This window comes from Pseudomonas sp. PDM30 (assembly GCF_019218985.1).
Lineage (GTDB): Bacteria > Pseudomonadota > Gammaproteobacteria > Pseudomonadales > Pseudomonadaceae > Aquipseudomonas > Aquipseudomonas jessenii.
This window is the reverse complement of sequence record NZ_JAHUWM010000017.1, coordinates 1-57,671: the sequence shown is the minus strand read 5'-3', so window position 1 is coordinate 57,671 and position 57,671 is coordinate 1. Positions and strand designations below refer to the sequence as shown.

At 58.6% G+C, this 57,671-nt stretch carries 46 protein-coding genes and 3 pseudogenes (1 of these 49 running past the window's edge); 25 read left to right on the top strand and 24 right to left on the bottom strand.

The window, feature by feature from the left end; genetic code table 11:
- From KW840_RS27410 to KW840_RS27375, 8 genes are all read left to right on the top strand, one after another.
- Positions 1-836: the 3' portion of a succinylglutamate desuccinylase/aspartoacylase family protein gene (locus tag KW840_RS27410; protein ID WP_218498392.1), read on the top strand. Its footprint begins 277 nt before the window's first position; only the last 836 of its 1,113 coding nucleotides appear in the window; its start codon lies off the left edge, out of view; the stop codon is at positions 834-836.
- Between the two features lie 18 nt (positions 837-854).
- Positions 855-1,619 carry an ABC transporter ATP-binding protein gene (locus tag KW840_RS27405; RefSeq protein ID WP_057715360.1) on the top strand — a complete coding sequence of 255 codons (765 nt, stop codon included), beginning with the start codon at positions 855-857 and terminating at the stop codon, positions 1,617-1,619.
- Between the two features lie 127 nt (positions 1,620-1,746).
- A complete protein-coding gene (locus KW840_RS27400; RefSeq protein WP_057715361.1) occupies positions 1,747-2,655 on the top strand; it encodes a MurR/RpiR family transcriptional regulator in 909 nt (302 codons plus the stop codon).
- A gap of 92 nt (positions 2,656-2,747) precedes the next feature.
- On the top strand, positions 2,748-3,089 hold the full coding sequence (locus KW840_RS27395; protein WP_057715362.1) for a hypothetical protein: 342 nt from the start codon (positions 2,748-2,750) through the stop codon (positions 3,087-3,089).
- 100 nt (positions 3,090-3,189) lie between these two features.
- Complete coding sequence (locus KW840_RS27390; RefSeq protein ID WP_218498391.1) at positions 3,190-4,446, top strand: TolC family protein; 1,257 nt, start codon at positions 3,190-3,192, stop codon at positions 4,444-4,446.
- A complete protein-coding gene (locus KW840_RS27385; RefSeq protein ID WP_218498390.1) occupies positions 4,443-5,927 on the top strand; it encodes an efflux RND transporter periplasmic adaptor subunit in 1,485 nt (494 codons plus the stop codon). The genes KW840_RS27390 and KW840_RS27385 overlap by 4 nt, the downstream gene beginning before the upstream one ends.
- Positions 5,924-9,082: an efflux RND transporter permease subunit gene (locus KW840_RS27380; protein WP_218498389.1), complete on the top strand. Its 3,159-nt coding sequence runs from the start codon at positions 5,924-5,926 to the stop codon at positions 9,080-9,082. Before KW840_RS27385 ends, KW840_RS27380 begins: the two co-directional genes overlap by 4 nt.
- Positions 9,079-9,429 carry a copper-binding protein gene (locus tag KW840_RS27375; RefSeq protein WP_090454838.1) on the top strand — a complete coding sequence of 117 codons (351 nt, stop codon included), beginning with the start codon at positions 9,079-9,081 and terminating at the stop codon, positions 9,427-9,429. The genes KW840_RS27380 and KW840_RS27375 overlap by 4 nt, the downstream gene beginning before the upstream one ends.
- Before the next feature lie 297 nt (positions 9,430-9,726).
- Here KW840_RS27375 and KW840_RS28845 read toward each other — a convergent pair whose 3' ends face one another.
- On the bottom strand, positions 9,727-10,725 hold the full coding sequence (locus KW840_RS28845; protein WP_218498388.1) for a hypothetical protein: 999 nt from the start codon (positions 10,723-10,725) through the stop codon (positions 9,727-9,729).
- A gap of 359 nt (positions 10,726-11,084) precedes the next feature.
- On the opposite strand from KW840_RS28845, the gene KW840_RS27365 reads away from it, so the two are divergent.
- The 3 genes from KW840_RS27365 to KW840_RS27355 all read left to right on the top strand — a co-directional run bounded on the left by KW840_RS27365 (position 11,085) and on the right by KW840_RS27355 (position 13,600).
- Positions 11,085-11,570 carry an adenosine-specific kinase gene (locus tag KW840_RS27365; protein WP_057715369.1) on the top strand — a complete coding sequence of 162 codons (486 nt, stop codon included), beginning with the start codon at positions 11,085-11,087 and terminating at the stop codon, positions 11,568-11,570.
- Positions 11,571-11,902: 332 nt separating this feature from the next.
- Entirely contained in the window at positions 11,903-12,712 is an 810-nt protein-coding gene (locus KW840_RS27360; protein WP_218498387.1) for a glycosyltransferase, read from the top strand.
- A gap of 84 nt (positions 12,713-12,796) precedes the next feature.
- Entirely contained in the window at positions 12,797-13,600 is an 804-nt protein-coding gene (locus KW840_RS27355) for a 2OG-Fe(II) oxygenase (RefSeq protein WP_057715371.1), read from the top strand.
- Between the two features lie 92 nt (positions 13,601-13,692).
- On the opposite strand, the gene KW840_RS27350 is transcribed toward KW840_RS27355, so the two are convergent.
- From KW840_RS27350 to KW840_RS27335, 4 genes are all read right to left on the bottom strand, one after another.
- Complete coding sequence (locus KW840_RS27350) at positions 13,693-14,442, bottom strand: hypothetical protein (protein WP_057715372.1); 750 nt, start codon at positions 14,440-14,442, stop codon at positions 13,693-13,695.
- A gap of 102 nt (positions 14,443-14,544) precedes the next feature.
- The gene (locus KW840_RS27345) at positions 14,545-16,182 is read right to left on the bottom strand and encodes a DUF5666 domain-containing protein (RefSeq protein ID WP_218498386.1); all 1,638 of its coding nucleotides are present in this window, start codon (positions 16,180-16,182) and stop codon (positions 14,545-14,547) included.
- Positions 16,179-17,021, bottom strand: a complete 843-nt coding sequence (locus tag KW840_RS27340) for a DUF6502 family protein (RefSeq protein ID WP_218498385.1) — start codon at positions 17,019-17,021, stop codon at positions 16,179-16,181. Before KW840_RS27340 ends, KW840_RS27345 begins: the two co-directional genes overlap by 4 nt.
- A gap of 219 nt (positions 17,022-17,240) precedes the next feature.
- On the bottom strand, positions 17,241-17,813 hold the full coding sequence (locus tag KW840_RS27335; protein ID WP_218498384.1) for a hypothetical protein: 573 nt from the start codon (positions 17,811-17,813) through the stop codon (positions 17,241-17,243).
- A 267-nt stretch (positions 17,814-18,080) separates the two neighbouring features.
- Here KW840_RS27335 and KW840_RS27330 point away from each other — a divergent pair, with 267 nt between their 5' ends.
- Positions 18,081-18,713, top strand: coding sequence for a dihydrofolate reductase family protein (locus KW840_RS27330; RefSeq protein WP_218498383.1), 633 nt, complete (start codon positions 18,081-18,083; stop codon positions 18,711-18,713).
- 90 nt (positions 18,714-18,803) lie between these two features.
- Positions 18,804-19,610 (top strand): glycosyltransferase family 2 protein, encoded by an 807-nt coding sequence (locus KW840_RS27325; protein WP_218498382.1) that lies wholly within the window; start codon positions 18,804-18,806, stop codon positions 19,608-19,610.
- A gap of 75 nt (positions 19,611-19,685) precedes the next feature.
- Here the strand turns inward: KW840_RS27325 and KW840_RS27320 are convergent, their stop codons facing one another.
- The 3 genes from KW840_RS27320 to mqo form a co-directional block, all read right to left on the bottom strand.
- Entirely contained in the window at positions 19,686-20,324 is a 639-nt protein-coding gene (locus KW840_RS27320) for a c-type cytochrome (RefSeq protein WP_218498381.1), read from the bottom strand.
- Between the two features lie 10 nt (positions 20,325-20,334).
- The gene (locus KW840_RS27315) at positions 20,335-21,594 is read right to left on the bottom strand and encodes a molybdopterin-dependent oxidoreductase (protein WP_218498380.1); all 1,260 of its coding nucleotides are present in this window, start codon (positions 21,592-21,594) and stop codon (positions 20,335-20,337) included.
- A gap of 636 nt (positions 21,595-22,230) precedes the next feature.
- Positions 22,231-23,877 carry a malate dehydrogenase (quinone) gene (mqo, locus tag KW840_RS27310; RefSeq protein ID WP_218498379.1) on the bottom strand — a complete coding sequence of 549 codons (1,647 nt, stop codon included), beginning with the start codon at positions 23,875-23,877 and terminating at the stop codon, positions 22,231-22,233.
- Between the two features lie 391 nt (positions 23,878-24,268).
- On the opposite strand from mqo, the gene ilvD reads away from it, so the two are divergent.
- Complete coding sequence (gene ilvD, locus KW840_RS27305; protein ID WP_090454829.1) at positions 24,269-25,951, top strand: dihydroxy-acid dehydratase; 1,683 nt, start codon at positions 24,269-24,271, stop codon at positions 25,949-25,951.
- Between the two features lie 191 nt (positions 25,952-26,142).
- Here the strand turns inward: ilvD and KW840_RS27300 are convergent, their stop codons facing one another.
- Complete coding sequence (locus KW840_RS27300; RefSeq protein WP_218498378.1) at positions 26,143-26,793, bottom strand: DUF2238 domain-containing protein; 651 nt, start codon at positions 26,791-26,793, stop codon at positions 26,143-26,145.
- Between the two features lie 157 nt (positions 26,794-26,950).
- On the opposite strand from KW840_RS27300, the gene KW840_RS27295 reads away from it, so the two are divergent.
- Complete coding sequence (locus tag KW840_RS27295) at positions 26,951-27,382, top strand: nuclear transport factor 2 family protein (protein WP_218498377.1); 432 nt, start codon at positions 26,951-26,953, stop codon at positions 27,380-27,382.
- Positions 27,383-27,512: 130 nt separating this feature from the next.
- Here KW840_RS27295 and KW840_RS27290 read toward each other — a convergent pair whose 3' ends face one another.
- Entirely contained in the window at positions 27,513-28,328 is an 816-nt protein-coding gene (locus KW840_RS27290) for an AraC family transcriptional regulator (protein WP_090454826.1), read from the bottom strand.
- A 134-nt stretch (positions 28,329-28,462) separates the two neighbouring features.
- On the opposite strand from KW840_RS27290, the gene KW840_RS27285 reads away from it, so the two are divergent.
- Complete coding sequence (locus KW840_RS27285) at positions 28,463-28,981, top strand: carboxymuconolactone decarboxylase family protein (protein WP_218498376.1); 519 nt, start codon at positions 28,463-28,465, stop codon at positions 28,979-28,981.
- A 94-nt stretch (positions 28,982-29,075) separates the two neighbouring features.
- On the opposite strand, the gene KW840_RS27280 is transcribed toward KW840_RS27285, so the two are convergent.
- Together KW840_RS27280 and KW840_RS27275 are read right to left on the bottom strand one after the other, a co-directional pair.
- A complete protein-coding gene (locus KW840_RS27280; RefSeq protein ID WP_218498375.1) occupies positions 29,076-30,164 on the bottom strand; it encodes a polyamine ABC transporter substrate-binding protein in 1,089 nt (362 codons plus the stop codon).
- A gap of 54 nt (positions 30,165-30,218) precedes the next feature.
- Positions 30,219-31,520: an FAD-binding oxidoreductase gene (locus tag KW840_RS27275; RefSeq protein WP_218498374.1), complete on the bottom strand. Its 1,302-nt coding sequence runs from the start codon at positions 31,518-31,520 to the stop codon at positions 30,219-30,221.
- Between the two features lie 163 nt (positions 31,521-31,683).
- Between KW840_RS27275 and KW840_RS27270 the strand changes: the two genes are divergently transcribed.
- Entirely contained in the window at positions 31,684-32,583 is a 900-nt protein-coding gene (locus KW840_RS27270) for a LysR substrate-binding domain-containing protein (RefSeq protein WP_090454822.1), read from the top strand.
- 121 nt (positions 32,584-32,704) lie between these two features.
- Here KW840_RS27270 and KW840_RS27265 read toward each other — a convergent pair whose 3' ends face one another.
- The 3 genes from KW840_RS27265 to KW840_RS27255 are packed head-to-tail and all read right to left on the bottom strand — an operon-like array spanning position 32,705 to position 35,678.
- A complete protein-coding gene (locus tag KW840_RS27265) occupies positions 32,705-34,213 on the bottom strand; it encodes a tripartite tricarboxylate transporter permease (protein ID WP_218498373.1) in 1,509 nt (502 codons plus the stop codon).
- 15 nt (positions 34,214-34,228) lie between these two features.
- Positions 34,229-34,711 carry a tripartite tricarboxylate transporter TctB family protein gene (locus KW840_RS27260; protein WP_218498372.1) on the bottom strand — a complete coding sequence of 161 codons (483 nt, stop codon included), beginning with the start codon at positions 34,709-34,711 and terminating at the stop codon, positions 34,229-34,231.
- 1 nt (position 34,712) lies between these two features.
- A complete protein-coding gene (locus tag KW840_RS27255; RefSeq protein ID WP_057715393.1) occupies positions 34,713-35,678 on the bottom strand; it encodes a tripartite tricarboxylate transporter substrate binding protein in 966 nt (321 codons plus the stop codon).
- Positions 35,679-36,008: 330 nt separating this feature from the next.
- Between KW840_RS27255 and KW840_RS27250 the strand changes: the two genes are divergently transcribed.
- On the top strand, positions 36,009-38,411 hold the full coding sequence (locus KW840_RS27250; RefSeq protein WP_218498371.1) for a DUF3772 domain-containing protein: 2,403 nt from the start codon (positions 36,009-36,011) through the stop codon (positions 38,409-38,411).
- 106 nt (positions 38,412-38,517) lie between these two features.
- On the opposite strand, the gene KW840_RS27245 is transcribed toward KW840_RS27250, so the two are convergent.
- The 7 genes from KW840_RS27245 to feaR form a co-directional block, all read right to left on the bottom strand.
- The gene (locus KW840_RS27245; RefSeq protein ID WP_218498370.1) at positions 38,518-40,008 is read right to left on the bottom strand and encodes an aldehyde dehydrogenase family protein; all 1,491 of its coding nucleotides are present in this window, start codon (positions 40,006-40,008) and stop codon (positions 38,518-38,520) included.
- Positions 40,009-40,056: 48 nt separating this feature from the next.
- On the bottom strand, positions 40,057-40,446 hold the full coding sequence (locus KW840_RS27240) for a cytochrome c family protein (RefSeq protein WP_218498369.1): 390 nt from the start codon (positions 40,444-40,446) through the stop codon (positions 40,057-40,059).
- 237 nt (positions 40,447-40,683) lie between these two features.
- A complete protein-coding gene (locus KW840_RS27235) occupies positions 40,684-41,421 on the bottom strand; it encodes an ATP-binding cassette domain-containing protein (protein ID WP_218498368.1) in 738 nt (245 codons plus the stop codon).
- A 102-nt stretch (positions 41,422-41,523) separates the two neighbouring features.
- The gene (locus KW840_RS27230) at positions 41,524-42,165 is read right to left on the bottom strand and encodes an ABC transporter permease (protein WP_256353651.1); all 642 of its coding nucleotides are present in this window, start codon (positions 42,163-42,165) and stop codon (positions 41,524-41,526) included.
- 11 nt (positions 42,166-42,176) lie between these two features.
- Entirely contained in the window at positions 42,177-43,376 is a 1,200-nt protein-coding gene (locus tag KW840_RS27225) for a YcaO-like family protein (protein ID WP_218498367.1), read from the bottom strand.
- Between the two features lie 786 nt (positions 43,377-44,162).
- Positions 44,163-44,924 carry an McbB family protein gene (locus KW840_RS27220; RefSeq protein ID WP_218498366.1) on the bottom strand — a complete coding sequence of 254 codons (762 nt, stop codon included), beginning with the start codon at positions 44,922-44,924 and terminating at the stop codon, positions 44,163-44,165.
- Between the two features lie 992 nt (positions 44,925-45,916).
- A complete protein-coding gene (feaR, locus tag KW840_RS27215) occupies positions 45,917-46,825 on the bottom strand; it encodes a transcriptional regulator FeaR (RefSeq protein ID WP_218498365.1) in 909 nt (302 codons plus the stop codon).
- Between the two features lie 281 nt (positions 46,826-47,106).
- Between feaR and KW840_RS27210 the strand changes: the two genes are divergently transcribed.
- From KW840_RS27210 to KW840_RS27190, 6 genes and pseudogenes are all read left to right on the top strand, one after another.
- Complete coding sequence (locus KW840_RS27210; RefSeq protein WP_057715399.1) at positions 47,107-48,429, top strand: hypothetical protein; 1,323 nt, start codon at positions 47,107-47,109, stop codon at positions 48,427-48,429.
- 54 nt (positions 48,430-48,483) lie between these two features.
- Positions 48,484-49,212 (top strand): annotated as a pseudogene (locus KW840_RS29110) (cache domain-containing protein); the annotation flags it as partial.
- A 360-nt stretch (positions 49,213-49,572) separates the two neighbouring features.
- Positions 49,573-50,610: pseudogene (locus tag KW840_RS29105) on the top strand (methyl-accepting chemotaxis protein); the annotation flags it as partial.
- A 658-nt stretch (positions 50,611-51,268) separates the two neighbouring features.
- Complete coding sequence (locus tag KW840_RS27200) at positions 51,269-52,582, top strand: amino acid permease (RefSeq protein ID WP_218498363.1); 1,314 nt, start codon at positions 51,269-51,271, stop codon at positions 52,580-52,582.
- Positions 52,575-53,855: an aspartate aminotransferase family protein gene (locus KW840_RS27195; protein WP_218498362.1), complete on the top strand. Its 1,281-nt coding sequence runs from the start codon at positions 52,575-52,577 to the stop codon at positions 53,853-53,855. Before KW840_RS27200 ends, KW840_RS27195 begins: the two co-directional genes overlap by 8 nt.
- Before the next feature lie 9 nt (positions 53,856-53,864).
- Positions 53,865-54,881, top strand: coding sequence for a phosphotransferase enzyme family protein (locus KW840_RS27190; RefSeq protein ID WP_218498361.1), 1,017 nt, complete (start codon positions 53,865-53,867; stop codon positions 54,879-54,881).
- 193 nt (positions 54,882-55,074) lie between these two features.
- Here the strand turns inward: KW840_RS27190 and KW840_RS27185 are convergent.
- Both KW840_RS27185 and hpaC read right to left on the bottom strand, forming a co-directional pair.
- Positions 55,075-55,370: pseudogene (locus tag KW840_RS27185) on the bottom strand (DUF6124 family protein).
- Positions 55,371-55,845: 475 nt separating this feature from the next.
- Positions 55,846-56,355 carry a 4-hydroxyphenylacetate 3-monooxygenase, reductase component gene (hpaC, locus tag KW840_RS27180; protein ID WP_057715405.1) on the bottom strand — a complete coding sequence of 170 codons (510 nt, stop codon included), beginning with the start codon at positions 56,353-56,355 and terminating at the stop codon, positions 55,846-55,848.
- Positions 56,356-56,614: 259 nt separating this feature from the next.
- Between hpaC and KW840_RS27175 the strand changes: the two genes are divergently transcribed.
- A complete protein-coding gene (locus KW840_RS27175) occupies positions 56,615-57,244 on the top strand; it encodes a response regulator transcription factor (protein ID WP_053161157.1) in 630 nt (209 codons plus the stop codon).
- The last annotated feature ends 427 nt before the right edge of the window (positions 57,245-57,671 follow it).

Genomic DNA, 57,671 nt, shown 5'->3' with positions numbered 1-57,671 from the left:
TCTCCAGCGGCAAGAACTTCAATCGCGACTTCCCGGAGTTGGTCGATGCCGTTGCACCGCTGCTGGAGGGCCGATTGGGAAGCGATGCCGACGCCAACATCGCACTCATACGCCGCGCCATGGACGATGCCCTCGCCGCCATGCCGGCACCAACCTCGGAACTCGACGGCCTGCGCCGCCTGTTGCTGCAGCATGCCTGCGACGCCGATGTGGTGCTGGACCTGCACTGCGATTTCGAATCGATCATGTTGTTGTATGCGATGCCGCAAAACTGGCCACGCCTGCAGTCACTGGCCGCTCGCCTCGGTGCCGGGGTCACGTTATTGGCCGAAAATGCGGGCGGCAGTGCCTTCGACGAAGCCTGCGCCATTGCATGGCTACGCCTGGCCGAGGTGTTTCCCCAAGCCAACATTCCCCTGGCGTGCGTGGCCACCACCATTGAATTGCGTGGCATGGCAGACACCGAACGCGAGCAATGCGTCGACAGTGCACAAGCCATTCTCGGGTATCTCGCCGAACAAGGCCTGATCAGCGGTGACTGGCCAGCGGCACCGCCGAGCCATTGCCAGGCCGTGCCATTCGCCGGCGCGCAGTACGCCTGTGCGCCCCATCCCGGTGTGGTGAGTTTTCTGCAACCGCTGGGCGCGCAGGTCAAGGTCGGCGATCCGCTGTTCGAGGTCATCGACCCGCTGACCGACCGCCATAGCGTAGTGAGCGCCAGCACCGACGGCATTCTCTATGCCCGCGAACGGCTGCGCTTTGCCCAGCCTGGATTGTGGCTGGCCAAAGTTGCCGGTTCTACCCCCATTCGCCAGGGTCGCTTGCTCAGCGACTGATTCCAGAGAGTTCAAACCATGTACAAACTTGAAGTTCAGGACCTGCATAAAAGTTACGGCGCGCACCAGGTGCTCAACGGCGTGTCCCTGCAAGCACAGGCCGGTGACGTGATCAGCATCATCGGCTCCAGCGGCTCTGGCAAAAGTACGTTCCTGCGCTGCATCAACCTGTTGGAGCAACCCAATGCGGGCAATATCGTACTCAATGGCGAACCGCTCAAGCTGGTGGCCAACAAGCTTGGCGGGCTGAAGGCGGCCGAACCCAGGCAGTTGCAACGCATGCGTTCGCAGCTATCGATGGTATTTCAACACTTCAACCTCTGGTCACACATGAGCGCTCTGGAAAACGTCATGGAAGCCCCGGTGCATGTGCTGGGCCTGGGCAAGAAAGAGGCACGGGAAAAGGCCGAGCACTACCTGAACAAAGTCGGTGTGGCGCACCGCATGAACGCCTGGCCGGCGCATATGTCCGGTGGCGAGCAGCAGCGCGTGGCCATTGCCCGCGCACTGGCGATGGAACCGCAAGTGATGCTGTTTGATGAGCCGACTTCGGCGCTCGACCCCGAACTGGTCGGCGAAGTGCTTAAAGTCATGCAGGATCTGGCGCAGGAAGGCCGCACCATGGTGGTGGTGACTCACGAAATGGGCTTTGCCCGCGAGGTTTCGAACCAACTGGTGTTCCTGCACAAGGGCGTTGTCGAAGAGCGCGGCGACCCGCGCGAAGTGCTGGTCAACCCGCAGTCCGAACGCCTCCGGCAGTTTCTGGCCGGGAGCTTGAAGTAAGTCCGCCGCCTACCCATCGACTGCTCGGCGCTGCCCTGACAAGGTTGGCTTCGGATACACTCCAGCCAATCTTGTCAGGGCATCAGGCACAGCCCTTCTCTCACCTTCAGGAAATGTTGAGCCGGATATGCCCACCCCATCGAAAGACACCACTGTCTATGCCGCGCCGGTCATGCGCAAACTGACGGAAATCGTTTCCGAACTGCCGCCGTCATTGCGCAAGGTCGCGGACTTTATCCTGCGTCACCCGCTCAAAGCCGCGACGCTGACCATCGAGGAGATGGCTCACGAAACATTGACCTCACCCGCCGCCGTCAACCGTCTGGCCAAAGCACTGGACCTCGGTGGCTACAGCGGCATGAAGGCCGAACTGGTCGCAACGTTGCAGCAGATGGTGTCGCCGGTCGACAAACTGCGCAACGAACTTGCCCATCGCCCGGGCGGCGCGTTTGGTCTGCATGAGCAACTCCAGAGCGCCAGCAGCAACCTGGCCACCGCGGCGAGCAACAACCACGCCGACACCTTTGAAGCCTTCGTCACTCGCCTGACCAAAGCGCGCAAAATCTACATTCTGGGCTTTGGCAACAGTGTCTACTTCGCCGGTCTCGCCGCCTCGACCCTGATGCCCTTTTGTGCGGACGCCACTGCCATCAGCATGGAGGGCGGTAACGAAAACGCCGCTTACCGTCTGGCCGCCATCACCGACCAGGACGTGCTGCTGGCGATCTCCCTGCCACGCTACTCCCTCGACACCCTGCAACTGGCACGCTTCGCCAATGAACGTGGCGCATCAGTGCTGGCAATTACCGACTCACCCGCCTCGCCGCTCACCGGCATTGCCGAGCACACGCTGTTTGCGCCTTGCGATCACCCGGTGCTGACCAGTTCCAACATCGCCGTACTGGCCTTGATCGAAGGCTTGGTCGCCGGCGTGATGGCACGCAATAAAGAAGCGGTCAAACTGGCAACCGAACTGACTGAAAGCGTGATGTCGTACCTGCACATCCCTGCCAGCGGTAAACCAGCGAAAAAGTGAGCGATGGAAATCCAGCGCCCGCTTTTTGCCGGCAGGCTGTGAGAACATTCATCCAATTGAAAGAGTCCATTTCAGCCTCTACACTCCAGCCCATGAAACGCTACCTGCGGTTTTGCCTCATTTTCGTGATTAGCCTGGTGCTTCCCCTCAGCGGGATGGCGGGTGTCCAGGCGCCCACAGAACCGTGCCCGATGAAGACGATGGGCATGGCGATGATGGATGACATGGGAATGGACTGCTGCAACGACATGAAAAGCCCGACAGAGCATGGCAAGCCCTGCAAGCCGGGCCAGGAATGCAAGACAGGCGGTATGCTGCAAGTCTCGATCCTCAAGCCTCCTGTAACCGTGTTCAGCCCTGTAGTGGTTTCCTTCTTCAGTGATTCCATGCCCGTACAAACCCCGTCCGGGGTATGGCGACCGCCTCGCGTTTGATTCCTGTCCAACATTGAGCCTCATTCCGTATTAGCGGGATGGACTGGCTGTGCGCATGTCTTTTTGACGCGTGCAGTGGATGATCACAGGAATCGTAAACATGAACTCCAAGTGCTATTGCACAGGCTGGTCCCTCGTGGCCGGTCTGGCGGCAAGCGTACTGGCATTGCCGAGCTTCGCTGCCACGCTGACCCTCGATGAAGCGCTGCGGCTGGCCGAAAACAATGCGCCGTCGCTGGCGGCACAAGATGCAAAGATTCAGGCTGCCAGCAGTGCGGCTATTCCAGCGGGTGAATTACCTGACCCCAAGCTGCTGGCAGGTGTGCAGAACTACCCCATCGGCGACCCGGATCGCTGGAGCATCAACGACGACTTCATGACCATGCAAATGGTCGGGGTCAGGCAAGAGATGCCCAACGGTGACAAACGCAAAGCTCGCATCGAGGTCGCCAACGCCGCCGTTGATCGCGCTGCCGCCGAGCGTCGGGTTGCACGACTGAACGTACGCCAGTCCACGGCATTGGCCTGGATCAACAGCTACTCAGTCGAGCGCAAAGATGCGCTGTTCCAGGACCTCTACAAAGAAAACCGCCTGCTGACCGATACCGTCCGGGCCCGGATTGCCGGTGGTCGCGCTCAACCCGCCGATGCGGTGACGCCCAAGCAAGAAGCGGCTCGACTGGCGGAGCAGCAGGACGATCTGGTGCTTCAGAGAGCGCAGGCCCGATCGGCCCTCAAACGCTGGATTGGCTCCGCAGCCAACGACAAGCCTGTGGGCAGCTTGCCGCAGTGGCCTGTCGATTCCTCGAGCTACGCCCATAAACTGCAACACCACCCCGAGTTGGCAGCGTTTGCGCCGATGACCCGCGAGGCGCAAGCCAAGGTTCGTGAAGCCGAGTCGGAGAAAAAGTCAGACTGGAGTTGGGAGCTTGACTATCAACATCGCGATCGCCAGTTCGGTGACATGGTCAGCGTGCAATTGTCCTGGGACTTGCCACTGTTTCCTGACTCCCGGCAAAACCCCAAAATCGCAGCCAAACAGGCTGAACTCAGCCAGCTTGAGGCTGAGCGCGAAGCCCTGTCACGGGAGCACACTCAGCAACTGGAAAACGAACTGGCTGACTATGAGCGCCTCAATCGTGCGGTAACCCGCAACCAGGAAAGCCTGCTGCCGCTGGCCAGGGAAAAGGTCGAACTCAGCATGGCCAGCTACCGTGCCGGCACAGGCGATTTAAACGCCGTTGTCGCCGCCCGACGCGAACTCATCGAAGCCCGACTCAAACAGATCGACGTGGAGGAGCAGCGAGCGCTGACCAGTGCGCGTCTGTATTTTGCTTATGGGGAGTCCGGCCAATGATCCTTGAAAAATGGAACGGAGCATTGCTGGTTGGCATCTCGCTGGCATTGGGTGTTGCCGGTGGCTACTGGTTCGCTCACACGCGCATGAGCGCGGTACCTGTTACCGCCCGGGAGCAGAAACTCAATTCGCCGGACGAACGCAAGGCACTGTATTGGTACGACCCCATGTATCCGCGGCAAAAGTTCGATAAACCGGGCAAGTCCCCCTTCATGGACATGCAACTGGTACCCCGGTACGCCAGCGGTGACGAGGATCGTGCGACCGTGAGCATCGATCCGGGTCTGACCCAGAATCTCGGTCTGCGTTTTGCGACCGTCACCCGTGGAGTCTTTGACTCCAGCCTCGATGTGACAGGTGTCCTGGCATTCAACGAACGTGATGTGGCGGTGGTACAGGCACGTACAGCCGGCTTCGTGGAGCGAGTCTATGCCCATGCTCCAGGCGACCTGCTCAAAGCCAATGCGGCACTGGCGGATATCCTGGTGCCGGAGTGGGCGGCCGCCCAGACAGAGTTCCTTGCCCTCAAGCGCAACGCTGATGCCGACCTGTTGGCTGCGGCCCGCCAGCGACTGCGGCTCACCGGGATGCCGGCGGCGCTGATCACCCAGGTAGAGCGCAGTGGCAAAGTCCAGCCGAACCTGACGATCACCAGCCCCATCAGCGGTGTGCTGCAAGAGTTGAACGTACGTGCAGGTATGACCGTCGCGGCTGGCGAGACTCTGGCACGCGTCAATGGCTTGAGCCGTGTCTGGCTCGCCGTGGCCGTTCCGGAATCGGATGCCGGAGCCATCACCGTGGGGCAGGCAGTCGAAGCGCGACTGCCCGCCTTCCCGGGGACAATGTTCAATGGCAAGGTCAGCGCGATTTTGCCCGAGACCAATCCGGACAGTCGCACCCTTCGCGTACGTGTCGAGTTACCCAATCCCGAAGGACGCCTGAGACCAGGTTTGACCGCGCAGGTCCGCCTCAGCCACTCGACCGGGCACAGTGTGTTGTGGGTGCCTAGTGAGGCGGTTATCCGCACTGGCCGACGTGCCCTGGTAATGCTCGCCGAAGACGCCGGCCGCTACCGTCCGGTGGAGGTGCAACCCGGGCAGGAAAGCGATGGCAAGACGGAGATTTTGAAAGGTCTGGAAGAAGGCCGGAAGGTGGTTACGTCTGGCCAGTTCCTCCTCGATTCCGAGGCCAGTCTCAAGGGCATTGTTGCTACCTCCGAGCAAGAGTCACCCGCCAGTCGAGCAGCCGCCAGTTTGCATGAGGCGGATGGGCAGATCGTTGAGATCGACGACAAAGAAGTTACGCTCGCCCACGGTCCTTTCAAGACGCTGGGCATGCCTGGCATGACGATGACTTTCCCGCTCGCCAGCCCGGCACTGATGCAGGGCCTCAAGGCGGGTGACAAGGTTCAGGTCGCGGTGAGCCAGACCGACGATGGCTTGCGTGTCGAGCGCCTGGCCAAATCGGGGGGCCAGCCATGATCGCTGCCCTCATTCGTTGGTCAGTGGCCAACCGGTTCCTGGTACTACTGGCGACGTTGTTCGTCACGGCTTGGGGTATCTGGACGGTGCTGAGCACACCCATTGATGCACTGCCAGATCTCTCGGATGTGCAGGTGATCATCCGCACCCCTTATGCAGGACAAGCGCCGCAGATTGTCGAGAATCAGGTGACCTATCCGTTGGCCACCACCATGCTCTCGGTGCCGGGCGCCAGAACCGTGCGTGGTTACTCCTTCTTCGGCGACAGCTTCGTTTACGTGCTGTTCGAAGACGGTACGGACTTGTACTGGGCTCGCTCGCGGGTGTTGGAGTACCTGAGCCAGGTACAAAGCCGGTTGCCGGCCGGCGCCAATCCGGCGTTGGGGCCGGATGCGACGGGAGTGGGCTGGATCTACCAGTACGCACTGGTGGATCGCAGTGGTGGCCACGACCTGGCGCAACTGCGCGCGCTTCAGGACTGGTTCCTCAAGTTCGAACTCAAGACGCTGCCGAACGTGGCGGAAGTGGCCACAGTGGGTGGCATGGTCAAGCAGTACCAGGTGCAGCTGGACCCGCTGAAACTGGCCAGCTTCGGCATCACTCAGGCTGAGGTGACCGACGCTATCGGCAAGGCCAATCAGGAAACCGGTGGCGCGGTGCTGGAGATGGCCGAGACCGAGTTCATCGTGCGGGCCTCCGGCTACTTGAAGACGCTCAATGACTTTCGGGCGATTCCGCTCAAGCTGGGTTCGGATCGTGTGCCGGTGACCCTTGGCGATGTCGCCACGATTCAGTCGGGACCGGAAATGCGCCGTGGCATCACCGAACTCGACGGCGAAGGCGAGACCGTCGGCGGCGTGGTGATTTTGCGCAGCGGCAAGAACGCTCGCCAGACCATTGAAGCGGTCAAGACCAAACTCGACGAACTGAAAAGCAGTCTGCCGGCCGGGGTGGAAATCGTCACCACCTACGACCGCAGCAAGCTGATCGACCGCGCGGTGGAAAACCTCAGCCACAAACTGATCGAAGAGTTCATCGTCGTCGCGTTGGTCTGCGGGATCTTTCTCTGGCACTTGCGCTCATCGCTGGTGGCGATCATTTCGCTGCCGGTGGGGGTGCTTGCTGCCTTCGTCGTCATGCGCTACCAAGGCATCAACGCCAACATCATGTCCTTGGGCGGGATTGCCATCGCCATCGGCGCCATGGTCGATGCCGCCGTGGTGATGATCGAGAACGCCCACAAAAAGATTGAGGCCTGGCACGTAGCCAATCCAGGGGAGGAATTGAAGGGCGAGCGTCATTGGCATGTAATGACCGAAGCAGCGGTGGAGGTAGGCCCGGCGCTTTTCTTCTGCTTGCTGATCATCACCCTGTCGTTCATTCCGGTGTTCACGCTGCAAGCTCAGGAAGGACGGTTGTTCGGCCCTTTGGCCTTCACCAAGACCTATGCCATGGCCGCAGCGGCGGGATTGTCGGTGACCCTGGTGCCGGTGCTGATGGGCTACTGGATTCGGGGGCGAATTCCCAGTGAGCAACAGAACCCGTTGAACCGGTGGTTGATTCGAATCTATCAGCCGGCCCTGGACGCGGTCTTGCGCCGCCCAAAGATCACGCTACTGGTTGCGCTGTTGGTTTTTGTCAGTGCGCTATGGCCAATGTCTCGCCTGGGTGGTGAGTTTCTCCCCCCGCTGGACGAGGGCGACCTGCTCTATATGCCTTCTGCCCTGCCGGGATTGTCGGCGCAGAAAGCGGCGCAACTGCTGCAACAGACCGACCGGTTGATCAAGACCGTACCAGAGGTCGAACACGTCTTCGGTAAAGCCGGTCGTGCCGAAACCGCTACCGACCCGGCACCGCTGGAAATGTTCGAAACCACCATCCAGTTCAAGCCACATGAGCAATGGCGTGCAGGCATGACTCAGGAAAAACTGGTGGAGGAACTGGATCGCGTGGTGCGCGTTCCCGGTTTGACCAACATCTGGATACCGCCGATTCGTAACCGTATCGACATGCTGGCGACGGGTATAAAGAGCCCGATCGGTGTGAAGGTTGCCGGCACCAATCTGGCGGAAATCGATGCGGTCACCCAGGCGGTCGAGCGAGTGGCCAAGGACGTGCCCGGTGTCAGTTCGGCCCTGGCCGAGCGGCTGACCGGTGGCCGCTACATCGATGTGGATATCGACCGCAAGGCTGCTGCTCGTTACGGGCTGAACATCGCCGATGTGCAGTCCATCGTGGCCGGTGCCATCGGTGGTGAAAATGTCGGGGAGACCATTGAAGGTCTGGCACGTTTCCCGATCAGCGTACGTTACCCACGGGAGTGGCGCGACTCGCTCGGCGCCCTGGAACGACTGCCGATCTACACCCCGCTGGGTAGTCAGATCACCCTTGGCACAGTGGCGAAGGTCAAGGTCAGTGACGGCCCACCGATGCTCAAGAGCGAGAACGCACGGCCTTCAGGCTGGGTGTACATCGATGTTCGAGGCAGGGATATTGCCTCGGTGGTTGCCGATCTTCGTCGGGTCGTCAATGAACAGGTCAGGTTGCAGCCAGGCATGAGCCTCAGTTACTCGGGACAGTTCGAGTTTCTCGAAAGAGCCAACGCACGACTCAAACTGGTGGTGCCTGCCACGCTGCTGATCATCTTCGTGTTGCTCTACCTGACTTTTGCCCGATTCGATGAGGCCCTGCTGATCATGGCCACTCTGCCATTCGCACTGACTGGGGGGGCATGGTTTCTCTATCTGTTGGGCTTCAACCTGTCGGTCGCCACGGGGGTCGGCTTCATCGCCTTGGCCGGCGTTTCTGCCGAGTTCGGCGTGATTATGTTGCTCTACCTGAAAAACGCCTGGGCCGAACGTGAAGACCTCGGTGACAGCACTGAACGCGGGCTGGTGGCGGCGATTCGTGAAGGCGCCGTGCAGCGCGTTCGACCCAAGGCCATGACCGTTGCCGTCATCATTACCGGTCTGCTGCCCATTCTGTTGGGCAGCGGAACCGGTAGTGAGGTGATGAGCCGTATCGCCGCGCCCATGGTCGGCGGCATGGTCACGGCACCCTTGCTGTCCCTGTTTGTCATTCCGGCAGCCTATCGATTGATGCGCCGCCGGCACCTCCTGCCTGCACCCACCACACCTCAAGGTAAAGTCATATGAAACTCACCCTGACCGCAGTCGCAAGCACCCTATTCGCGCTTTCACTTTCTGCCCACGCGCAGGACATGCCGGGCATGAAAATGGACGGCATGGAAGGCATGCCGATGAAGCAGGAAACAAAACAGGCTCCGGTATCCAATGCCGAAGGCACGATCAAGGCTATCGATACTGCGAAGCATACGGTGACCATCTCCCACGGCGCCGTTCCCGCCCTGCAATGGCCACCGATGACGATGGCGTTTTCCGTGACGCAAGATCAGTTGTCAGGGTTGGCGCCTGGAGACCGGGTATCGTTTTCCTTCCGGCTAGAGGGTAACAGCGCCTCGATCGTGTCGATTAACAAGTAAATTCCGGTGGTGGAAGTGTCCGGCACATATTGTCGTGCCTGACTACCCCGTTAAATCGGCTGGTTCAGGAAAAACGGAGGGTTCGGGGGATTTTGAACGGCTGGCAATTGCTTTCCCGTCCAGTTCCGTCTTCTTTTGCGTCTTCCTCGTCAGTGTTTCGGACCTGCAACAGACTTCGAAAAAAAGTCGCAAGCCCCGAGATTCTTCAGGGCTTGCGACTCATTGCCGATACGTCCTTCCAACTCCCCGGACGTAATCTACGGGATGCCTGCAGTGTTCAATGCCGAACATACAGGCCTAGTTCTGCACCTCAGCCGTGTCGAAATCCGGCGCGTCTGGTGCATCTGGTGCGTCTGGAGCATCCGGTGCATCCGGTGCGTCTGGAGCATCCGGTGCATCCGGGGCATCCGCTACATCCCTCGCCTCAGCTTTGGCAGCCTCTCTGGCTGCGTTCGCCTCGGCTTTGGCTGCGTCCCTCGCGGCATCCGCAGTAGCCCGAGCAGCATCTCTGGCTGCATCTGCCTCGGCCTTGGCAGCGTCCCGGGCTGCATCCGCAGCGGCCCGGGCAGCGTCTCTGGCTGCATCCGCTTCTGCGCGCGATAAGCCAGCAGCTCTTGCGGCATCCCGGGCTGCATCCGCCTCAGCTCTGGCGGCGTCACGGGCGGCGTCCGCAGTCGCTTTTGCCGCATCCCGGGCTGCATCTGCATCAGCCCGAGCAGCGTCCCGGGCTGCATTGGCATCAGCCCTGGCCGCGTCCCTGGCAGCATCTGCGGCATCGTTATCATTGTCTTTGGCGTTGTCGTTGTCACGCGCATTGCCCGGGCCTTTGTTCCCGGCTATACCACCATGGTCAGCGTCGCCGCGTCCCGGGCCTCCACGACCGTCACCGTCGTGGCCGTCACCACCATGACCGCCACCCTCTCCTCCATGACCGCCACCGCCGTCACCACCATGACCACCGCCTCCGGAGCCTCCACTACCGGAGCCACCGCCGCTGCCGCCACCACCGTGGCCGCCTCCGCCACCGCCGCCGTCACCACCGTGACCGCCGCCTCCAGAGCCACCGCCACCACCGTGACCGCCGCCTCCGGAGCCACCGCCACCACCGTGACCGCCGCCTCCGGAACCGCCGCCACCGCCGTGACCGCCACCGCCTCCGCCGCTACCACCACCGCCGCTGCCGCCATCTTTGGCATACACGCTGGAGAAACTACTGATGTAATCGGGCACCAGGACAGTCGATGCCGACAGTACCCCGCCTATTGCCAGAGCCAACAAACATTTCTTGAGCAGCATGATGCACCTCCGATTGGAGTTGCGTTTTCACCTCCGTATCGAACGCAATGTCCAGTGAGTTCCCGACCGCCCATTGGAGCGGCCCGCCAACCGGCACGGCCATCAATCTGCAGCAATAGCGAGCCACTGCGGTATCCGTACGGTCCCTCAAAGCCAGCTGGTATCTATGCGTGGGAAATATTCCCACACACCTTAGATTAGTACCCTCAGCCCAAGTGTCAACGACCACATATCAGGTCCAAGGCACGCGTTGAGCAATTGGCCAAAAACAGACAGAGGACGCAGCAATAACCAATGAGTAGCTATGCTTGATTTGTGGCCAGGCTCTCCTGGCAACATCGTGAAAGGAGGCGTTTGAGATGCAACTCATCACGTTGAAAATCGAAAAGCCGGATGCGACGAACTTCATTCTGGGCCAGACGCACTTCATCAAGTCCGTCGAGGACATCCACGAAGCGCTGGTCAATACCGTGCCAGGTATCCAGTTTGGCGTGGCCTTTTGTGAAGCCTCTGGTCAATGCCTGGTGAGATGGTCTGGCACCGATAGCTCAATGATTGAACTTGCACAGAAAAATGCGAAAGCCATCGCCGCCGGCCATAGTTTCATCATTTTCCTGGGCGACGGTTTCTATCCGCTGAACGTGTTGAACACCATCAAAATGGTTCCAGAGGTATGCCGTATTTTTTGTGCAACAGCCAATCCAACCGAAGTGATTCTCGCAGAGACGCAGCAAGGGCGAGCGATCCTTGGCGTAGTGGATGGCTTTTGTGCCAATGACATCGAAGGCGATGAAGACATCCTGTGGCGCAAGAACCTGTTGCGGCAGATTGGCTACAAGCAGTGAATTGCAGAACGTGCTGGCGCACCACATGACGTTACAAATTACCTGAATGCCTTGCGCAAGAGCAGTTCACACCGTCCCGGGATGCTGGCCCGGCCAGCCTCCTGATGTAACGAATCAAGTCAAAATGTTTACCTGCAGAGCAGATCCTTATACGATGAAGTCCGCTTCTACCGCTCTCCATCGGGTCTGAGCAGCCCGTGGTTATTATGCATGACAAAGCGACTTAACAAATTGTGCTCTATGGCCATGCAAGATTTTGCGCGGCGAACAAGAAAAAATTGTATACAAGTTAATTCATACAATTAAATAGAATAACATTGAGCACCTGAACGATGAACAACCCTGATTTACTGACTGAAAACTCCAAAACCTTCAGCGTAGTTATAGTAAATTACAAAACACCTGAAATCACCAAGATATGCCTGGACTTATTACACCAGCATTTTGGCAGCAACAGCGTCCCGGTATGGGTGGTTGACAACTATTCCGCCGATGAGAGCACTGAGTACTTACGAACGCTTGACTGGATCAATTTGATTGAACGCTCTGTTTCTGAACCAGAAGCAGGCCATATTGCCCATGGCAAGGCACTTGACCTGGTTCTCGAGCGTATTGACACCGATTATTTATTCCTGATGCACACCGATACATTTGTATTCGACAAGAATGTTTTTCCGATGATGCTGAATAAATGCTTGAAAAACCCAAAAGTCGTGGCCGTCGGTTGTGTCGAGCAAATTAACCGCGGCACCGCCAGAACTGTCTGGCGCTATAGCTCACGACTATTCAAGCATCACTTCAGACGCCTGAAAATCTCCATGGGATTGCGCTCCAGAGAACCAAAGCCGTACAAAGAAGTCTATTTGAAAAGCTTCTGCACATTGTGGAACTGCAAACTTGTAAAACAGCACAACATGCACTTTTCGATGGATGATCGCGTGCCAGGCTATACGCTTCAGGACCGCATGACCGAACTGGGTTATGCCGTTGAAATGCTATCACCGCGTAAAATTTTCAGCTATCTGGATCACATTCAGTCCGGCACTGTTGCAGCGGTTGGCGGCTATGCTAAAAATCATAGACGAACCAAAATGTACAACAACATCCTTAAGCGTCTGAACAAGGACGACAGAACAAATTGAGTTGCGAATAGACGCAACGAGCAGTGCATTCAACGGTGCATGAAGTCACCCACAGGTTTTTTATATCAGGTCATTGGAGCGGTAATGGCACCCATCACTCAGGCACTACCTATCACCCTGTCCCCGGAGCTTGATTTCGACCAGAATGCCGCCAGCGCCTTTGGTGCCTCATTGACCGATAGCTATGTTCAGGCTACGCCATTTCCGCACATAGTCATCGACAACTTCTTGCACGAAGACCTGATTGCAAGCATCTGCTCGCATTTCCCGGTCGAGCCAACCAACAACGAAATGCTCTACGAGCGCGGCTATAAAGGTCAACGAAAACGTCAAATCAGTCCCAACGAATGCGACCCCTATTTGAAGACTGTTTTCAACGCCTTTAACTCGGCCCCCATGTTGCAGTTTCTTGAAAAGCTCACTGGCATCGAAGGCTTGATACCCGACCCCTACTTTACCGGTGGCGGCCTGCACGAAACAAAAAGCGGTGGTTTTCTGGGGGTGCACTCGGACTTCCGGCTCAACAAAAAACTTAATGTTGAACGCAGACTGAACATCATCATTTATCTGAATGAAGACTGGCAAGAGGAATACGGCGGCAACCTGGAACTTTGGGATGTCGGCATGAAGACCTGCCTTAAAAAAGTCCTGCCCATCTACAATCGCTGTGTCATTTTCAACACAGACAAGGACAGCAATCATGGGCACCCGGAGCCTTTAACGACTCCGGAACACATCACCCGCAGGTCTATTGCGCTTTATTACTACACCGCGGGAACCATGGCGATCGATCCGGCACAAAGAAACAAAACCCACTACAAACCAAGGCCCAAGGATCGTTTGAGCCTGAAGTACTACATCAATAAACTGATCAAGAAGAAAAACTGAACTGCAAAACGCCCGGGAGTGAGGCAAGGGCCTGAGTCGAGGCGGTGAAACGCATCAATGCTGGAAGTTACCTGACAGGCAATGGCCAGGAATCAGAAAGCGTGGCTGAGCAACAGCCCGGCCTCGCCGTCCGGGCTGGCGTCGGAAAAGCCCTTGACGGCATATAACTGAAACTTCCATTCCTGATTGAGCTTGTGCGTGAGGAAGAGCGTCAGCTCCTTGATTTCGTCACCCGTGGAAACGACCTTCTGCCGCCAGTCGTAGGACACGCCCGCCGTGGTGCGCACGAACACGGGCATGGCAAAGCCCAGGCCGGCGAATATCGGGTTGTCGAAGTCGGAGCCCGACGGGTCGCCGAACTTTTTCCAGCCCAGGGTCGCGAACCCGGTCACAGGACCGAAGGCTTTGGCGACATCGACCTGGGCGGAATAGTCGGTTTTGCCGGTGCCCAGGCACTCGTCTTCGTCGGCGGTTGGCAACTTGACCTTGCCGATCAGGTCCACGAACAGCCCGCCAACGCTGCCGTCCAGCACAGCATAGTCGGCACCGGCAACGGTGTCGCCCAGACCGCTTTCCACCTTGCCGCAGCCGCCGGGCAGCGGCTCGCCGTCAGGGCCGACCGAAGGATTGGTGATGCGCAGCCAGGGCACGGTGAGCTTGTAGGTCATGGGGCCGGTTTCATATCTGCCCACCAGCGGGACGTACCATGTTTCGGAAGTCGTACCGGTGCCATAGTCGCCTCGTGAGTAGTCGGTTCCGATCGAGGTCGTAAAGGTATCGGCCAAGGTCGGCAAAGCCAGGCTGGCAAGCCAACCGACGAGCAGGATGCGCTTGGGATCCATGTTCACCTCGTGTCTGACGTCATCGAAGTTCACACGCATGATTTGTTGCGTGACTTACCCAGCCTAGTTACTTATGACGAAAGTGCATCATGACTGCACTGCTTAACCCGACTTGCCAGAGCGATCGACTTTTTCAACCGGCTCGACTTTTTCGACCTTCTCAACTTTTTCTGGCCGATCAACTTTGTCTATCTTCTCAACCTTTTCTGGCCGATCAACTTTCTCGACTTTCTCCGGACGTTCGACTTTCTCCACCTTCTCCACCTTCTCTACCTTCTCTACCTTCTCTACCCTCTCCACTTTCTCGATTCTGCCGGATTGCTCGACCCTCTCGACCCTCTCGACTCGCTCTGACTTGCCGGACTTGTCCACATCCACGTCCACGCGTTCAATCTTGTCGCCACCGCCATGACTGTCACTCCCCCCGTGGCGAGCATCGTCGACAACGCGGCCTTCGCTCTCGGAGCGGCCGCTCCTGTCACCGCCCGAGCTCCCTGAACTCCCTGAACTCCCCGAGCTGTCAGAGTTGCCGGAGTTGTCGGAGTCGCTTGAGTCGATCGAGTTGCCCGAGCCACTTGAGTCGTCGGTGTCTTGCTCGCTGGTGCCGTGTCGTCCGTGCCGGTTGCTCGCTGGCGAATCGGAGCGATCGCGGGGCAATTCAATACGCGTTGCCTGCACCTCCCGCGCGCCGGTGAACACGCCGTTGATCCGCACCCGTCGATCCAGCGCCAGCTCCGAAGCCTGCACACCGACAAACACGGTGTCGTGCGCCAGCGTCACATTAATGCCGCCCACCACCAAATGGCGGTCCTGCCGGCCCTGTACCAGACCCTCGATCACCGCATTGTGTGCCCGGCCAATGAAAGGCAGGCTCGGATCGGGGCGGCTTTGGTTCACGTCCAGCTCGCGGCCGGACCAATGGCCGCGCACCAGCATTTCCTGCGCCGGGCCTGGGTGATTGCTGAGCTTGAGCCCCTGGAGATAGCCACTGCGATCCACCGGGCCGATGGCACTGGCCTCCTTGAGGCCGGGCGCCCGATCGATGCGGCTGGCCACAACCTCGCCACGAGCATCGCGCAGCCCGCTGACCCGCACGGGATCCCCCGGACGCAGGCCGGCAGCGACCTGGGCACCGTTGGCCAGGCGTACCGGTTGCCCCATGACGCGCATGGGCATGGAGTCGCGCGGCAGGGCTGTCAAAGGGCCTTCGTAGGCGTGCAGGATAGAAATGCGCCCGGCCTCCAGACCGCGCCGGGAATTGAACGCTTCCACGGCAACCACTTGGCCTACCGCCAGGCGGGTACTGGAGCTGGCGATGCCGTTCTCGCTGACAGGAACGTTTTTGTTGAAGTGCACTTCCACGCCATTGACGCAGATCGAGGCGAACCCGGTGATGGTGCCGACAATGCCGGTGCCACCGATTCCTCCGTTATCGTTGCTGATGCCCGTGCCACCCACTCCACCTGCAACGGCACCGGTGCCGCCAATGCCGCCTGGGCTCTTTTTCAGTGGTGCGCCGGTACCACCGATCCCACCGTTGTCGGTGTCGATGCCGGTACCGCCCATGCCGCCAGGTGTTGCGCCCGTGCCGCCGGTGCCACCAGGTGCCTCGATGACCGGCACTTCGCTGGTGCCCGCATCATTCTGGCTGACACAGGCTGGGGCGGCTTGCAACACACTTGCAAGCCCGAGGCCCAGAACGAGGGCGACTGCACGAATCAGGCGCAATTTGACGGTCATGGTTCAGGGGCTGTTGGCGAGTTGGGATCGGAAGCTTCAGTGTAGAAGTACAAGCCGACTGTGATGCGCTGGCGCGGTTCAAGGCTGGGCAGGTCCCGGGACTCCAGTTCGGCGGCGAGTCGGTTGAAGCTCAACAGTGCCTGCATTCCCTCGCTGGCCACGGCCTCGCGTAACGCCTCGACGCTCATCGGGGCCAGTGCGTCATAGTGGACGCTGCGTTCAAAAAAGGCCGGGGCTTCGCTGCTCAGGTTGTGAACCGCAGCGCAAGCATGATCGTGCAGATTGTGCCCCAGGTAAGCCGCTTTCTCATCGAAGCCCTTTTGTGGCACGAAGGCCTGGGCTTCAAGGTGCACGCGCTCTTGTTCGTCAAGGCGCACGACCCCCAGGCGCAGCCACTCGTCCAGCACCACCCGCGCCCTGATATCGGTACTGACCTTCGCCACCAAGGCGTCAAAGGAGCGGTCGCCGCCGACACTGGCCAATCGAGGCAACGGCAGTGGCTGGCCGGCGTCGTTGCAGAAAGGCGCGCTGGCCCAGGCGTTGACCAGTTGCGCACCAAACGTAATGTTTTCCGGAAGCGTGGAAGCAGCCGGATCACCGGTATTGCGCAAGCGCCGTACGTCTTTGCGGTGCACGCCGGTGAGCAGACTGATGCGACTGTCGGTCGGTGCCTTCTCGCCCAGGCGGAACTCACGGTCCGCCACTTCGACGAAAACCTCCTTGAGCAGGTCGGCAAACACCAGGTAGGTGACGCCTTTGCGCAGCATCAGGCGCACCAGCGGCCGCATGACATGTCGCAAGGCTTTGAGGAGCGAGGTGGGCAGCGTTGACGATTGCATTCAGCGAATTCCTGGGTAGATAACCCCAGTATAGCCGCGTGGGAAATAATCCCATGAATTTACCGAGAGCCGTGCCAACGCAATACCCGTTGCTATCCGGGAGCAGCTTGGGAGCAATTCGTCAGTCTTACAGTTTCGCCTGAATTTTATGCGCGGGAACTTTTCCCGCGCAATGAAGCTGACCCGAATTTACAGGTATGAAATACGCCGTGCTGATCGCTACCCCGGTACCGAGGATTTTGGCGCATCGACACTGCCCGCCCTGCCGGCAACTGCCAGTGCCACGCAACAGGCCAGCAACGAGAATGCGACGAATGCGCCCATCACATGCAGGTAAGGCAACACGTGATTCCAGGCTCGAGCCACGCCCAGGAAAGCGGCGAATAGCCAACCGCTCATGGAAAGCGCACCCAACAAGGCGAGCCGCGTGCGGCCTGCACTGCGCAGTGCGACGAATGGAGCCTTTTGCAGCAGCGGGAAGCCGACTCGATGCAAGAGTGCACCGTTGAGGCTCAGCAGCGCGACGACCGTCACCTTGGCCCAGAGTTTCTGATTGAGCAGATACGCGTCGCCTTCATTGAGGTAACCCTGAAGCACCAGCAACAGTCCACTTGCCCAAAGGGCCAGCAGTGCAAGGCTGACGATCTTCTGAGTTTCATCGAGGTATTCAAGCCTCGCCTGGTCCAGTACTTCCTTGCGCCAACTCCAAAGCTTGTGATCCGCCTGCAACACCCTCCCCAGGGCAATACACGTAGCGAGCAGATGACCGTACACGAGAAGCATTTTGAGCATTGCCTTGACCTTATTATTGTTTTGGCGCTGCGTTCCCTGCTTCGCTGAATTGAAACCGAATGATACAAATTTGCAATTGCACCTTCAAGACAAATCCTCGCTAACACGCACCCACACAGACCACCATACGACCTTCGTCGTATATGGGCCGCGCACTTTGTTGTCGATCTCACAGCGTCTGGTTCGACTACCTTTCAGGGAACGGTCTCAAGGAATTGCAGACTTCCCTGTCTAAACGCTTAAACCGGAATGAATCAGGAGAAGAGCATGCGCACACTGACCGTTGCCGCATTCGTGAGTCTGGACGGCGTCATGCAAGCGCCTGGCGGGCCCGAAGAGGATTCCAGTAGCGGATTCCGCTTCGGTGGCTGGATCGTGCCCTACGCCGACAAAACCACCGGCCAGGCCGTAATGGACCTGTTCTCGCAGCCATTCGAGTTGCTGCTGGGGCGTCGCACCTACGACATCTTCGCCGCCTATTGGCCGAACATTCAGGCCGATTCAACCCATCACACCATCGCGGACCTGTTCAACGCCGTCCCCAAGCATGTGGCCACCCATCGCGCCGACTCGCTGGCCTGGCACAACAGTCATGCGCTGAAGGGCAACCTGGTCGACGCGATCAACACGCTTAAACGCCTGGACGGTCCTCCGCTACTGACCCAAGGCAGCGGCGATCTGGTGCGCCAACTGCTTGCCGCCGGCCTGGTTGACGAGTTGCGACTGATGATTCATCCCATCCTGCTGGGGCGCGGCAAGCGCCTGTTCGACGACAACGCACAAGCGTCTGCCTTCACCCTGGTGAATTCGATCAACTCACCCGGGGGTGTGCTGATCGCCCGCTACATCCGCAGTGGCGAAGTGCGTACAGGTTCGTTCGAAGGCGTCAGGCAGCGATAGCCCGCATCAGTGTCGCCCAGGTGAAATTAAGCTTGAGCTAAGGTTGCCCCTTTAGTCTTCGACACTTTCGGGTAGTCGAGCATTTCGAAGATGGGTAGTGTCGATACAAACGCCAAGCCACCGTTCAGCATCGTTCTGGTCAATTACAAAACCCCGGAGCTCACCAGGATCTGCCTGGAACTGTTGCAGGAGCATGTCCAAAAATCAGGCATTGCGGTCTGGGTGGTCGATAACGGTTCGGCGGACGCCAGCGTCGAGTATTTGCGCTCGCTCGACTGGATCAACCTGATCGAACGCGATGCCCCCACCAAAGAACCGGGGCACATCGCCCATGGCAAAGCGCTGGACATGGCGCTGGCCAGGGTCAATACCGACTACCTGTTCCTGATGCACACCGACACGTTCGTCTTCGATGCAAACGTCTTTGCGATGATGATGGACCACTGCACCAAGGATCAAAACGTCATCGCGGTCGGTTGCACGGAGCAACTCAACCGCGGACTGCCAAGGACCGTTTGGCGCTTCACTTCACGCCTGATCAAGCACCACTACCGACGCCTGAAGCAATCGCTCGGCCTGCGCTCGAAGGACCCGAAGCCCTACAAGGAAACCCACTTGAAAAGCTTTTGCACGCTATGGAATGGCAGGCTGATGAAGCAGCAGGGTTTGCATTTTCAGATCGATGACCGCGTGCCCGGTTATGAGCTGCAAGACCGCGTGATCAGGCTTGGCTACAAAGTCGTGTTCCTTTCGCCCGGCAAAATCTTCAAGTACCTGGACCACGTCCAGTCTGGCACCGTCGCTGCTGCGGGCGGATATGGCCAAGGTCATCGACGGACGAAAATGTACCAGGACATTCTCAAGCGCTTCAGTGCAACCCACTCCTCGATGTCTTGAATAAACCAGCGCCCACAAGAAAGCCCGCTGACCGTCGCCGGTTCAGTGGGCTTTTCGCAGCAGGCTGAGACTGACCTACTGCTGCAGGATAAAAGTCGCCAGGCTTTTCAGGTCGTCCGGGCTCAACTGCGCGAACGGCGGCATAGGCACATCCCCCCACTTTCCGCTGCCGCCGTGCTGGATGCTGGACATAAGCCTGTCCATTGCCTGCGGGTCCTTGGCATATTTGGCCGCCACATCGCGGTAGGCCGGGCCTACCACCTTGTGATCGGTCGCGTGGCAGGACAGGCAGGCATTGTTCTGCAGCAAGACCTTGGCATCGACTTTTGCCCCAGCCCCAGCCACCACCGGGGCGCTCGAGGCCGCCAGAACATCGGCATCATTGGCCTTCGCACTGCCGTAGGTCACCGCCAGGTAAGCGCCGATAACACTCACATCCCGGTCGCTGATCGGGGCACCGTACACGTGCTGCATCTTGCCCGCTTCAGCGGTCCAATGCGCCAGGCTCATACCAGGCGGCTGGAAGTTGATGTAATCGGCCGAATGGCAGACGGAACACTTCTGCTGCGCCAAAGCGTAGCCAGGCATCGTGCTGGGCTTGAACGCAGCCGTTTCAGGCGGCAGCGTAATGGACAGCGGCGCGGCGACAGCCAGGGTGGCCAGACAAACCTGAGCCGCGCAGAGCAAGGCGGTCATGCATTTCACAAGTTTCATGCGGCCCTCCTCAGGCGACGGTCACGTGGGTGGTTTCGACGACGTGGCGGCGGTAGCCAGCGGGATTCCAGTCGGCCTGCAGCGGTTGCGTCTCGCCAGCACTGTTGCTGGCCCGCACCATCAACGGTGTGGCGCCCTTGCCGGTAAAGGTGATCGGCAGCGTCCACTCACGGAAGGAGTAACGGCCAAGGTCCTGCCCGAGCGTGGATTCACGCCAGGTTTTTCCGCCGTCGATCGACACTTCCACCTTGTTGACCCCAACGCCACCGTCGAACGCGATGCCCTTGAGCACCACGCTTTTGTTCAGCGGCAATACATCGCCGTGTTTAACACTGGTGATGAAACTGCGGACCGGCAATCTGGAAATCGGCTGGGTTTTCGCCGCCGTGGTGCCTGGGGCAATACAGAAGCAATCGTTATCCGGAACCCGGTAACCCTTGGCCATGAAGAAACCGTCGTAGGTATGGTCGACGACTTCGATCTCACTCAGGTGCTTGACCCAGTACGTGCCGAAGTAGCCTGGCACCACCAGACGAATCGGGTATCCGTTGAGAAATGGCAGGTCGGTGCCATTCATCGACCACGCGATCATGGGCTCGCCGTCCATGGCATGGCTGATGTCCAGCGCCTTGATGAACTCCGGCGTGCTTGGCAACACCGGCTTATCGAGCCCACGGAAAGTCACTTGCCGGGCCTCGGCTTTCACACCGGCCTTTTCCAATACCGCCTTGAGTGGTACCCCTACCCAGCGCGCATTGCCCATGGAGCCATTGCCCAACTGCGCGCCGAACACGCGAGGCATCGAGAAGCCACGGCTGTTACCCGAACACTGATTGACGGCCACCACTTCCACCGGTGCGGCAAGGGCCTTGAGCTCGGCAAGGGAGAGTGACAGCGGCGTGTCGACCGAGCCCCTGATCGTCAGGCGGTAGCTGTCCGGATCGATGCTGGTAGGGAAATTGGCCAGGTGGTAACGCACGAAAAAGGCGTCATTGGGCGTGATCGGTCCTTCGTTGAAGACCGGGAACGGCGTCTCCAGATGCGGCGGCCGAGTGGTCACCAGGGTCAACGGGCGTTTTTGCGGGTATTGCACCAGCGGTCGTGGGCCTGCGGCAAAGGTCACGTCTTCGACGGATTCACTGGCCGCTGCGGATTCGTCGGATGCCCTGGCCAGGCTTGCCAACGGCGAGGTCGCCAAAGCCAAAGTGAAAGCATCGCGTAAAACCCGCCGGCGGCTCGGCTGGCTGCTGTCTACAAAACTGAACTTCATTCTGCGCTCTCTATGATTGTTTTATTGAGATGCAACTGACTGTGGGAGCGAGCTTGCTCGCGATGGTCGTTAACGAAAACGCGTGCTTACTGACTAAACGCGGCGCACTTGAGTCCATCGCGAGCCAGCTCGCTCCTACAAATTCCCGCCAGGGCGGAGAGGTATCAGGCTTACGGTTTCGCCTTACCGAGGTCGGAAAACAAACCAGTATCGTCAGGGCCGAACTGTCTGCTTCTCATTGAGCGTCAGTGACTTGACAATTGATGACAGGAACCCCCGTTACGGCCGGCGTAGACGCTCCGAGTTCAAAGCGCTGCCTGTGCCATCGCCCACAAAAAAACCCACTGACCGTCTCCGGTTCAGTGGGTTTTTTCACATCAGTCTAAAAACTGCCCTCGCCTGCTGCCGCCAAGGCAATGGTCTGTCCAAATTGCATAAACGCCAGCTTGTAGGAGCGAGCTTGCTCGCGATGGACGTCAACGATAACCCGTGCTGCCTGAGTGCCCGCGTTGTCCTGGCGTTTTTCGCGAGCAGGCTCGCTCCTACAGGGAATCAGGGGTATTTCGAGGGATCCGAGAGCAAAAAAGCCCACTGACCGTCGCCGGTTCAGTGGGCTTTTTTTGATTTAGCTTCTAGTTACAGAGCCATATCACTCGCAGCATTAGCCTTCGGCGCTTTCGCATCCGTATCGACGGTCACTGGCTTCACAGCCGGCGCAATCACCGCTGGTGGCGGAGTCAGTTCCAGCACCTTGGCGGTGTAGGCCCATTCTTCAGCAACCTTCTCGGGGCTGGCGTTCAGCTGGGTGCCGTAGCTCGGTACGATCTGGTGCAGTTTTGCCTGCCACTCAGGGGTCGCGACCTTGTCCTTGAACACTTTCTGCAGCACGGTCAGCATGATCGGTGCGGCGGTCGAAGCGCCTGGGGAGGCGCCCAGCAGGCCGGCGATGCTGCCGTCTTGCGAAGCGACGATTTCGGTGCCCAGTTTCAGCACGCCACCGGCGGCTTCGTCACGCTTGATGATCTGCACGCGCTGGCCGGCCTGCCACAGGCGCCAGTCTTCAGCCTTGGCGTTCGGGAAGTATTCCTTCAGGGCGTTGAGGCGGTCTTCGTCAGACAGCATCAACTGGCCTGCCAGGTACTCGACCAGCGGGTATTCCTTGATGCCGACCTTGGTCATTGGCCACACGTTGTGGGTGGTCGTGGTGGTCAGCAGGTCCAGGTACGAACCTTCTTTCAGGAACTTGGTGCTGAAGGTCGCGAACGGGCCAAACAGGATCACGCGCTTGCCGTCCAGCACGCGGGTGTCCAGGTGCGGAACCGACATTGGCGGTGCACCAACGGAGGCTTTGCCGTAGGCCTTGGCCAGGTGTTGCTCGGCGATGGTCGGGTTCTCGGTCACCAGGAACGAGCCGCCTACCGGGAAGCCTGCGTATTCCTTGGCTTCAGGAATGCCGGACTTCTGCAGCAGGTGCAGGGCACCGCCGCCGGCACCGATGAACACGAACTTGGCGTCGGTTTCGGTCTTGCTGCCGTCTTTCAGGTTTTTGTAGCTGACACGCCAGCTGCCGTCTTCGTTCCGGGTGATGTCCTGTACTTCGCTGGACAGCTTCAAGTCGAACTTCGGCGTGGTTTGCAGGTGCGCAACGAACTGGCGGGTGATTTCGCCGAAGTTCACGTCGGTACCCAGCGGGCTCCAGGTGGCCGCGATCTTCTGGCTCGGGTCACGCCCTTCCATCATCAGCGGCACCCACTGCTTGATCACAGCCGGGTCTTCGGAGTACTGCATGCCAGCGAACAGCGGGCTCGCTTGCAGGGCTTCGTAGCGTTTTTTCAGGAACTTGATGTTGTCATCGCCCCACACGAAGCTCATGTGCGGTGTGGAGTTGATGAACGAACGCGGGTTCTTCAGCACGCCTTGCTGAACCTGCCAGGCCCAGAACTGACGGGAGATCTGGAACGCTTCGTTGATTTCAACGGCCTTCGGAATCGAAACCTTGCCGTTCTCGTCTTCAGGGGTGTAGTTCAGCTCGGCCAGGGCGGAGTGACCGGTACCGGCGTTGTTCCAGCCGTTGGAGCTTTCCTGGGCGACGCCGTCGAGGCGCTCGATCATTTCCATCGAAGTGCCGGGTTCCAGCTCATTGAGCCACACACCCAGGGTCGCGCTCATGATGCCGCCGCCGATCAGCAGTACGTCGACTTTCTTGGCTTCTTCGGCCTGGGCTGTCGTCATCCCCAACGACAAGGCCAGCCCCAGCAGGGCTGTGTTCACTTTCTTAAACATCTGTAGCACCTATGATAAAACGCCATCCGCCCTTCCATCCTCATGCGCACAGCCCCGTGGTTCACGGCAGTCACGGGTGCGGCACTCAAGGATTGCAGGGTGGGCACACAAGGCCGACGAACCGCATCGACCCCACTTTAATGTCCCTTCTGAACTGACTTTTTATCTTTATTGGCTTCAGCTACTTGAGCGACAGTGATTCTGCTCGCCCGTCTCAAGGACAGGAAAACTGAATAGATCAAACCAAGTTGTCGCGAAGAATATCACGACAAGGCTTACCCGCGCGTCTGTTCCCGACCGGTTAGCCCGGGCCCGGGCGCCCGGCCTTCTATACTCATCCTGTTTTTCTCAACGAGTGTGTGAGCAACAGCCATCAGCGATAGGAGCAGTCATGAGCGACAAAGACGATCTGCGCAAGTACTCCTCTCAGGTAATCGACGGCGTAGAGGCCGCACCGGCACGCGCCATGCTGCGGGCCGTGGGCTTTACCGATGCAGACTTCACCAAGCCGCAGGTCGGCATCGCCTCGACCTGGGCCATGGTCACGCCCTGCAACATGCACATCGACAAGCTGGCGCTCGAAGCCGAAAAAGGCGCGAATGCCGCCGGTGCCAAGGGCGTGATATTCAACACCATCACCATTTCCGACGGCATCGCCAACGGCACCGAAGGCATGAAGTATTCGCTGGTGTCCCGCGAGGTGATCGCCGACTCCATCGAAGTGGTCACCGGTTGCGAAGGTTTCGACGGCCTGGTGACCATCGGCGGCTGCGACAAGAACATGCCGGGGTGCCTGATCGGCATGGCGCGGCTGAACCGACCGTCGATCTTTGTCTATGGCGGCACCATCCAGCCGGGGGCTGGCCACACCGACATCATTTCCGTGTTCGAGGCCGTGGGCCAACACGCGCGGGGCGACATCAGCGAGATTCAGGTCAAGCAGATCGAGGAAGTGGCGATTCCCGGCCCCGGTTCCTGTGGCGGCATGTACACCGCCAACACCATGGCCTCGGCCATTGAAGCCTTGGGCATGAGCCTGCCCGGCTCCAGCTCCCAGGACGCCATCGGCGCCGACAAGGCCTCGGACAGTTTCCGCGCCGGCCAGCAGGTCATGGAGCTGCTCAAGCTCGACCTCAAGCCTCGCGACATCATGACCCGCAAAGCTTTCGAGAACGCCATCCGCGTGGTGATCGCCCTCGCCGGCTCGACCAACGCCGTGCTGCATCTGCTGGCCATGGCCAATGCGGTGGATGTCGAACTGACCCTGGATGACTTCGTCGAGCTGGGCAAGGTTTCCCCGGTGGTCGCCGACCTGCGCCCCAGCGGTAAATACATGATGAGCGAGCTGGTGGCCATCGGCGGCATTCAACCGCTGATGAAGCGCATGCTCGATGCCGGCATGCTGCACGGCGATGTGCTGACCGTCACCGGCCAGACCCTGGCGGAAAACCTGGCCAGCGTGCCCGACTACCCGGCCGGCCAGGACGTGATCCGGCCTTTCGACCAGCCGATCAAAAAGGACTCCCACCTGGTCATTCTACGCGGCAACCTCTCGCCCACCGGCGCCGTGGCCAAGATCACCGGCAAGGAAGGCCTGCGCTTCGAAGGCACGGCCCGGGTCTATCACGGCGAAGAAGGTGCACTGGCCGGCATTCTCAATGGCGAAGTCCAGCCCGGCGAAGTGATCGTGATCCGCTACGAAGGGCCAAAGGGTGGCCCGGGCATGCGCGAAATGCTCTCGCCGACGTCGGCGGTCATGGGCAAGGGCCTGGGCAAGGAGGTTGCGCTGATCACCGACGGGCGTTTTTCCGGCGGTTCCCACGGTTTCGTGGTCGGTCACATCACGCCGGAAGCCTTTGAGGGCGGACCGATTGCACTGGTCGAGAATGGCGACAGGATCATCATCGATGCTGAAACCCGGCTGATCACGGTGGATGTCTCCGACGCCGTGCTGGCCGAGCGCAAGTCGCGCTGGGTGCGGCCGGAATCAAAATACAAGCGCGGGGTGCTGGCCAAGTATGCGAAGACGGTGTCCAGTGCTTCGGAGGGGGCTGTGACGGATAAGTATCTTTAGGCCACTGGTCCTGCGTTTTCTGGGCTATTGCCATCGCGAGCAAGCTCGCTCCCACAGTTGATCTTCGGCAAATGGAGATCCCCTGTGGGAGCGAGCTTGCTCGCGATGGCGTCCTGTCAGGCAACCTCTACCTCAAAACCTGAACCGATCAACCGACCGCGACAGCTGCCCCGCCGAAGCCGTCCACCCGATCACCTTGCAGTCGTCACCGGTTGCTTTTGCGCCATGCCCCGCAAAGACACCAGCAACAGGCTGACAAACGCACCGGCAACCGCGATGGCCATGTCCTTTTGCGAGTCCCAGGGATCGTTTTGCGCACCGACGAAGGCCTTCGCCGTGTCTTTGCCCAGGAAAGCACCGCCGATCCATTCCACCAGTTCGTACAAGGCCGATGTCGACAGCATGATGTTCAGGGTCACGAAAAACAGCCAGAACCCGCGCAGCGGCGTCAGTCGCCACAGGACTTCGCGCACCGGATAAACCAGCAGCAGCCCATAGCTCAGATGTACCAGGCGGTCGTAGTGATTGCGGTGAGCACCTGTCGCCCGGTCGAAACTGAAGCCCAACCACGCCGAAGACCATTGTTCGTAAGGCACCAGGGAATAGGTGTAGTGGGCGCCCAGTTCATGCACGCACAGAAACGCAAACACCAGCGTGATGGACACCGCAGACAAGCGAAACCGGCGAGAAACCGCTACCAACGTCCCCACCAGCAACAGCACCAGCAGGTTTTCCAGCGCCCAGTCCACCCGGCTGCGGGGAGCAAAACCCGACACCACGACAACCAGCAAAAACACCATGAGCAACGTCAGGTCGTGCCGTAAACGCGGGTCAGGCTGCATGGCGCAATACCTCGAAGTCAGGGCATCGCCCTTTTAACTTCGAGGTACGGTCACCGGGCAAGTTCGCTTTTTTCCTCCATCGCATGCTACGTTGTACGATGACTGATGAATACTCGAGCAGTCGTCGCGCTATCCCTACAACAACAAGGAAACACCCATGAAAAAAGCAACAGTGCTGATTGGTTTTCTGTGCCTGTTCAGCGGCTACGTCGCCGCCACCCCGGCCGCCGCGGACAAAGACGTGGCCCAGGCGGTCGACCACCTGACCCAGGCCATGCTGCACAAAGACATCCCGGAGCTGAACGCCTTGACCGCCGAGAACCTGACCTACGGGCATTCCAGCGGCAAGATCCAGGACAAGCAGGCCTTCATCACCGACATCGAAACCGGCAAAAGCGCGTTCAAGACCCTTGAGATGCAAAACCAGAGCATTACCGTCTCCGGCGATGTCGCGCTGGTCCGTCACCACTTCTCGGCGCAAGCGCTCAAAGGCACTGAGGTGGTGCCCACCGAAATCGAAAACTTCCAGATCTGGCAAAAGCAGGACGGAAAATGGCTGCTGGTAGGACGGCAGGCGTTCAAGTTCTGATGCACAGCTAAAACCACCCCTTAACCTGTGGGAGCGAGCTTGCTCGCGATAGCGTCATGCCAGTCGACATTGATGTTGAATGGACTACCGAATCGCGAGCAAGCTCGCTCCCACAGGTTTTTCGGGTGAATCAGTTGCCCCTCCATTCCCGCGGGCTGAGCCCGGTCTTGCGACGAAACGCCCGGGCCAGCGCCGAGGGGCTTTCGTAACCGACTTCCTCGGCAATCAACGCAATCGGCCGGCCCTCGCGCAAGCGCTTCTGTGCCAGGCTGATGCGCCAGCTCACCAGGTAATCCACCGGCGTCTGCCCGACCACCCGACGAAAATGTTCGGCGAAACTGGCCCGCGACATGTTGGCGGCGACCGAGAGTTCGGCCACGCTCCAGGCCTTGGCCGGGGTTTCATGCATCAGGCTCAGAGGCCGCGCCAGGCGCGCATCGGCGAGGCCGGCCATCATTCCCGGTTGCTGGCCACCAGTACTCAGAATGTGCCGCAGCAACAGAATCACCAGCAATTCAAACAACCGGTCCATTACGGCTTCACGCCCGCATGTGCCGTCAAACGCCTCGTTGAACAGCCATTCCAGAGTCCCGGCCAGTGCCGGGATTTCATCGAGCTTGAGCACCAGGTAATCAGGCAGTGCCGCCGCCAGGGCATTGCCCGCGCCGCCGTCGAAATCCAGGGTCGCGCAGACCAGTTGCGTGCCGGACGCTTCTGAAGCGAACAGGCGATGCCGATAGGGTCGGGGGAAAAATATCAGGGTCGGTTCGGTCAGTTGCAGATCCGGCTGATCCCCCAACCTGAGCAGCAACTCACCCGCCTGAAGCAGGTGCAAATGACCGCTGACCTGTTGGCCGTCGAAGGCGGTGGTACCGCAAAACGTGCCGCTATGGAACGTGCCGGCATTGACGCCAAAGTGTGTGAGCAACGTAGACAAGCGATCCATGACAAGGCTCCCGAAGGCAGTTCTGGACGATCTGTCGCATATCCTCGACGATTTGCACCCAACAAGCCAGGCGTTCTCCCTAACATCAGCTCCGTACCCAGCGCATTCCGCGCTTCACACCACGGAGTATCACCATGACCCGCATTACCCCGATCAGTCTGGAACACGCCACCGACGCCACCCGCCCGCTGCTGGAAGGCGTGCAGAAAAAAATCGGCTTTTTGCCCAACGTCTTCAAGGTATTGGCCCACGCCCCGGCGGTGCTGGCCTCGTTCCTGCAAAACTCGGCCGCACTGGGCAAGACGTCCCTGAGCGCCACGGAAAAAGAAGCGGTGTCCCTGGCTACTTCGCAGGTCAACGGCTGCGACTACTGCCTGGCCGCTCACACGCTGTTCGCCAGCAAGGCCGGGCTGTCGAAGCAGGACATCCTCAGCGCACGACACGGTGAACTAAACGCCATAGCCACCCTCGCCCGCCAGATCACCGAAAGCCGTGGCCACCTGACCGTCGAACAGATCGCCGCTGCGCGTGCCGCCGGTATCGACGACGGCAAGATCATCGAAGTGATCGCCCATGTAGCTTCGCAGACATTGACCAACTACCTGAACAACGCAGTGCTGACCGACATCGACTTCCCGGCCATCGATGCCTGAGCCCATCTAGCGTAAATCCAGTCTGAAAAAACCTGTCGGAGCGAACCAAAACCTGTGGGAGCGTCACTTCAGATTGATCGCGATCATAAGACGATCAGGTATTGGTTTTCAGCTTGGTCCACAGCCTCGTGCTCAACCGTGCGATGGCCGCGGGCAAGTCCTCGACGGTGAACAGCTTGTCCATCACGTTTTTCGGCGGGTAGATCGCCAGGTCCTGCTTCACCGCCGGGTCAACGAAGGCATCCGCCGCACTGTTGGGGTTGGCGTAATGGATGCTGTTGCTGATGTTGGCAATCACCTTCGGCTCCAGCAGGTAGTTCATGTAGCCGTAGCCGTTGCGCTCATGGGGCGCGTTCTTGGGCATGACCACCATGTCCAGCCACAAGGTGGAACCCTCGTCCGGGATCGAGTAGGCAATATCGATCCCGTTTTTCGCCTCCCTGGCACTGGCGGCGGCCTGCACGATGTCGCCGTTGAAACCGATCACCGCGCAGACGTTACCGTTGGCCAGGTCGCTGATGTACTTGGACGCATGGAAATACTGGACGTAAGGCCGGATCTTCAGCAGCGCCTGCTCGGCTTTCTTGTAGTCGGCAGGCTCATGGCTGTGGGGCGGCAGGCCCAGATAGTTAAGCGTGATCGGCAGGATCTGCGTCGGGTTGTCGATGATCGCCACCCCACATTCGCTGAGCTTCTTGATGTTGTTCTCGTCGAAAAACAGGCTCCAGGACCGGGTGACGTCGGTATTGCCGAAGATCGCCTTGATCTTCTCGACGTTGTAACCGATGCCCGCCGTGCCCCACATGTAGGGGTAGCCGTACTGGTTGCCCGGATCGTTGACCTCAAGTTTTTTCATCAACGCCGGATCGAGGTTTTTCCAGTTGGGCAACTGGCTCCGGTCGAGTTTCTGGATGGCACCGGCCTTGATCAGGCGCGACAGGAAGTGGTTCGACGGGCTGACCACGTCATACCCGGTGTTGCCGGTCATCAGCTTCGATTCCAGCACTTCGTTGCTGTCGTGGATGTCGTAGGTCGCCTTGATCCCGGTTTCCTTGTTGAAGTTGACCAGGGTGTCGTCGGCGATGTAGCCGTTCCAGTTGGAAATATTGACGGTTTCGTCGGCATGAGTCACGGCGGAAAAGGTCGAGATCAGGGCCACAAGGGAAAGCGTATTGACGCGCATGTTGAATCACCTTCGATGGGAAGTGCTTTTGTTCTTGTTGTGAAATGGGTGTTTTCAGATTTCGCTTCTGGCCCGGACCGTCTCCACGCGCATACGCAGCATGGCACCGATGTCGAGCAAGGGCTTGGGCGGCAGCCAGCCGGGTTGTGCCCGTTGAATGACCGATTGCAGCAACGGCGAATCACGACCCGAGGCCAACTCCGCCAGCAAGCGGCCCCACAGCGTGCCCCGTGCCACGCCGGAACCATTGCACCCGGCCACGGCGAAAACGCCCTCCTCGACTTTGCCGAAATACGGCTGCCCGGAACGCGAAGCGCTGAGATGACCGGTCCAGGTGTATTCGATGTCCTGCTCGCCGAGCATCGGGAAACGTCGTTGCAACCCCAGCACATGGTGCTGGCGGCGGATCGACAATTCGCTCAATGAAAGATCCCGCGAGCGGTATTCCGCGGTGTTGCGAATCATCACCCGGCGATCCGGGGTCAGGCGCACCGTGGCGCCCAACGGGCGGGTCGACAGCACGCCCCAGGACGCTGGCTCACCAAGGGTTTGAAACTCTTGATCGCTGAGCGGCCGCGTAAGGCTGGCGCTGAGTTCCATTGCGAAGGTGCCGCTGTCATCGATGCCCGCGCGAGGGATAAAGGCGTTCAGGCAGACCAAAACCTGTTTGGCTTCGACACAGCCGTTTTGGCCCCGGGCGCGAATCCGGCCGTCACCCAGGCGCTCAAGACCTGCGATATCGGTGTTCTCGTAGACCGTCACTGTCGGCGGCAGGGCATCGAGCAAGCCCCTAACGTACTTCGCCGGTTGCAGCAGCGCATTGCCGTTGCCGCACCAGATCGCGGCGCGGTAGTGCCAGCTGCCGAGTTTTTCGATCAATGGCTCGCCTTGCAGAAATTGCGCGCTGGCGCCAACGGTACGCAGGGTCTGCAGCTTGGCCTCGACGTGAGTCAGCTTGCGTGGGTCGCTGACGGCGAAGAAGTAGCCCGATTCCCTGAAGTCGCATTCGATGCCATGGCGGGTGATCTGCTTGCGGACTTCGTCGGCGGCTGCGCGGCCGATTGCCGTATCCGCTTGATACCCGGCGAATCCGTCGCTACCCAGTAGCTCCCCGGCAGCGGGATGCTCATGAGCCACCACAAAACCGGAGTTGCGCGCCGAAGCGCCTTGCGCGGCACGCTGGCGGTCAACAACCACGATACGTGCCTGGGGGTGCATTTGCGCCAGAGCGTGCGCCGCACTTAGGCCGGTGATGCCAGCACCGATCACCAGCCAATCGGCTTGCTGCGCGCCTTTGAGCGGCTCGCGCAAGGGGGAACTCCCCGCTTGCGCAATCCAGCCACAGATATTTTCCATGTGTCACCTCAGGTTCTTGTTCTGCGAACCGTCTCGATCCAAAACAGCACTGCATGCAGAATTTGCATAAGCTGTTTTCGAGGACGGTGGCGATGACTAGAATCTAAAGGCTCAAAACGCAGGCAACCAACGTTATTAAATCATCGAGGTATTCTGAAAACGCATGGACAAGATTCGCCACGTGCCCTCGCTGCAGGGCTTGCAGGCTTTGGTCGAGGTTGCCGGGTCAGGCAGCTTCACCCAAGCGGCGCAAAAGCTCTGCCTGACCCAGAGCGCGGTGAGCCGACAGATTCAGCAACTGGAGAGCCACTTTGGCCTGCCGCTGTTTGTCAGGAGCAGCCGCAGCCTTCAACTGACCGCCGAGGGCGAACAGGTACTGGCCAGCGCCCGCAGCATCCTTGAACAGTTGCGCACCCTCGAAGACCGGCTCGCGCCGCAAAAACGCCCGTTCCGCATTCGCATGCACGTGTCACTGGCGGTGCGCTGGCTGCTGCCCAAACTGAGCGATTTCTACCGGCATCACCCGGACGTATCCCTGGCAATCGAAACCGTGGCCACCGAAGTGGTCGAGCCGGCCAGCGACAGTGACGCCTACATTCTCTATCTGCCTGAGCCGTCCACAGCGCCCGATTGCCTGACCCTGTTCGAAGAGGCATTGGTGCCCGTGTGCGCGCCAGGGCTCGGCACCAACGACCGGCCATTGGCTTCGCAAGAAGATCTGTCGGGTTTCGCGTTGCTGCACCGCTCCTCCGATCAACATGACTGGAAGGTCTGGCTGTCAGCCCATGGTGGCATGTCGCTGCATGACTACCGGCACATCCCTTTCAACCTCGACGAACTGGCACTCGATGCCGCCGCCCGGGGCCTGGGCGTGGCGATGACCGACATGACCCTGGCGGGTGAGTCGATTCAACGGGGCGAACTGGTGATTCCGTTCGGGGAGCCGTTGAAGACACGGGGGATCTACTCGCTGTGCCTGCAACCCTCGGCGGCATCGCACCCAGCCTGCGCACCGGTCATGCAATGGTTTGCCGCGCAAACCACAACACCGCCAGTCAACTAAGCCCCAGAATCTGTGGGAGCGAGCTTGCTCGCGATGAGGGCGTGCCAGTCGGTATCACAGGTGTCTGACACACCGCTATCGCGAGCAAGCTCGCTCCCACAGGAGTTGCACATCGCAGGACTCAATCATCCTCATGCAACTTGATGCCGCGTTTATGCAACACATAGGGCACCAGCAGCACCAGCAGCGTCAGGGCGAGGAAGAATGCCGAGATCGGTTGCGTGACGAACACCGTCCAGTCGCCCTGGCTGATGGACAAGGCGTTACGCAGTTGTTTCTCGGCCATCGGCCCCAGCAGCATGCCGACGATCACGGGGGCGACGGGGAAGTCGAAACGCCGCATCAACACCCCGCCCCAGCCGATCGCCAACATCAGTATCAGGTCGAAGGATGAGTGGCGCATGCCGTACACGCCAATGGTGGCGAATACCAGGATGCCGGCATTCAGGTATGGCCGGGGGATTTGCAGCAGTTTGACCCACAGCCCCACCAGCGGCAGGTTCAACACCAGCAGGATAACGTTACCGATATACAGCGACGCCACCAATGTCCAGACCAGGTCGGCGGAGGTTTCGAACAGCATCGGCCCCGGTTGCAGGTTGTAGTTCTGGAACGCCGCCAGCAGGATCGCAGCGGTAGCGGACGTCGGGATGCCCAAGGTCAGCAACGGCACCAAAGACCCGGTCGCGCTGGCGTTGTTGGCCGCTTCCGGGCCGGCGACGCCTTCGATGGCGCCCTCGCCCTTGTTGGCGGAAAACTCCTTGGGGTACTTGCTGAGCTTGCGCTCGGCGGAATAGGACAAAAAGGTTGGAATCTCGGCACCACCGGCCGGAATCGAACCAAACGGGAAACCGATCAGCGTGCCCCGAAGCCACGCGGGCACCGAGCGTTTCCAGTCCGCGCGGGTCATCCACAACGAGGTCAGGCGATGCCGCCCTTCGTTTGATTCCCCTTGATAGAGCAGGCTGTACAAGGCCTCGCCCACCGCGAACAAGCCGACCGCCACCAGCACCACTTCGATGCCGTCCACCAGTTCGGGCACGCCGAGGGTGTAGCGGGCAATGCCCGAGGTCGAGTCCAGGCCGATCAAACCGATGGTCAGCCCGACGCCGAGCGAAGCGAACCCGCGCAGCATCGAAGCGCCGAGCACTGCCGACACGGTGGTGAACGACAGCACCAGGATCGCGAAATATTCGGTCGGCCCAAAATTCAGGGCCAGCCTGGCCACGACGGGTGCGAACAGGGTCAGCAAAACGGTGGCGATGGTGCCGGCGACGAACGAGCCTATCGCCGCCGTTGCCAGCGCAGGTCCCGCCCGGCCGTTGCGCGCCATCAGGTTGCCTTCCAGGGCCGTGACCATGGAGGACGATTCACCGGGTGTGTTGAGCAGGATCGAGGTGGTCGAGCCACCGAACTGTGCGCCGTAATAGATACCGGCGAACATGATCAAGGCGCCGGTGGGGTCGACCTTGGCGGTGATCGGCAACAGCAGGGCCACCGTCAGCGCCGGACCGATCCCCGGCAATACGCCGATGGCGGTGCCGAGCAGGCAGCCGATGAACCCCCACATCAGATTGATCGGCGTCAGTGCCGAGGAAAACCCCATCGCCAGGCTTGAAAGAATGTCCACGGTGTCGATCTCCTTTCAAAGCCAAATGTTGATCAGCGACGGCAGGGAAACCCCCAGCCCGGCGTTGAACAGCCAATAGATCGGCAAGGTCAAGGCAATGCCGATGGCCAGGTCCCGCACGGGATGACGGCTGCCAAAACCCCGCGCCGAACAGGCGAACAGCAACCCGGCAGCCAGCACGAACCCGATCAGGTTGATCAGCAGGGCCACCCCCACCAACCCTCCAGTAACCCAGGCGGCTCCGGATCTACCGCCAGGGATCGCACCATTGCCGCTGTCCAGTTCGCGAAAACCGCCGGTGAGCGCCTGATAACTCAGCAACAGGCCCACCACGCCGAGAAAGCCGGCGACGATCCAGGGATAGACGTAAGCCGGCAGAATCACGAAGCCCATCTCGGCTGGAAAGCGGTTGGCCCCCACGGCCAGCAAGGCGCTAAGGGTGATCAGTCCAAGGCCGATCGCCAATTGCGTCGGTACGATTGCGCGTGACCCGGCCATCTCAAAGCAGCCCGACCTTGACCAGCATCGCCCGCAGACGCACGTGCTCTTCGTCGACGAACTTGCCGAAGTCATCACCGGTCAACACGCTCTCGGTCCAGGCATTGGTTTTAATGTTGTCTTGCCAGACTTTGCTTTTGCTGGCGGTCACGACCGCGTCGGTCACTTCTTTACGCTGCTCGGCTGTGAGGTTCGCAGCACCGTAGACACCGCGCCAATTGCCGATGATCACGTCGTAGCCGCTTTCCTTGAGGGTCGGCGCATCGATCCCCGGGACACGCTCGGGCGCACCGATGGCCAGCACCCGGATCTGGCCGTTCTTGATGTATTGACCCAGTTCGGCGTAGCCCCCGGTGAGTACCTTGATCTGGCCGCCCAGGGTCTGGGCCACGATTTCACCCCCGCCGCCGGTGGCGATGTAATTGACCTTGTTGACCGGGACATCCAGTTTGCCAGCCAGCTCGGCGATGCCGATGTGGTCGATCGACCCCTTGGAACCACCGCCAAAGGTGACGCCGGTGGGCTTTTCCTTGAAGTCCTTGATCAGGTCATCGAGGGTCTTGTATGGCGAATCCTTGCGCACGGCAATCACGTTGTACTCGGTGAACAGCCGGGCTATGGGCGTCACATCCTTAAGGCTGATCTGCGGTTTGTTCTGTTCGATCCCCGCGACCATGATCGCGCCGACCACCAGCAATGCGTTCGGGTCACCCTTGGTGCTGTTGGCAAATTGCGCCAGCCCCAGGGTCCCGCCCGCCCCGCCCTTGTTCTCGAAGGTCGCGGACTTGGCCGTATTGGCCTCGACCATGGCCTTGCCCAGCACCCGGGCGGTCTGGTCGTAACCACCGCCCACCGAACCCGGGGCCATGAATTTCACGGTATCCAACGCGAAGGCTGGTGCGACCAGCACGGCAGCGGTCAAACCGGCGGCCATGCAGCGACTGAAGCGACGGATCAAGGCGGACATGGGATCTCCTGATTGCATTGTTTTTATCGGTGCCGCTTGCCCATCGAGGTGTGCGATGGACCGGGGCCTGCAAACAAGCTTAGGCCATGGATTCATGGGTTGACTTGTTTTGCTGAAACCACCCGCCAAAGGCGCCGCCCCCCTTGTAGGAGCCCCCTGTGGGAGCGAGCTTGCTCGCGATGACGGAGTGTCAGTCGACATTTTCGGTGTCTGACACACCGCCATCGCGAGCAAGCTCGCTCCCACAGGTTCTCGGGTTCCATTGCGACAAAACAATGTCCAGAGCCTAACCTCATTGGCTAAGTGACCAACAATCCGTCGAGCTCGCCGATGCGCAATGTCTTGAAGTCAATGATTTACGTCGCCTTCGCGGTTCTGGTGGCAAGCCCGGGATGGCTGTTGGCGGGGGATATGGCCGACGCGCCTGCTCTTGCCCCCGCCCCCGCCCCCGCCCCCGCAGCCCCGATCATCAGCATCTCCGACAGCGAATTGCTGGGGGTGCAAAACCAGCTCAACAGCCTCAAGCAGCAGGTTTCCCAGGCCAGCAATTACACCCAGCTGGAAAGCTCACAGGACCAGGTGCAAGTACTGATTCAGGAGATTGAACGCCTGTCCACATCGCTGCTGCCTGGCCAGGCGCAATTGCAGGCGCAACTGAACGTGCTGGGGCCCGTGCCGCTTGACGAGAACGCACAGGTGACATCTGCAATTACTACCCAACGAGACGCCCTCGGCGAGCAAAAAAACAAGATCGACAGCCAACTCAAAACCCTGGCCGCGCTTAAAATAAGTGCCGCCGAGCTGATCACCCAGATTGCCAGCATTCGGCGCAGCTTGCTGGAAGCGGAAGTGACTCAGCAGACCAGCAGTATCCTGAGCCCGAGATTCTGGTCGCCATTGTTCGCTCTTCCGATCGAGGACCGCCAACGTTTCAGCGTCCTCATCGAGCAACTCGAGGCCACGCACCGGGCCGCCTGGCAACCCGGACAACGCGGGATCACGGCCATCCTGTTGATCCTGGCCCTGCTCATATGGACCGTGGGTCGAAACCTCGCCGGCCGGGTTCTGGCGTGGCTGTGCTTTCATCGAATGCCTGCAGGTCGGCTGCGACGCAGCTCCCTTGCGCTGGCGTCGGTGATGGCGACGGTGCTGACCGCTGGCATCGCCCTGCAACTGCTGCATTTTGCCGGGACCCGGCAACTGCCCTACCCCCCCCTGCTGGCCGACCTGGCGCAATATCTGGAAAAGCTGGCCTATACCTGCGTACTGATCACCGGATTGAGCCGCGCACTGTTGTCCACCAAACATCCTTCCTGGCGCCTGCCCGATATTGCCGATCCGGTGGCGCTGGCGATGGAGCCCTATCCGAGGTTGCTGGCCAGCCTGCTGCTGGTGCTGGTGACCCTGGTGCAGATGAGCAATGTCACTGGCATGAGCGCCGAAGTGGTGTTGTTCGGTCGGGGCATCGTGGCATTGGTCGCGGCACTGGTGATCGGTGCGCTGCTGTTGCGCGTCAGCAAGACGCGCAGAGACCTGATCGTTGCCGGAGAAGCCCCCGAAGGCGTCACCACCTTCGCCGGCCTGATTTACACGTTCACGGGCGCTGCCGTGGTGGTGTCCCTGTTCGCCCTGTTGATCGGCTACGTGACGATGGCCCGGTTCATCACCTATGAAATGGTCTGGATATTCATCATCTGCGCCGGTTTCTACCTGCTCACACAGGTCTATCAGGACACCTGCGACTACGTTTTTTCGCCCCGGCAACCCACCGGCAAGACCATCAAACAGCTGCTGGGCATCGGCAATCCGCGCCTGGAACAGATCTGCACCGTGCTATCCGGGGCCGGCCGCGCCATCCTGATACTGATTGGCCTCATTGCGCTGTTTGTCGGCGGGATCGGTACGACACTCGGGCAACTGTTCACCGGCACTGTGGCCGTACTCGGCGGTGAAGGGCTGCGCAAGCTGAACATCGTCCCGGACAATTTGATGCATGCCCTCCTGACACTGATGATCGGTGTCTACCTGATTCGTACCCTGCGCCGCTGGCTGGATCGCGAATTCCTGCCGAAAACCGAGATGGACCCGGGCATGTGCGCCTCGCTGAGCACCCTGTTCGCCAACATCGGCTACGTGTCCGTCGTCCTGCTCACGCTGGCGTCGCTGGGGATCAAGTGGACCAACCTGGCCTGGATTGTCAGTGCCTTGTCGGTGGGTATCGGCTTTGGCCTTCAGGAGATCGTGAAGAACTTCATCTCCGGCCTGATCCTGCTGACCGAGCGCCCGGTGAAAGTCGGCGACCTGATCAGCATCAGCGGCGTCGAAGGCGACATCCGCCGGATCAACGTACGGGCCACGGAAATACAACTGGCCGACCGCTCGATCATGATCGTGCCCAACTCCCACCTGATTTCGCAGAACCTGCGCAACGTCACCCTCGGCGGCAGCGCCCAGGGCGTGGTGATACTCGAGCTGATGTTCCCGTTGGATATCGATCCGGAGCTGGTGCAAAACCTGCTGATGGACACCTACACCGAGCATGAATCCATTCTGGATAAACCAGCGCCGTTTTTGCGCTTCAGTCAGCTGAAACCCGAAGGAATCACATTGACCATCACCGGCTATGTCGGCAGCCCACGCACGGTCGGCGCGATCAAGAGCCAGCTGCTGTTTGAAATTCTCAAGCGGTTGGGGGCCGCCGGGATTGAACTGGCGAAACCGCCTGCAGCGTGATGTGGGGGCGAGCCTGCTCGCGATGGTCGCCAACGATAACGCGAACTAACTGACAGACCGCATTATCTTGACGTTTTTCGCGAGCAAGCTCGCTCCTACAGGTTGATCAATGTGCGATGCACACCGACTTGAGCTCGGTGTAAGCCTCGATCACCGCACGACCGAACTCACGGCCCATGCCCGATTGCTTGACGCCACCGAACGGCATCGCCGGGTCGAGCAGCACGTGGGCGTTGACCCAGACCGTACCGGCTTCGATGCGAGGCACCAGGTTCATCGCTTTGCCCAGGTCATTGGTCCACAGGCTGGCCGCCAGGCCGTAGCGGTTGTCGTTGGCCAGTTCGATCACGGCGTCTTCGTCGTCGAACGGCATCACGCCCAGAACCGGGCCGAACACTTCTTCGCGGGCCACGGCCATGCTGTGGTCGATGTCCGCCAGAATGGTTGGCTGCACGAAGAAACCATCACCCTCCAGCAACTCGCCGCCAGTCACCACCCGCGCACCTTGCTGGCGGGCCAGTTCGATGTGCTTGAGCACGCTTTGTTGTTGCTTGCGCGATACCAGCGGGTTGATTGCCGCGTCGCAATTCATGCCAGCGCCAATCGGCATCGAAGAAACGGCGGCGGCCAGGGCTTCGACGAATTGGTCGTGGATCGAACGGTGCACGTAGAAGCGCGAGGCCGCGGCGCAGACCTGGCCATTGTTCAGCAAGCCGCCGAGGATCGCGCCTTGCACGGCTTTTTCGATGTCGGCATCGGCGAGCACGATCATCGGGTTCTTGCCGCCCAGTTCCAGGGAGAAGCGCGTCATGTTCTCCATGCACGCCACGCCGACACTCTTGCCCACGGCGGTGGAACCGGTGAACGACACTTTGCTCACCAAAGGATGCTGGGTCAGCACGCCGCCAACGGAGGCGCCGCCACCGGTAACCACGTTGAATACGCCAGCCGGGATGCCGGCTTCCAGCGCCAGTTCAGCCAGGCGCATGGCGGTCAGCGGGGTTTCCATCGCCGGCTTGATGATCACCGTGCAACCGGTGGCCAGGGCTGGCATCAGCTTCCAGGCGGCGATCAACAGCGGGAAGTTCCACGGCACGATGCCGACCACCACGCCCACCGGCTCACGCTTGGTGAACGCGGTGAACTTCGCACCGGGTGGCAACGGGATCGACACGTCGAAGGTCTGGCCTTCGATCTTGGTCGCCCAACCGGACATGTAGCGCATGAACTCCACCGTGGCGTTGAGGTCCAGGGCGCGGGCCATGTTGATCGACTTGCCCTGGCTCAGGGTTTCCAACTGAGCCAGTTCTTCGGCGTGTTCTTCGACCAGGCGGGTGAAGTTCAGCAGGATGCGTTCACGGTCCGCCGGGCGCAGGCTCGACCACACGCCAGATTTGAAAGCCTTGTGGGACGACTGCACCGCACGCTCGACGAGTTCCAGCGGCGCATCCAGGGTTTCGCACAGGGTTTGCCCGGTGGCCGGATTGACCACGGGGATGCTGTCGCCCTCGGCAAGCACCCACTGGCCGTCAATGAAGCAGCCGTGACGACGTTCGAGGAATGCAGCAACCTGGGGCAGGATTTCAACGTTGCTCATAATTCACCTTTCATTCAGACGATGTGTTCAGGCGCAAATCCGGCCTGATCAGTGTTGTTCTTTGAGGAAGCACGCGACCGCCTGGCGGTCGTCGGCGGAAGCGAGGCCCATGTAGGGCATGTAGGTGCCCGGCACGAAAGCCTGGGGCTGGGTGATCAATTGCGTGATGTTCTCGGCCTGCCAGTCGACGTCTTTGTCGCGCATGGCCTGGGAGTAGCTGAAACCCACCAGCGAGCCGGACTTGCGCCCATACACACCGAACAGGTTCGGCCCCATCATGCCGGTCGTGCCCTTGGTCACCGCGTGGCAGACGCTGCACTCAGTGGCAAACACTTCGGCACCACGGCGCGTGTCCGGGGCGCACTCGGCGGCGGACACCGCCTGAACCAGGGTGAAAGACAGCAAACCGATCACGGGCAAACGCAGCGAAGTGAACATAGGAAAACGACCTTGAAAATCCACGCGCCCGCCAGCAGGCGAACGCCAACACTAAAAATGCCGAGGCAACGGTGCTTCGGCAGGTTGGTAGGGATTGTCGGTGGTCGCCGGCACGCAGGTTTTGCCCTGCGTGCCAGTTGTGTTGGCGGTTGTGCCAGATTGCGTATTAGAAACAGCACGTGCAGGTATGCGACATCAGGAGCTCGTTTTAGCTGAGCTGAGAAGGCGGTGACCTCGTTATTTTTTTTGAGTAGAAGGCGCCGTGAACACGGGTGCAGCCGCCGCGCGGATAAAAGCTTCATCCAGAGTGCTTGCACCGTAAGAGTCCAAGAACTCTTTACCGGAGCTGAACGGTACAAACCGTCGCATGCTGATCATATAAAAGTTGTCACAGTTGCTCACAACCTCCTCGATGTTATGTGAAGACACTAGAATTGCCGTTCCCTCAGCAGCAGCTCCACGCAAACACTTCCAAATGTAGTGTCTGAACTCAGGATCAACTCCAGCGGTGGGTTCATCCAGTATCACCAGATCCGCCTCTACAGCCAGCAATGATAGAGTAAAGAACCAACGCTTTTCGCCATAGCTGCAAACAGAAGACTTTTTGCTCCAGATTTCCTTATATCGCTCAATTATTTCCGGGCTCCAGACAGCGAGCTTTTTCAAAGCATGCTCTTGCGACATTCGGATCGGAGAGCAAAGTAATGTAGTCATTTTAAAGATATCGAACATACGCAGCACGGGGGGCGTCATGATCGTCTGTGATAAATAAAGCTGCCTGACAAACCTATTGACAAGCTGCCCTTCTTTCGCCTTTTTCAAGCCGCATACAATATCGAAAAACGTAGTCTTTCCAGAGCCGTTTGGACCCAGCAGACCGGTAATAGAGCCTGGAATCACACTGATAGATGCGTCATTGAATATTGTTTTTTCAGAATACTCAAAACAAAGCGAACTAGCTTTTATAATACCCATCAATACCGACTCCACACTGGATTTATGCGCAAAAATCGCAAGGACAACAAAAATACAGTAATAAAAGAAAAGAAAACCCCCAATATCAAAACCGGGTGCCTTTCAACCCCCCCCAATCATTATTTGATTTGCAATATACAAAGGATTAAACCTTTTGATAATATCCAATACAGGATGCAAATCGCGAACACTTAGAACACCCAACACAAGCATTCCAAATGACGTCACGGAGAAAATTGTATTGGCATTCTGAAAACTAACAGGCAACAAGCTCAACAGAACTCCAGGCACACAAAACAATACATAGCAGATATAAAACCGAGAAAAAACCAATAAAAACTCAGCCACATCAAAGCCTCCAAAAGAAAAACATGTCAACACATAGAAAGCGGCACAGTAAATCGAAGAAATAAGTGAGCAAGCAAAAAACTGCGCCAACATAAATATCAGCTTGGCTTCGGATGTATATACAAACGATCTAATGAATCCACTTTCCCTTCTACCTACGATGTAAAAGGAGAAGCCAAAAAAAGCGACACTTGAAGAAATATAAGCATGAAACCAAGAAGTGCTTTCTAAATAGCTCATACCCGAAGGAGAAAGCTCTCCTCTGGAGTATGCCAGCAAATAATAGGTCGCTACCGGCGAAACAATAATCCAAAAAAGCGCAACAGGTTCTTTTAGCTGTTCCTTCACAAACAACCACGTAAGCTCGAAAGATCTTGATATTGTAAAAGCTGTCATGAGTCACCCTTTCATGGAAATGGAACCATAATTTTCTTCCGTTCAGAAAATATCTGCCCCATAAATCTCTCAGAGTATTTATTGCGGAAATTTATCCCCCTAGAGTTATTCATATGCAAAAATAAATCGGGAGAAACAAACTTACAGAAAAAATACAAGCCGCTCTGCATCACAAGAGAATTAACGTAGAGATAACCATCAATCCGCTGAGACTTGAGCGCAGCCAAAAGTCCAGACAAGTTAAACTCAAGCGAAGACTCTGATGTGTCGGAACCACGGAAATTTACCGAAGTTATCTCCTTGTATGTTCCATAGATGTTACAGCTTAAAAAATACTTCAAATATGAATCTTTAACCTCTTCGACGTCACCCTCAGTAGCTCGAAACAAATCAATGAATCTGTAGGTTTGCCACAGCTCATAGATTGATTTCTCAAGTGCGCTGCTTAGCGTTTCCGCATACGACATTCCGGCGCAATACCTAACGTGACGCTTATTATCCTTTTGACCGTAAACAGCCAACAAACATACACCTGGGTAATCATAATCTGTTATATCGATAACCGTAATCTCACCTGACTTGCATAGTGCGTCGTATAACGTTTGAGCGCGACCTTCACTCAGGGCTATTTTGATGTCAGTTTCAAGAACCAGCTGAGTGCATTCCTTTGTGAGCCAAAATCTTGCTAGAAACTGCCTTTCCAAATATTCCTTTATCGACCCAAAAGCTGCATCCTCAAATCGGTAGTGAAAACTGCAACCGCATGTATCTCGCAGCGGATATATTGAATTTTCACTTTCAATTTTATTATAGTTAAGAGAAACACATGCGGTAGGTATGTGACAGCAAGAAAAATCCGATACACGCAACACCTCCGTCAAATTATATGAATGTTTGGCAAGCTGCGCGGATGTCAAATTACTCTCATTAGTTTGAGAAAAAGCATAAATAAACTTCCCAGCTTCAAATCTCGACAATGTATGAGTGATACCCCCTACTACGTCGGGCTTAACCTCCATATAGAAATGCCGTCTTTCAAAGTACTCACCTAGCGCCGCTTTTATAGAGGAGGAACCGTTCCCTATTCCAGATCCTCCGTTTAACCAAGGGTCTTCTACTTCAACAGAAGACGGAAGAGACAGTAAGCAGGCTGGCTGACAAATCAATGCACCAGGTAACGTTGAGTAGTGACTAGAATTATATAGAATCACATTGCTCACCAATGAAGTGCACACACATAGGAAAGAAAAGAGTTGGATTAAGACCTATTGCCTTACACAGCATCGTGTCTGTGTACGCGGACCACAACCTGCATCGCAATCCAAGCTTTTTGGCTTGCAATTCGATCAGCATGTAAATTGATCCAACCTCCATAAGCGCAAGTCTGTACCCTCGATATCTGTACTTAAATAGTGTTTTAGGTATGTAGACGGCATAAACTATCGCTATACGAGGTGTGCCAATACTGCCTGGAGATGACAAAATTGCCCTCTTAAAATCATCGATATTTTGTGTACCCTGCATTACTTCAAACCTCCTCGACCGCGGTAGTAAATGCAAGATCTTTTCAGAACATGGCCAACTTTCCTCATCATCCATCAGAGAACAAATAAACATCTCAACTGGATATAATGCACCACCGCTTGGATATCCACGCTTATAACTATTTTTTCTTGGGGAAAGCACAGGAGACATAAGCTTTTCTAGCTTCGAAAAAACTATATTTGTGCTGGAGAAGGTTTCACATGATTCATCACGACAAACATCCGAATCCAAATTCAATTCAGAGCGAACAGGGAATTCCAAATTTAGATCCGGGTAAAGCCGCAGTTCGTTCCCGGTTAACTGAGTAAGCTGCTCATTGCTGACATTATGAAGACGAGTTGCATGCTTGAATGCATCATGGATCGTATAATTCCCCTTTACGTGAAAGTCCAAGGTTTCCGCATGAACAGTTGAACTCATGAACTTCAGATAATAGTCATGGGGTATATACTTCATCCCTGCACCCTCAAACAGTCGCACATATACCAATGAGAGGCCGAGACATCCCTCACGAAGTTACCATTAAAATCAACATAGGAGTCTTGAAGTACATTATCCTGATAACGATATTCACTACCAGGTTTCGTTAGCAGCTTTATTTTCTTTGCAATCGCCCCAACAACCAATGATCGCTGCAGGATATTTAGCGAATCGGTAGGAACGGCTATATGCTTATTTTTGCAAAAATTAAGCAGCCTTGACCAAGTATTCCTGCCACTATGATATTCCTCATAGTTTATCAGCCTGTCTATGCTGCAAAAATGACATGGATTTCCGACTTTCGGCAAGTACGGCTGACTGATACAGAACGAATTACCCGAGCGATAACAAACACTGATCGCACTGTCCGGCGCAGCATTTACAACATCGAAGTATATTTTCTTTGTAAAATCATAATCATAATTCATGCAAGCGATTACGATGTAGCATTTCTTACTTAAAACAATGTCCTTAAGCGAGTCTGAGATATCACTTATTTCTAACGGGGTATCGATCTCACTTCTTAACAATGCCTCTAGGTCGGTGGTTTTGTCCCAGTCATGGGCCACAATTGTTTTCTCAAAGTAAATCTCACCAGGGTCTTCTTTAATTGAGAGCGCTTTTTCTAAAAAATCATAGGCGGCTTCTGGATTTAAGCCATGCTCCGACAACATCTCCAAAAACTCAGCCTTTGAAATATTCTTATAACTTTTTAACTTAGTCAGAGCCGCCACCTAAGATGGCGAACTGATCTTCGAAACACCTTTCCTTGAAACTACTAAATTATCAGAGTGAAAATTAAGTATTTCGTAGCTTTGTATATTTAACATCATCCAGTTCCTTTATATGGCTTTTCTGGCTAACACCAGAAAAGCCATACTTGATGAATTGTCAGTCGTTGTCTGACGATACCTGAGGAGTTACTGCGTTCCCTCCACTCCCACCGCTTCCGCCGCTCCCGCCACTACAACCGCCGCCACCCCCACATCCGCCGCTACCTCCACATCCGCCTTGACCGCCAGACCCTCCAGCCATGTGTGGGCATGAGCCGTATTCAAACTCATCGCCAAGATAAAGAACGTCTCCAAAGTTTTCGCTGTTCATCATTGTTTACTCGCTATTAGAGAAAACGCCACCAAAGTTAGTGACCCTTCTATATTTAGTAACTTCCAGAACTTGACGCAAGAGGCCATTTTTTTGTGCGTAGGAATTTTCACTCAACATCCAAGGAAAATTCGTGCGAGATTTCCGGATCGTTTTTCGTTCACTCTCTGTTTAAAAAATGGCATCACACTGGCAGATATCTATAAGTACTTAAAAGCCAAAACCAAAGTTGACTCAAAACTGAAACAAGCCGAAAGACACTGAACTCAGAGATCTGTAGGACAGAGTAAGAAATGTCTTTCTTTTTCAAAGGATATTTTTTGAAGTTTGATTTTAAATTTTAAAAAAATACGACGAACGGTAACCTTGATGATCGTATGCCGTTCTGTGGTGAGCTTCTAACTGGCGACGATGGTGTCCGCTACGTTGTTGGCAGTGGTGTTTGGGGATGCACTGCTCAGTCCGTGCAGTAGGAAAAGGAACGCACCCGCCTACAGAGCTTCAAGCGATGCGGAGCTACCGTAGGCTCGAGCCGCGTTCGGACGATCATTTGAGCTTATTTTTTGAAAGCAAGATCAAAAGATCGCAGCCTGCGGCAGCTCCTACCGGGAAATGGTCACGCTCAATTCATGTAGCGCTTGCGATACTCACCCGACGAAACACCAAAGCGCGCCTTGAACGCCGTGGAAAAATAGCTCGAATCGTTAAAGCCCCATTCGTAGCCCAGCGCACACAATTTGCCCTCACCCCGCGCATGGCGCAGTTGTTCGGCGCAAAGGTCCAGGCGGCGGTTTTTCATGTATTGCGCGACCACCAGGCCGTGTCGGGAAAACAGCCGGTACAGGCCGCGCACGGAGACGCCCACCTCGGCCGCCAGCCATTCGGGGCACAGCGCCTCGTCACCAATGTGTTCATCGATAACGCGCAAGGCCTTGCGGAAGGTGCGAGCCTGGGGTGAGTCGTCCAACTCGCTCGCCCCCATCGCCGGGCGCAGCAGGCTGATCACCGCGTCCAGCGTCGCTTCGCTTTCCGCGTGATTGAGGCCTTGCTCCGTTGAACCGAGGATCAGGCGCTTGGCCAACCCCGCCATCGGCGCCGAAGCCGGAATGCGCTGCGCGGGTTTGACCGTGGTGTAACGCAGGTGCTGTTCGACCAGCTCCCGGGGCAGTATCAATGACAACTGACGGGCGTTGTTGCGGTACACAAAGTTGCTCGGACGCGTGGAGTCGATCAGCGTGATATCCCCCGGCAACAGGGTGATGCAACTGCCCTGCTGCTCCATCACGGCTTCGCCGGCCAGCTGGAACGCCGCGTAGAAATGCGAGCCTTCGCCCTGATCGATCTCATGCTGGGTGCGGAACAGTCGGGCCTGGGCCACGTCGACAAAACTCATCTTGAGCTCACCGCTGCGGTACTCATCGATATAGCCCGCAAACTTCGCCCCCAACACATTGGCACCAAAGCGCCCGCAGACCTGATTGACCTTGTCGAGCCATTGATCAAAGCGCTCGACCTGTGGTGCATTGCTCATCGCAGCCTCATCCATCGCATTAGTCGCTGCGAGGCGCCCTGCACTTTTCGTTCCTGTCGCTCGCCACCGAGAAATACCGCGGTGGTCATGCCGATCCGTGCGCGATTACTGCGCAGCGCCTGGTCTCGTGCACCAGGAACCGGCGTCGTGGCAACGCGCCATGCAATCTGGCATGCACAACCAACTAATTGGCAAACAGGGAAAAGGGCAAACAATAGCCGCGCCTTAGTATCCGGACAGACCGCAAACCTGCGCTCAAGAACAAGAACGGATGCCACACCATGCTCAAGTCCCCCTTGCTTCGTCTCTCGACGCTCGCGCTGATGATCAGTGCCGGCAATGCCGGTGCCTATGAACTCTACGCCGATGACGACAGCCATCTGAACGCTACCCTCGAAGCCGTGTTCGGCATTTTCCACAGTCAGGAAAACTACGCCCTGTCCGGTCGCCTGAATGAAGGCAGCTCGTCGTGGCGCGAGGGCTACATCAAATACGGCTTGAGCTTCGATCAAGGCCTGGGCGGTGTGGGCACCGCGTACGGCGCGGCGAACATGCTCAGCTCCGGCACCTGGGGCGATGGCGATGCCGCCGGCTTCTCCGATGGTTCGGAACGCACCACCAAGTTCGAAGACGCCTACCTCGGCTGGCGCTCGGCCGATCTGTTCGGCGCGCTGGGCAGTGACGGCGTCGACCTGTCCTTCGGTCGTCAGAACATTGTGGTCGGTGACGGTTTCCTGATCGACGGCGACGCGTTGAACATGGGCAAAGGCCTGGCCGACGGCGAATTCAACCGCGGCGGCGCCTACTACCTGGCGGCACGCAAGGCCTTCGACGAAACCGCCGTATTGCGTCTGGGTGGCAAGGAAGGCTGGCGTAGCGACCTGATGTGGCTCAAATCCGACAACCGCGCCCAGGCCAAGACCGAAATGTACGTCGGCACCCTGGAGCACGTGGCCGAGGCCGGCACGGTCGGCCTGACCTTCATCAAGACCACCGATATCGATGAACAGTACGCCTCGCCGATCCAGCTCGAACGCGACGGCATGAAGACCTACAGCCTGCGTGCGGCGGGCAACGCCGGGGTGAAAGACCTGTTCCTGTCCGGTGAATACGCCAAGCAGGACAAACCCAACACCTCCAGCGAAGACGCCTGGTACCTGGAAGCCGGCTGGACCTTCTCCGACGCGGTCTGGACGCCTAGCGCCAGCTACCGCTACAGCCGCTTCTCGGAAGGCTACGACACCCTGTTCTACGGTTTCAGCCGTGGCTACGGCACTTGGTTCCAGGGTGAAGTGGCGGGCAACTACGCCGGGCCGTTCAACAGCAACTCGCGCATCCAGAACGTCACGCTGAAAGTTTCGCCACTGGAGAACCTCACCGTCGGCGCGATGTACTTCAACTTCGACACCATCGACCGCAACCTGGGCAACACCGATGGCCACGAAGTCGACCTGTACGCCGAATGGCACGTCAACGACCACCTGACCGTGATGCCACTGGTGGGCATCTACCAACCGGACAAGAGCGCCGAAGACGGTGGTACCCAACTGGGTAACAACGACAAGAACGTCTACGCCCAGGTGGTGTTCGCCACCGGCTTCTAATCTCGGCCGCGGGCAGTGGCCACGCCATTGCCCGCGTGGAAAAAGGTATTTCCAATGCACAGAACATTCCTGACGATCCAGAGCAAGATCGCCCTGCTCGCCGGTCTCTGCCTGCTGTTGGTCGTCGGCTTGTTGATGGGTTTGTCGCTCTATCAGACCCACAAGAGCAGCCGGCAAGTGGCCGAGGCCAGCGGCGACATGCTCGCCAATGCGGCCAGGGAACACATGCAGGCCCTGGGCAAAGTACAGGCGATGCAAGTGCAACGCACCTTCATGCAGACCCACGAATATGGCCAGGGGTTATCGCGCTACTTGTTGTACCTGCGACAGTTGCAACATCAGGGCAGCCTGACTCGCCCGCAACTGCGCCAGGAACTCAGCACCCAGCTTCACCAAGCCTTGATCGACAAGCCCGACCTGCTCGGGCTTTATGTCATTTTCGAACCCGGTGCACTCGATGGCACCGACGCCGGTTTCGCCAACCAGGCGGAACTTGGCAGTAATGAAACCGGGCGCTTTGCGCTCTATTGGGTGCAGAGCAAACCCGGCGAACTGCAAGCGGTGATCGGCGACGAAAGCCTGCTCGCCAACACCGAGCCGGGGCCGAGCGGCGCGCCGTACAACGCCTTCTATACCTGCGCCCGCGACACTCGCCAGGCCTGTGTGCTGGAACCCTACTTCGATGAAGCCTCCGGAAGCCGCAAACTGGTGACCAGCGTTGCCTTCCCGTTGCTGGAAAACGGCAAGGTCATCGCCGTGGTGGGACTGGACATCAACCTCGCCGCCCTGCAGCAGAACAGCGAAACCAGCGCCCGTGAACTGTTCGATGGCAACGGCGAGATCAGCATCGTCAGCCCCCGAGGGGTGATTTCTGCCAACAGCCAGGACGTCGGTCGCCTCGGTCAGCCGATGGACAATGCCGATGTGATGGACAGCCTGCGTCAGGGCCAGCCCAAAGTGTTTGTCGACGCCCGGCAAATCAAGGTGCTTGAACCGCTCTCACCGATTGCCGGTGCCGCGCCATGGGGCGTGTTGGTCGGCGTGCCGCAGAACGTGTTGCTGGCACCGGTCACTACGTTGCAGAAAGAACTCGATGCCCAGGGCGTGCAAAGCACTGCGCTTGAACTGCTGCTCGGTGGCGGCTCGGCCCTGCTCGGCCTGTTGTTGATCTGGTACACCGCGCAACGCATCACCCGGCCACTGCAAGCGCTGACCCGGGTCATGGAGGATATTTCCCTGGGCGACGGCGACCTGACCCGTCGCCTGCAAGTGCAATCGCGAGATGAAATCGGCCAACTGGCGACCGCCTTCAACCGCTTTGTCGAGCGCATCCACCATTCGATCCGCGAGGTGTCATCGGCGGCGTTGGGGGTGAACGAAGGCGCTCGGCGGGTACTGGATGCTTCAAACTCGTCGATGAGCAATTTCGACGATCAATCCACCCGCACCAACAGCGTGGCGGCGGCAATCAACCAGTTGGGCGCGGCCGCGCAGGAGATCGCCCATAACGCCTCCGATGCCTCGCAACAGGCTTCGTCCGCACGGCAGCAAGCCGAGGATGGACGCCAGGTGGTGCAGCGCACGATCGAGGTGATGAACGAACTGTCCGGCAAGATCAGTGCATCGTGCGCCAACATCGAAGTGCTCAACGACAAGACCGTGAACATCGGACAGATCCTCGAGGTGATCAAGGGCATCTCCCAACAGACCAACCTGCTGGCGCTCAACGCAGCGATTGAAGCGGCGCGGGCGGGTGAAGCGGGTCGTGGGTTTGCGGTGGTGGCGGACGAAGTGCGCAGCTTGGCCGGACGCACCCAGGCCTCGGCGCTGGAGATCCAGCAGATGATCGAAGAGCTGCAAGTGGGCGCGCGGGAATCGGTCACCACTATGACCGTGAGCCAGCGCCACAGCGAAGAAAGCGTCACCATCGCCAACCTCGCCGGCTCCCGCCTGGGCAGCGTGACCCAGCGCATCGGCGAGATCGACAACGTCAACCAGTCCGTCGCCGCCGCCACCGAAGAACAGACCGCGGTGGTCGAGGCCCTGAATGTCGATATCACCCAGATCAACACCCTGAACCGGCAAGGCGTGGAGAATTTGCAATCGACATTGAGGGCTTGTACCGAGCTGGAGCAGCAGGCCGGGCGGTTGAATCAGTTGGTGGGGAGTTTTCGGATCTGAGATTTTGGTTGCCTGATATGCCGCCATCGCGAGCAAGCTCGCTCCCACAATTGGATTTCTGTCGCACACAAAAACCGTGTACACCGCAGATCCCTTGTGGGAGCGAGCTTGCTCGCGATGAGGCCACCACATCCAACACCATCGTTGACTGACACTCCGCCATCGCGAGCAAGCTCGCTCCCACACTGGATTTTTGCCATACACAAACTTTGTGGTCACCCGAGATCCTTGTGGGAGCGAGCTTGCTCGCGATGAGGCCACCACATCCAGCATCATCGTTGACTGACACTCCGCCATCGCGAGCAAGCTCGCTCCCACATTTGAATTTCTGCCGCACACAAAATCCGTGTACACCGCAGATCCCTTGTGGGAGCGAGCTTGCTCGCGATGAGGCCACCACATCCAGCACCATCGTTGACTGACATTCCACCATCGCGAGCAAGCTCGCTCCCACAGAGATCAAGGCAAGCCCGCACAAATCTGGCACCCACAACCAACCACATGGCATGCGCGCAAACATGTCGCCGCGCCCCCCGGGCGTAGTATCGAACCCGACCTCGGGGCACAACCCGCTCCAGGGCGCCCTGCAAAGCAACGCTGAACCCCTCCATTTCTCACTAACAACAATAAATCGACCCTCGGGTCGTGGGAGATTTCTGTGCTCAAGAAAAGTGCGCTGGGCTGGCCAAAGATTGCCGGCCTCGGAATTGCGTTGGTGGTGGCCGGGCAGTTTTCCGGCTGGAACTTCGGGCTGGCGGCCGGTGGCTGGCTGAACATGCTGATCGCTACGTTGTTGATGGCCCTGCTCTGCGGCGGCCTGGCGTTGTGCGTGGCGGAAATGTCCACCGCGCTGCCCAGTGCTGGCGGTGTATTCGTCTATGCGCAAAGTGCGTTCGGGCCGTTCGTGGGTTACCTCGTTGGCGTGGCCTGTGCCCTGGCTTTGACCATCGGCACCGGTGCAGCCGCGACCTTTATCTGCGCCTATACCGAATCGATTTTCGGCCTCGGTGGCTGGCCGGTGAAGATCGCCCTGTTCGCCGTGATCATCGGCATCCACATGCGGGGTGTCGGCGAAGCCATGGGCCTGACGTTCATTGCCGGCGTGATCGCCGTCGTCGCCCTGCTCACGTTTGGCGTGGCCATGGCGCCCCATGTCGAGTTGGCCAATTTGCTGAAGTTGCCCGCCAGCGTCGCAACACCGGTCAGCCTTGGCGGTATCTTCGCCTGCGTGCCATTCGCCATCTGGCTGTTCATCACCGTTGAGCAAACCGGCTCGGCCGCCGAGGAGGCGCACAATCCCGGTCGCACCATGCCCCGCGGCATTCTGGCGGCCATTGGCACGTTGCTGGTGACCGCGCTGGTGGTGCTGGTATGCGCACCGGGTGCCGGTGGTGTCGAGCTCGTCGGTTCGGCAGGTGATCCGCTGTATGCCGCGATGTCCAGCAACAGCGCCTTCGGTGAAGGTTCATGGCTGGCCAGGGTGATTGGCTGCGGCGCGGTGTTCGGCCTGATCGCGACCTTCTTTTCACTGGTGTACGCCGCGTCCCGGCAACTGTTCGCCATGGCCCGCGACGGCTTGTTCCCGCAATGGCTGGGCAAGACCGGCAAGCGCGGCACGCCCTACCCGGCGCTGCTGCTGATCGGTGCCATCGGCCTGCCGCTGTCCGAAGTGGACCCGGCCACGGTGATGCTCGCGGTCGTGTTGCTGCTCAACGTTTGCTACCTGTTCATTTTCGGCGCGTACCTGCACATCAAACGCAACCAACCGGACCTGCCACGGCCGTTCACCCTGGTCGGCGGCAAACTGGTTGCCTGGCTCGGTCTGGCCCTGACGCTGGTGGTGATCGCCGCCTGCTTCCAGCTCGACATGCTGATGCTGATCGCCCTGGCGGTGACCTTCACCCTGTGCATTTTCAATTACCTGTTGCGCAACCGTCGCGCCACCGTCATCGAGGTTCCAGACCATGCCTGAAGACACTCTTTTGCAACGCCGCCATCGCGTGCTCGGCAGCGCCTCGCCGCTGTTCTACGACAAGCCCTTGCACCTGGTGCGTGGCGAAGGCGTCTGGCTGTTCGACGTCGACGGTCGCCGCTACCTCGACGTCTACAACAACGTGCCCTGCGTCGGTCACTGTAACCCCCATGTGACCGAGGCCATGCAGCGTCAAGCCACCACGCTGAACATCCACACCCGCTACCTGGATGAACACGTGGTGCGCTACGCCGAGCGCCTGACCGCGACCTTCGCCGCGCCGCTGGACACCGCCATGTTCACCTGCACCGGCAGCGAGGCCAATGAACTGGCGCTGCGCCTGGCGCGGTTCGCCAGTGGCGGCACCGGCATCATCGTCAGCGACTACAACTACCACGGCAACTCGGCATCGCTGGCCGAAGTCACCACCGCCCTGCCCTCGCCGGAACCCTTCGCCGCCCATGCGCGCGCCGTGCCGATTCCGTGCCTGTACCACGCACCGGCCGGCACCACCGAAGCGCAACTGGCCGAGCAGTACGCGGCCAACATCGCGGCGGCGATTGCCTCGATGCAAGCCCAGGGCATTCGCCCCGCCGCGCTGCTGATCGACACCCTGTTCGCCAACGAAGGGCTGCCACGGGTACCGGCCAGCTTCGTCAACAAGGCGGCAGCGCTGATCCGTGCAGCAGGCGGATTGTTCATCGCCGATGAAGTGCAGTCCGGTTTCGGTCGTACCGGCGATCACCTGTGGGGCCATCAGGCCCACGGCGTGGTGCCGGATATCGTCACCCTTGGTAAACCGATGGGTAACGGCTATCCACTGGCCGGGTTGATCACCCACAAGGCGCTGGTCGAATCCTTCGGTCGCCACGCCATGTACTTCAACACCTTCGGCGGCTCGCCGGTCGCGGCAGCGGTTGGCATGGCGGTGCTGGATGTGATCGAAGAACAGCAACTGCTGAAAAACGCACAAAACGTCGGTGCCTATGTGCAACAACGCCTGCAGGTGTTGGCCGGCAAGCACTCGATCATCGGCGACGTGCGCGGCAAGGGTCTGTTCTTCGCCATGGAGCTGGTACGTGACCACGCCAGCAAGGAACCGGCAGGACTGGAGGCGCGCAAGGTGGTCAACGACATGCGCGAGAACGGCGTGCTGATCAGCAAGATCGGCGCTGGCGACAACATTCTCAAGCTGCGCCCGCCGCTGGTATTCAGCCGCGACCACGCTGACTTGTTCGTCGACACACTGGACAGCGCCCTGAGCGCGATTTGAGGCCCTGCCATGACTGAATTCCACACCCTGCCCCATGACCAGCAAGTCACCCGTCTGCACGAACTGGCGCGCCATGCCCTGCAACAGTGGGAAGGCGAATTCGCCGACATTGAACTGGTGAAGTTTCGCGAGAACGCAGTGTTCTCGGCCCGCCGCCACGACGGTCAGCGCGTCGCCCTGCGCATCCATCGCAATGGTTATCACTGCGAGGCCGCACTGCGCTCCGAGCTGCAATGGATGGAAGCGCTGGCCGACGCCGGCATTACCGTGCCGCAAATCATCCCGGCGCAAAATCAATGTCACCTAGTCGAAGTCACCCATCAGGCCATCGGCGAGCCGCGCCACATCGACATGCTCGCCTGGCTGCCCGGCGCGACCACCGGCACCTCGGAGAACGGGGTGCAGGCCGATACCGAAATCGATTTTCTGTTCAGTGAAGCCGGCGCCATTGCCGCGCGTATCCACCTGCATTCGGCGGATTGGCAGCAACCGGACGAGTTTGTCCGGCATGCCTGGGATGAAGAAGGCCTGATCGGCGCCAATCCGTTCTGGGGGCGTTTCTGGGAGCTGGAGCAGCTCAGCGACGAGCAACGGGATCTGCTGCAACAGGCCCGGCGTACGGCGCGCAAGGACTTGCGCCAGTACGGTCGGCACCTGGGCAACTTCGGCATGATTCACGCGGATCTGGTGCCTGAGAACCTGCTGATCGAGGGCCCGCAACTGCGCCTGATCGACTTCGACGATGCCGGGTTCGGCTGGCACATGTTCGAGTTGGCCACTGCCTTGTACTTCTGCCTGGATGACCCGCGCTTTGATCAGATCAAGACGGCGCTGCTCGACGGCTACAACGCGGTCAAGCCGCTGACCGAGGCGGATCGCAAGACACTGGCGTTGTTCCTGATGCTGCGTGGCACCACGTACCTGGGCTGGGTTCACACCCGCCAGGGCACGCCGACAGCGATTGAAATGGCGCCGATGCTGATTGAGCGGGCTTGCTTGTTGGCTCGGGAGTATTTGCAGGCCTGATACATCGAAATCGCGAGCAGGTCGGATCGCCGCACCGTCGCTCCCACACTGGATTTCAGTGAACTCAGAACTTGTGTTCGACGACGATCCACTGTGGGAGCGAGCTTGCTCGCGATGGGGTCATCACATCCAGCATCATTGCTGACAGATACTCCGCTATCGCGAGCAAGCTCGCTCCCACAGTGTTTAGTGGTTAACCGGGCCGATCGACCTGATCCAGCGCCCGATTCACCGCCAACTCCCCCAGCATGATGACTTGCGCGATGCCCAGCAGGGTGTTGCGGTGCGTGCCTTCCAGAAAACCCGCAGGTCATTGGCCATGACACTCGCCGAGGCCAGCGATTCGCAGGCGTGGGCCAGCAGGGTTTCGGTGTTGATGTCGGGGTTGATGGTGAAGAGTGTGGAGGGTTTGTGCGGGCTGGCCATGATGTGAGCGGCCGGGTTGGGGCAGGAATCGTTGTCTGGTGGATCAGGCGTAACCTTGAACATGATGTTCTTTTCCGTTGTGATGCAGCCACGCCGTCGCTGCTAAACGAGGGGGGTGGCGGCTGTACGCAGGTTAGCAGACCGGGGAAAAGAAGAAAGCCGGCGCGCCCAAGGACGCCCTACGCACAGCCACCATCAAATGCAGGTATGGAATACCTGCCTGACGGACACTCGTACGACCTTCAAATACCACGGGCTGCTAATCCCGATCACTGGGAATCAGTGACGCGGACCAAGTTACCGATGGCCTCCAGGGCGCACAAGCCGGCGGATTCTGGCTTAGCTGTAGGCAATGACGCAAGGCGTTGTGGCTTGCAGGAAGTTACTCCTACAGCCGTTAAACATGCATTCCAAACTGGCACCGCCATCGCGAGCAAGCTCGCTCCCACAGTTGATCTCAGTCGTACACAAACTTTGTGTTCACTACAGATTCCTGTGGGAGCGAGCTTGCTCGCGAAGAACGATAACGCGGTCTCAATCAAGCCGCGCTGGCATGCTCAACGCGATGAAACAACCGGTTAAAATACACCAGGCTGTCGCGTGGCTCGCGCACGCCCACCTTCGTCAGTTCCACGAACATCACCGAATGCGACCCCACTTCCTTGCACTCGCTGATCCGCCCTTCGAGCTGCACCAGGGCATCGCGCAGCACCGGCACATCGGCGGCGCCGTCGTCCCACAGATCCCAGGCAAAACGCTCGGCCATCGGCACCTGGGTCATGCCGGCGAAATGACGGGCCAGTTCTTCCTGCTCGCCACACAGCACGTTGACGCACAGATGGCCGTTGGTGCGGAACACGTCGTGGGTGGCGCTGTTGCGGTTGACGCACACCAGCACGGTGGGTGGCGAGTCGGTCACCGAGCACACGGCGCTGGCGGTGATGCCGCAACGACCGCCGGGGCCGTTGGTGGTGATGATGTTCACCGCGGCAGGCAGCTGCGCCATGGCGTTGCGAAAGTCGATTTGCTGCTGGCTCAGGTCGGCCATGTCGATGCCCCTTCCTTCAGGAGGACCGCTATCTGGCGGCCCGTAGGTGATGGAACAAGACTAAGGCTGCGGGCGCGCCGCAACCATTCTGACGATCCCCATGGCAGGGTTGGGTTTCCGCTAGTCGACTAGGTGGTTTCTTTATCGCAAGGGCCGGCCACAGTGGGTATTCTGCATACAGGCTCCAGAACGATGAGCCGATGCGTGCCGCGCGTTCGCGTGCGAAAACAATAATTAGAAAACTTTCGTGGCAGCCCCGATGGAAATCCGTAAACCGATTGTTTATATCGTTGACGACGACAAGGACCTGCGAACCTCACTGGCCTGGTTGCTGGAGTCGGTGAGCGTGCAGGCGCAGTGCTTTGCCGGCGCCGAAGAGTTCCTCAGCCAGTACGACCCCAAGCAGCCCGCCTGCCTGGTGCTCGACGTGCGCATGCCGGAGACCAGCGGTTTCCAGTTGCAGGAAATCCTCAACCAGCGCGGCAGCACCCTGCCAACCATTTTCGTCTCGGCCCATGGCGATATTCCGATGTCGGTCACGGCGATGAAGAACGGCGCGCTGGATTTCGTCGAGAAGCCCTACAACCCGCAGCAGATGATCGACCGCATCCAGGCCGCGCTGAAGACCGCCGTACACGCCCAGGCCGATCAGCAGCAGCGTCAGAACCTGCAAGGCAAACTGGCACTGCTGACCAGCCGTGAGCGGGAAGTGTTGATGCTGGTGATCGATGGCAAGGCCAGCAAGGTGATTGCCCGGGAGCTGAACATCAGCGTGAAGACCGTTGATGTGCACCGCACCAAGATCAAGGAAAAGATGGGTGTGTCCAGCATTGCCATGCTGGTGCGCGAGGTGCTGCATTTACCGGTGGATGAGCCGGTGCGGCACTGAGTGATTTGCAGCGGTCATGAGGCCGCCATCGCGAGCAAGCTCGCTCCCACAGGTTGATCTCTGTCGTACACAAACTTCGTGTTCACTGAAGATCCACTGTGGGAGCGAGCTTGCTCGCGATGGGGCCGGCACATCCAACATCGCTGGCGACTGACATACCGCTTTCGCGAGCAAGCTCGCTCCCACAGGTTGATCCCGGTCGTACACAGACTTTGTGTTCACCGCAGATCCACTGTGGGAGCGAGCTTGCTCGCGATGGGGCCGGCACATCCAACATCGCTGGCGACTGACATACCGCTTTCGCGAGCAAGCTGAACTGGCCTAATAATTCCGGACACCTCTTAAGGGCGATATGATTTCGCCAACTTGGAGGTTCCATGAACGAAAGAAAGGTCTATACACGCGAGTTCAAGCTGCATGCTGCCAG

Excerpts from the sequence above, each read along its gene's own strand:
- KW840_RS27405 (WP_057715360.1), top strand. The coding sequence starts at position 855 with ATGTACAAACTTGAAGTTCAGGACCTGCATAAAAGTTACGGCGCGCAC.
- KW840_RS27400 (WP_057715361.1), top strand. The coding sequence starts at position 1,747 with ATGCCCACCCCATCGAAAGACACCACTGTCTATGCCGCGCCGGTCATG.
- KW840_RS27395 (WP_057715362.1), top strand. The coding sequence starts at position 2,748 with ATGAAACGCTACCTGCGGTTTTGCCTCATTTTCGTGATTAGCCTGGTG.
- KW840_RS27390 (WP_218498391.1), top strand. The coding sequence starts at position 3,190 with ATGAACTCCAAGTGCTATTGCACAGGCTGGTCCCTCGTGGCCGGTCTG.
- KW840_RS27385 (WP_218498390.1), top strand. The coding sequence starts at position 4,443 with ATGATCCTTGAAAAATGGAACGGAGCATTGCTGGTTGGCATCTCGCTG.
- KW840_RS27380 (WP_218498389.1), top strand. The coding sequence starts at position 5,924 with ATGATCGCTGCCCTCATTCGTTGGTCAGTGGCCAACCGGTTCCTGGTA.
- KW840_RS27375 (WP_090454838.1), top strand. The coding sequence starts at position 9,079 with ATGAAACTCACCCTGACCGCAGTCGCAAGCACCCTATTCGCGCTTTCA.
- KW840_RS28845 (WP_218498388.1), bottom strand. The coding sequence starts at position 10,725 with ATGCTGCTCAAGAAATGTTTGTTGGCTCTGGCAATAGGCGGGGTACTG.
- KW840_RS27365 (WP_057715369.1), top strand. The coding sequence starts at position 11,085 with ATGCAACTCATCACGTTGAAAATCGAAAAGCCGGATGCGACGAACTTC.
- KW840_RS27360 (WP_218498387.1), top strand. The coding sequence starts at position 11,903 with ATGAACAACCCTGATTTACTGACTGAAAACTCCAAAACCTTCAGCGTA.
- KW840_RS27355 (WP_057715371.1), top strand. The coding sequence starts at position 12,797 with ATGGCACCCATCACTCAGGCACTACCTATCACCCTGTCCCCGGAGCTT.
- KW840_RS27350 (WP_057715372.1), bottom strand. The coding sequence starts at position 14,442 with ATGGATCCCAAGCGCATCCTGCTCGTCGGTTGGCTTGCCAGCCTGGCT.
- KW840_RS27345 (WP_218498386.1), bottom strand. The coding sequence starts at position 16,182 with ATGACCGTCAAATTGCGCCTGATTCGTGCAGTCGCCCTCGTTCTGGGC.
- KW840_RS27340 (WP_218498385.1), bottom strand. The coding sequence starts at position 17,021 with ATGCAATCGTCAACGCTGCCCACCTCGCTCCTCAAAGCCTTGCGACAT.
- KW840_RS27335 (WP_218498384.1), bottom strand. The coding sequence starts at position 17,813 with ATGCTCAAAATGCTTCTCGTGTACGGTCATCTGCTCGCTACGTGTATT.
- KW840_RS27330 (WP_218498383.1), top strand. The coding sequence starts at position 18,081 with ATGCGCACACTGACCGTTGCCGCATTCGTGAGTCTGGACGGCGTCATG.
- KW840_RS27325 (WP_218498382.1), top strand. The coding sequence starts at position 18,804 with ATGGGTAGTGTCGATACAAACGCCAAGCCACCGTTCAGCATCGTTCTG.
- KW840_RS27320 (WP_218498381.1), bottom strand. The coding sequence starts at position 20,324 with ATGAAACTTGTGAAATGCATGACCGCCTTGCTCTGCGCGGCTCAGGTT.
- KW840_RS27315 (WP_218498380.1), bottom strand. The coding sequence starts at position 21,594 with ATGAAGTTCAGTTTTGTAGACAGCAGCCAGCCGAGCCGCCGGCGGGTT.
- mqo (WP_218498379.1), bottom strand. The coding sequence starts at position 23,877 with ATGTTTAAGAAAGTGAACACAGCCCTGCTGGGGCTGGCCTTGTCGTTG.
- ilvD (WP_090454829.1), top strand. The coding sequence starts at position 24,269 with ATGAGCGACAAAGACGATCTGCGCAAGTACTCCTCTCAGGTAATCGAC.
- KW840_RS27300 (WP_218498378.1), bottom strand. The coding sequence starts at position 26,793 with ATGCAGCCTGACCCGCGTTTACGGCACGACCTGACGTTGCTCATGGTG.
- KW840_RS27295 (WP_218498377.1), top strand. The coding sequence starts at position 26,951 with ATGAAAAAAGCAACAGTGCTGATTGGTTTTCTGTGCCTGTTCAGCGGC.
- KW840_RS27290 (WP_090454826.1), bottom strand. The coding sequence starts at position 28,328 with ATGGATCGCTTGTCTACGTTGCTCACACACTTTGGCGTCAATGCCGGC.
- KW840_RS27285 (WP_218498376.1), top strand. The coding sequence starts at position 28,463 with ATGACCCGCATTACCCCGATCAGTCTGGAACACGCCACCGACGCCACC.
- KW840_RS27280 (WP_218498375.1), bottom strand. The coding sequence starts at position 30,164 with ATGCGCGTCAATACGCTTTCCCTTGTGGCCCTGATCTCGACCTTTTCC.
- KW840_RS27275 (WP_218498374.1), bottom strand. The coding sequence starts at position 31,520 with ATGGAAAATATCTGTGGCTGGATTGCGCAAGCGGGGAGTTCCCCCTTG.
- KW840_RS27270 (WP_090454822.1), top strand. The coding sequence starts at position 31,684 with ATGGACAAGATTCGCCACGTGCCCTCGCTGCAGGGCTTGCAGGCTTTG.
- KW840_RS27260 (WP_218498372.1), bottom strand. The coding sequence starts at position 34,711 with ATGGCCGGGTCACGCGCAATCGTACCGACGCAATTGGCGATCGGCCTT.
- KW840_RS27255 (WP_057715393.1), bottom strand. The coding sequence starts at position 35,678 with ATGTCCGCCTTGATCCGTCGCTTCAGTCGCTGCATGGCCGCCGGTTTG.
- KW840_RS27250 (WP_218498371.1), top strand. The coding sequence starts at position 36,009 with ATGCGCAATGTCTTGAAGTCAATGATTTACGTCGCCTTCGCGGTTCTG.
- KW840_RS27245 (WP_218498370.1), bottom strand. The coding sequence starts at position 40,008 with ATGAGCAACGTTGAAATCCTGCCCCAGGTTGCTGCATTCCTCGAACGT.
- KW840_RS27240 (WP_218498369.1), bottom strand. The coding sequence starts at position 40,446 with ATGTTCACTTCGCTGCGTTTGCCCGTGATCGGTTTGCTGTCTTTCACC.
- KW840_RS27235 (WP_218498368.1), bottom strand. The coding sequence starts at position 41,421 with ATGGGTATTATAAAAGCTAGTTCGCTTTGTTTTGAGTATTCTGAAAAA.
- KW840_RS27230 (WP_256353651.1), bottom strand. The coding sequence starts at position 42,165 with ATGACAGCTTTTACAATATCAAGATCTTTCGAGCTTACGTGGTTGTTT.
- feaR (WP_218498365.1), bottom strand. The coding sequence starts at position 46,825 with ATGAGCAATGCACCACAGGTCGAGCGCTTTGATCAATGGCTCGACAAG.
- KW840_RS27210 (WP_057715399.1), top strand. The coding sequence starts at position 47,107 with ATGCTCAAGTCCCCCTTGCTTCGTCTCTCGACGCTCGCGCTGATGATC.
- KW840_RS27195 (WP_218498362.1), top strand. The coding sequence starts at position 52,575 with ATGCCTGAAGACACTCTTTTGCAACGCCGCCATCGCGTGCTCGGCAGC.
- KW840_RS27190 (WP_218498361.1), top strand. The coding sequence starts at position 53,865 with ATGACTGAATTCCACACCCTGCCCCATGACCAGCAAGTCACCCGTCTG.
- hpaC (WP_057715405.1), bottom strand. The coding sequence starts at position 56,355 with ATGGCCGACCTGAGCCAGCAGCAAATCGACTTTCGCAACGCCATGGCG.
- KW840_RS27175 (WP_053161157.1), top strand. The coding sequence starts at position 56,615 with ATGGAAATCCGTAAACCGATTGTTTATATCGTTGACGACGACAAGGAC.